Raw genomic sequence first — 57671 nt, 5'->3', positions numbered from 1 at the left:
GCTTGGCGAGATCGTGGCGGGCAAGAAGGCCGGCCGCCAGAACGACGACGAGACGATCCTGTTCTGGCATCGCGGCCTCAGTCTCAGCGACATCGGGCTGGCTCACGCGATGCTCGAGAAAGCGAAGCGCCTCGGCATCGGGCAATCGTTGCAGTTCGCCTGACGTCCGCAGTCGAGTCAACTCCCTATAGTCACGAAGCGGTATCGCACGGGGCTGCGGCGGCCATCAACAAGCGCGGCAGCCTTCACTGTTATCCATAATAAGAAGAGATTTTCCGTGGAAACAGGGTGGAAAAATATTTTGGAAAGATCCTTCCCGAAAAGAATATTGAAAAATTGCGAACATATGTATAGACAAAGTATTCTCGTTTGGACGGCTTGAAATTCCGTCTTGACTCGCGCATCCACCTCGGGCGCGGAGACCAAAGGAAACTTTCCACGAAGGAAACTCATGCTCAACCCTGTCACACAGATATTCAGCGCGATTCTGTTGCTTCAAGCCTTGACGTGCCATGCCGCCGTTACCTTAGAGGGCAAGTCGGCCACTCCGGAAACGATCGGCAACATCGCAATGGGCGAACAGGTTGTCGTTGCACCTGCGGCCATGAGGCAAGTCGCGAAAGGGCATGACCTGTTGCTCGAAGCCGCCGTCGAGGGGCAGCGCATTTACGGTCTTACCGTTGGCGTTGGTATGAACAAGGACCGTCAGATGGTCGATGCTCAAGGTAAGCTTACGACCGACGTCATTGAGGCTTCGACACGTTTCAATGCCGCGCTGCTTCATGCGCATTCGGGGGGCGTGGGCCCAGACATGGACGTCCGAACCGCCCGCGCTGCTATGGCGACGCGTCTGAATCAAATGCTCGTCGGTGCATCGGGGGTGCAACCCGCAGTCGCAGAAAAGTACGTCCAGTTCCTGAATTCTGGCATTACCCCTCGATCCCGATCGAAGGGTCGATCGGTGAAGCGGACATTACTATTCTGAGCCACGTCGGTTTAACAATGATGGGCGAAGGCGACGTGTATTACCGCGGCGTAAAAGTCGCTGCCGCGACTGCGCTAAAAGCCGCTGGAATCGAACCGATCCACCCGTGGGGAAAAGACGCACTGGGTATTCTCAGTTCAAACGCTTACTCTACGGGTATGGCGGCGCTCGCGCTTATTGATCTCAAGCAACTGAGCCACGTCGAAAAAGTCGTCTACGCGATGAGTCTGCAGGGCTTGAATGGCAACGTTTCGCCGTTTCTCGAAGATACGCTTGCGCTGCACCCTTATCCTCACGTGATTCGGACGGGCGCTGCGTTGCGCGATATTCTCACGGGTAGCAGTCTATGGCAACGGGACGACGAGAGGGCACTACAGGATCCCCTCAGCTTCCGCGATGCGCCTTATCTGCTGGCTGAAATCGACAAGAGTTACGACGAGGACCGCCGGCTCATTGAAATCCAGTTGAATTCATCGGACGATAATCCTGGCGTGGCTATTGGCGTTAAACCGAAAAGCGACCTCTGGCAAGCGAAGCGCAGCTATCTGCAAGAGAAGGACGGATATGGCGCCGTGTTGCCTAACGCCAATTTCGAGCCGCTGCCATACGCGTTATCGTTCGAAGAGACTGGCATCGCGTTGGCGCACAACTCGCTCGCCTCCGCGCAGCGAATCATCAAGATGAACGATCCGCGCTTTACGCACCTAAGCCGTTTCCTCGGCACGGATAACACGCTGCATGCCTTCGGCGCCATGGAGAAGCCGCCGCTGGCATTGGCTGAAGAGAACAAGGAACTTGCGATGCCGGTTTCGATGGACTATCTGTCGGCCGCAGGCGACATAGAAGATATCGCGACCAACGCACCTCGCGTGATTCGCAGGGTGCAAACGGAGATCGATAATTCGTTTGACCTGGTTGCAATCGAACTGATCTCTGCAGCGCAGGCTGTCGAGTTGCGTCAGAAAGCTGGCAAAGGTTTCACGCTGTCACCAGACACACAAAAACTTTTCGACGCATTGCGCAATGTTGTCCCGTTCCGGGATGAAGACCGGTCGTTCACTCCCGAGTTTCGGGCTGCTGCGACGTTGCTCAAGAAATACCAAAACTGACACGGTGTGATCCCGCTCGATTCCGCAAGTTCGACGTTGCGAATCGACTACATGTCAATTCAGGATTCTTTTCTGCAAGTCCACTAATACTGGGAAATTGGGGCGTGTCTTCTGCGTGTGAAGGCGCTCCGTTGTCCGTCGTTTCGTAATCAGTCCGAGAGAAATTTAATTAATTTTCTTTTATATTAAAAAGGACAACTAAGATGAAAAATATATGGCTGGCTGCTGCCTTTTCGGGAATCTGGTCGTTAGCCGCTCACGCGCAAAGTAGCGTGACGTTGTACGGCGTCCTCGATGAAGGGTTTCAATTCAATACCAACGCCAAAAATGTTGTAAAAGGCGTAAATGTCGGTGGCCGTCAATTGACGGTGGATTCGATCAATGGACTGAACGGTAGCCGGTGGGGTTTCCGCGGCACAGAGGATCTGGGTGACGGGCTGAAGGCGATCTTCGATATTCAAGGCGGTATCAATCTGAACACTGGCGCATTCGCGCAAGGTGGCACGCCGTTTGGCCGGACGACCTACGTCGGTTTAAGCAGCCGCAGCTACGGTACGGTGACATTCGGCCGCCAGTACGATCTTGTGGTTGCCTATGTACAGCCCGTCACGAGCACGGGTTACATTGGCGGATCGACGACCTTTGGCCATCCAGTTGACCTCGATAACCTCGTAAACACATTGCGTGTCAACAACAGTATCAAGTATGTAAGCCCAGACTTCAACGGTCTGAACTTTGGTGCCGAGGCAAGCCTTGGCGGTCAGCCGGGCAACGTTACCGGCGGCGGAGGCTATTCGTTCGGGGCGTCGTACAACCACGGGCCAATCACATTGGGCGCAGGCTACAACTTCTTCAAGAACCCAACCGGCCCGACTGCGGGAACGGGATTGTTCACTGACAACGTGAGTGGCGCGAATTCACTGAGCGGCGTCTTGAATAGCAACTACATCACCGCGAGCTCGTACCAGGTCGCGGCAGTAGGTGGTACATACGCGATTGGCCCCGCCCTCATTGGACTGACCTATTCGAATACGCAGTACGGAAATGTCGCCTCCCTCGGCGGTGTATCGCCGAAGTTTAACGACGTCGAAGCTGGTTTGCGCTGGCAGTTCACACCGGCGTTCTTTGCAGGCTTCGCGTATAACTATACGACGAGTACCGGAGTGGAAGTACGTGGCGAGACACTCGGCGACCAGCACTACCATCAGATTGCCGTGCTAGCGGATTATTTCCTGTCGAAGCGCACAGACGTGTATTTTACAGCGGCGGTGCAGAAAGCATCTGGTGTCAGTTCTACAGGGAGTGCTGCCGTCGCAAACATCGGTGGGCTGGGCGATTCCTCTAATGACCGTCAGGCTGTGATGCGCATCGCACTGCGCCACAAATTCTAAGCAACGCGAAAAGATCAGTTCTTCGTCCTTTACGTGAAGCCCGATATCGGTTCGTGGTATCTCGGGAGAACGCGCGGCGGGAGTATCTTGCTGCGCGTTCTCTGAAAACTTCTTTTAAACGGCATCGCAGTATGCCGATATTTGCAAACCAGCGCGGAGGAGCACAAACATGAGAAAAGGTATCGCGTCGTTCCGTATGTACAACGCGTCAGTCAAAACAGCTGAAGCATGGAACTCGCTGTCCAGCAGGCTGTTCGCTGAGCTTGAACTGCAGATCGATATCGTTGCGCATGCGTGGCCGCTGCCATTGACCGAGCTTTGGGCGAGGGAAGATCTTGCTTGTGGATTCATGTGTGGGTGGCCGTTTGTCAACGAGACAGACCACCAGATCGTGCCGCTTGCCGTGCCTGTCCCGGAGCCAGCCTGGTACGCTGGCCTGCCTCGCTATCGTAGTGAGTTTCTCGTGAATCGGAGTTCCGCTGCATGCTCGATGGCGACTGCATTCGGAGGTCGGATTGGCTGGATGTCAGTGGATTCGCAATCAGGATATCAGGCGCCGCGTGCTGCGCTCGGCGCGTTGTCGAATGACGGAAAGCCATTGTTCGCCGCGTCGATCGGGCCACTGCACACGCCAGCCCGTGCGCTGGATGCGCTTAATACTGGTGAAGTTGACGTTGTGGCCGTTGACTGCTTCTATCTGGATCTCGCTCGCCATCACGCGCCGGAGAGCGTCGCAAATTTTCGGACGATCGGCTACACAGCGTGGACGCCGATTCCACTGTTGGTCGCGTCCTCGGCGCGGCCCGAAAGCGAGATCGCGGCAATCCGTGAAGCCTTGGTGTCATTGCATACGGTAGCCGGCTACGATGCCCTTATGCGTGACGTGCTGGTTCGGGAGTTCAGAATGCCGGAAATCGCTGCGTATCGGAGCCTGATCGAGATGGCTGAAGCCTTTCCGTCGTATGACACGATCCGCTAACTGTGGCCACCCCCGTACTGTCCCTCGAGTACAGCGGGTTGGAGAGTACTGTCTTTGTAAATCTACAGATAAAGGTACGCATGATGAAGAAAGCGATCTTGTTTTCACTCGTCCTGATGCTGCACTCGGTGGCGCAGGCGGACGAACTGCTGATGGAGAAAAGCTCCCGATCGGTCTCGGAGACAATCGATCGGGTTGAGGCGGCGGCAAAAGATCAAGGTTTTGTGATCGTTGCACGGGTCGATCACGCGGCCGCAGCGGCGAAGGTCGGGCTCACGCTTCGGCCGACGGCGCTGCTGATCTTCAGCAACCCGAAAGTCGGTACACTACTAATGCGATGCGATCAGCGCGTCGGAATTGATCTACCTCTGAAAGCGCTCGCATGGCAGGACAAGGACGGACAGGTCTGGCTCGGCGCAACGAATCCGGCGGCGCTCAAGTCGCGTTATGAACTGGATGCTGCTTGTGACGCGCCGGTTGCCTCCGCACAAAAGGTCATCAAGGAACTGATGGACTATGGCGCCAAGGCGCCAAGGGTTCGTGACGACGTTGCCACATTAAAACGTTGGCGACGCATTAGGGGTGCGGACGCGCACTTCCACAGAAGGCGGACGGATCTTGGGTGATCCCGGTGAGACATGCCAGGCGGTGAAGCGGGCGCGAAGCCCACGCATGCGCTGCTCGCGTTTGCGCGTCGGTTCATGACTTTTTTCGGCCCGACTCTTCAGCCGCACGCAATCGCATCGACTGTTGATTTGCACCGAAATCAGACCCCTTTGGAGCGGTCGCGCGCAACGAAGACAACAGGTTGCCCGATGCAGGCCTCTGGGCAAGCAACGGCTCGACGAGATACGACAGCCCGTCAATTGCCTTGCGCATGTCTACCGGGTCGAGACAGACGTACGCGCGAACGTCCGAGGCAATCAGCACTGGCCGCCTCCGAGCTGCCCGAGCAGAAATCGCACGATGCGCTCGGCGTGAACGCCGCTCAGTCCGATGCGGACGCCCGTGAGCGAGAGCGTCATCTGGTCACGCGACGGCGATGCGTCAGCCGCGGGCCTTGCCACGGAAGGCTTCGGGACGCCAGTTCAGCATCCAGACTGGCAGACGATGAATGCCGCATCCGCAGTAACCGAGAGCGGCTGCCTGGTCTCCTTGATGGAGCTTGAAAGTTTCTTGCGCCACAGACTGAAGGTGCTTAGCGCAAGACCCTGTTCCCGGCAAAATCGACGAGCGCCGATCCCACTCGCTTTCCAGGTGGTAACCATTTCGCCCCAGAACGCTTCACTTTGCCGTGGGTGACGTGCGCCCATCGCCGTTGCAGCCTTAATGTTCTCGTCTTCCATCACATTGCCCCATTCTCACGAAAGCAACACGTTCACACTCGAGCATGCCAGATTCAAGACGGGATCCGCTGACGCTTACCCTTGTTCAGCCGCCGTGAGGCAAGCCAGATACCCAGCCCATCGTAGACCACCACCTTCATTCGCGTCGAGTGACGATTGGCGAACAGGTATGCGTGACGGGAACTCGGATCCTCCCGAACAAAGCCCTGCCGAATGCCTATACAATCCACACTTTGGTCGCGGGAAGATGTCAGCGTATGGATACGGAAAAAATTGAGACAACGGCGGCTCCAGCCTATCAACAACTGAAGGACTATGTTCGAAAGATGATTGATACGGGGCAGTGGCGCTTAAATGACATGATTCCGACCGAGCTGTCATTGGCGAGCGAATTTTCCTTGTCGCGAATGACGGTGCATCGTGCGTTACGCGAACTCGTGAGTGAGAATCTTCTGACGCGTGTACGCGGACGTGGAACATTTGTCGCCGACCGTCGCCATCAAGCGACATTGATCGAGATCCACAGTATCGCGGACGAAATCCGCGCTCGTGGCGACGTGCATCGCGCAAAGGTCCTACTTGTTGAGTCGACTCAAGACGCCGCAGTGTTGCAAACGCTCGAGCTACCGCAGTTCGGCACCGCGTTCCATTCACGCATCGTGCATTTCGAGAATGACGTGCCGATTGAACTTGAGGATCGGTACGTCAATAGCCTCGTCTTTCCAGACTATTTAGATCAAAATTTTGAGATGGAAACGCCCAATGAATACATGATGCGCGTTGCTCCCGCTCAAGGCGCGCATTACTGGGTGACAGCGCGAAAGGCTAGCGCTATGGTCAGGCAGGCCTTGATGATGCCGATCGGCGAACCGTGTCTAGTGCTACGTCGCCAGACGAATGCTCTAGGACAAATCGCGAGTGATGTCACCCTTTGGCATCCCGCTAGCCGTTATAAACTGAGCGGTAGCCATTGACCTTTTTGCCGCTCGACCCAGGCACCCGTATTTGTTGCGGCAGGTGTCCTATCTAGGTGAGAGGGAGCATGTTCAGTGGCGTTGTCAGTTTGTCGCGTGATCGTGTCATACGAGACGATCCGATGCAGGAGTGACAAATTTGGTAAAGGCTTTGCTCATCGAGTAATAGCGGTGCGACGCAAGCCGGGTAGTATGTGGCACCTTGACGAGATGTTCGTCACCTTGCGAGGTGAACCGTATCTGTTGTGGCGTGCGGTAGACGAACATGGCGCCGAACTCGACATCCTGGTGCAGAAGCGGCGTGATAAAGCCGCCGCCAAACGCTTCTTCAAGCGCGTGCTGCGCTCAAGCCCCGTGCCACGCAAGATCGTCACGGATCAGTTACGCAGCTACCGGCCGACAGAGCCGAGATCCCGGAGCTTGCGAGCGTGAAGCATGTATTCGTCAAAGCGGCTGCCCGGCTTAATAACCGAGCCGAAAACAGCAATCAACCTACACGCGAACGCGAACGCGAGCGTCGCATGCGCGGCTTTAGCAACCTGAAACGCACGCAGCAGTATCTCTCGTGCTTTGGTCCGATTCGTCAACACTTCGCGCTCGCGCGGCATCTGCTAAGCGCTTCACTGTATCGCAAACAGCTCGCCGCTCCGTTCGTCGCTTCGCGTGAATTCGCCGAAATCACCCAAAATCCGTCGAGCGCTTTCTGACCAATCGTCACACTAGTCCACTGCGTCATTGACTTGGCACCGGGCAAATTCGACGGGAAGGATCGTCATATTTCCATTTGATTGGTTTCGGATTTTGATTGTGCTCGCGGATATATCGCATCAGTTTGCGATCCAGATCCTTCACCGAAGTGAAGACGCCGCCGATCACATCAGGCTGAATGCGTGAGAACCAGTTTTCCACCTGGTTTAGCCACGAAGAATAAGTCGGCGTGAAGTGCAAGCGCACGTTGCGATGCGCGGTGAGAAATTCGACCACCCGCTGCGTCTTCTGGCTGCTCACGTTATCGCAAATGACGTGGATTTCCCGACGTTTGGGCTGGCTGGCGACGACGTCAGTCAGAAAGGCCACAAACTGCTCGCTGGTGTGGCGCGACGCCGTCTTGCCCAGCACCTCGCCGGTCGCCGTATTGAACGCCGCGAACAGGCTGAGTGTCCCGTTGCGTTTGTATTCGAAGCCATGGCTCTCGGCGCGTCCCGGCGACAGCGGCAGCATCCGGTCCTTACGCTCAAGTGCCTGGATCGCGGTCTTCTCATCCACGCAGAACACCGCCGCGTGCGCCGGCGGGTTCAAATACAGCCCGATCACGTCGGCCGCCTTGGTCTCGAAGTCCGGGTCGTTGGAGACCATGTGTCGTTCCAAACGCTGCGGCTTGATGCCGTGTTTGCGCCAGATGCGCTGCACGGCCGAGACCGACACGTCGCCCAGTTCTGCTGCGAGCTTGTAGCTGCTCCAGTGTGTCGAACCGTCGGATGGTTTGTGCTTGAGGGTGCGGCTGAGTACCCGCGCTTCCAACTTGGCAGGCGGCTGCACAGGAGCGCGCCCGGGGTGGCGAGCGTACATGCCGGCCAGTCGCTCGTTGAGGAAGCGCCCCGACCAACGTGCGATGAAACGTGAGTCGCAGCCCAGTGCGCTCATGATCCCGTCGCGCGATTCACCGTCCTCGAGCATCAAGATCAATTTTGCACGTCGCACGTCCGCCGCGCGCACCGTTCGGCTGCGTGCCGCTGAAAGTAATTGCGCACGTTCGGTATCAGTCAGATTCATTTTTCCCATGCCCTACATCTGAACATAGACGGGGTGCCAACTCAACGACGCAGTGGACTAGCTTTAGGGATCCATACGCGCAGCAAGGGCTGAGGCCGATAAGTCTTGGCCTTTAACTCTTGCTGCAATCTCTCCAGCCAGTCGTTTCGTCCATGTTCTTCGATAGGTTCTGTCGCAGTAAGGAAATTCGGAAGAATCAGGACGGAACGGAGAGGATTGCTTATTTCGCAAGATCATAGAACTGCTCGGCGACTGAACGATGGCGTCCACCGTCACTCTTCACCTGTCCTTTCGCTATCATGTCCGGTACGCCGTTTCCAGCGATCGCCTTTTCAAAATAGCGCCGAGCGGCAGCCTTGTCCCGCTTGGCGCGGAACAGGAGGTCAACTGTGTCGCCGGCTTTGTCGACGGCCCGGTACAAGTACTTCTATTCGCCCTTGACCTTGATGTAGGTCTCGTCCATTCGCCAACTCCTGCCAACCTTTTGCTTGCGCGGCCCGAACGCTTTCCCGAGCGCAGGCAGCAGCTTGATAGCCCACCGGTGCACCGTCGAATGGTCGACCGATACTGCCCGCTCGGACATCATTTCTTCCAGATGACGCAGACTCAACGGGTAGGCGACGTACCAACGCACGCAAGTCAACATTATGTCCAGCGGATAGTGCAGCCGTTTGAGCGCCTTGCTCACGGCGGTATTCGGGGTCTTAATCATTCGTTACATCGTTCGTCTCGGGGCCGACCACCATAGCAGATCGGCTTAATGCGACAGAGCCCTACGAATAAGTCGAATCAAACGCCTGGACGATTACCCTTTTAGTTTCGATAGCCCTTACAAAAAAATAGCGTATCTCTGGGAAAACAGGGTGTTTTTCTTTGCAGCTCTGGCGTCGTGGTCAACTCGAGAATTGCCGAATTGCGCATCCGTCTCCCGCAGCGCGCTGCCAGATGAGTTTTCCTTCATCCTGTATCGTGAAATACGCATCGGCCTGCGCGGTGCCAAGCTCGTACGGGATGCCAAGCGTGGACTCCTGTAGACGGCAGATCACAGGAAAATGTCTGCGTGAACATGGAAGCGCTTCGCGAGTCGCTTGGCTACGTCCTTACTGATTACGCGCTTGCCACTCAGGATCTCCGAGATACGGTTTTGCGGTGCGCAGTCGTCGAGGTCGGCTTGCGTCAGGTTCTGCTGTTCCATGAGGAATCGCAGCACTTCGCGCGGCGCCGCGTCGGGAATCTCAACGTGTTCGTCTTCATACGCTTTCACCTGAGTGGCGATCAGGTCGAGTACTTCGGCGAGCGGATGCGCCTCGTCGTCGCCGACTTCGTTAAGCAGCTCGTCGATGCACGCGATGGCCTTATCGTAATCGGCCGCAGTGCGCACGGCCGTGGCACTGCCGATCAGTTCCTTGAATGGCAGCCACGCCTTCAGGATGGCGCTTGGTTCTGCAATGGCGTTCATCACTTTTTCTCCTTCCATTTGTCTGTGTCGTATTCGGCATGCGTCAACACGTTTCGAACAAATACCTTGTGCGTGTTGTAGTGAATCGCGGCGATCAGTCGATACTTGTTCCCGCCGATGTCAAAGACCGTATGCGGCTTCACGTAGTCCGCCGCGCCGAAGGTCGTCTTCAGGTCGTTAAGATCCTTAAAATTCTTGTCCTGCATGACCCTGAGCCAAGCCCGTAGCGGCGGCTCAGCGGCCGGGTGCTTCGTCCAGAAAGCTATGAGCGGTGGTTTGGAAATTATGTGCATGACAGTACTATATCCCACTTTGGGATGTCTTCAAGCAGATTGAAGCACTTCTTCCAGCATGAGACCGTCGCTCGTGGCATCCCTCCCGCCCGCTGAAAATCTGACGTGGCGCTAGATCAGGGCTGTGGCGGGACTGGGCGACCCCTGGAGGGGCCGCCTATGGTCATCTGGACGGCGGCGCTTAGGTGGTTCGCGTCGGGCGACTGTGCTGCCGCGCGCTTTATCATGGTTTTTCGATGCCTTCGTCGGGAAAACCGCCAAATGTGCTATGCGGATCCAATCATCGAGACTACCGCAAATACGTCAGGATCTTCGGTGCTGACATGAGCATCCGGGATCTCGCGCAACTCTGCGCGGAGCGCGTCGAAGGCAGCGGCGCCAAGATTCCCAAGGGCATGGACGCAGGGCGGGCTCAAAACTGAAGCGCAACACCAAAGCGTATAAGGTGTTGTAATGCACAAAGCGAATCAGTACGAGCAGTTGCAAGCCGAGGAACGTCTAGAGATCGCGAGCCTGCGTCAACGGGGCTCGAGTATCCGGGCCATGGCCCGCATACTCGGACGCTCAGCCTCTACCCTCAGCCGTGAACTGAGGCGCAATAGCTCTGTGCTCGGTTATGTCCCAGCGGCGGCGCACGCGCTCAGTTCGGCCCGACGAGCGGACACGGTCACCACGCCCAAGCTTGGGCCTCACAGCGCCTGCTGGAGGGTCGTCCTCACGCTGCTCGAGTGGCGTTGGTCACCTCAGCAAATCTCTGGAGTTCTCAAGCGTATGTTTCCGACCGATCCAACTTTGCAGGTCTCGCACGAAACGATTTACACGACCATCTACGCTCACCCAGGCGGAGAATTACGGCGCCAACTCATTGCTTGTTTGCGTCGTGCTCACCGCGCCCGTATGTCGCGCACGCGGCGTAATGATCGCCGCTGGCAAATTCCCAATATGGTCAGCATTCACGTGCGCCCACCTGAAGTCGAGGATCGCGTGATGCCCGGGCACTGGGAGGGCGACTTCATCAAAGGCGAAGGCAATCGCTCCTCAGTTGGCGTGTTGGTGGAGAGAACAAGCCGTCTGGTACTGCTGGCCAAGATGCACGATGCCACAGCCGAATCTGCACTGGCCGGCTTCTCGGCCAAGCTCAACTCGATTCCCGAACACTTGCGTCAAAGCTTCACTTACGACCAGGGGCGTGAACTCTCACGACATCAAGAACTTGCCGCTCAAACTGGCGTGAACGTCTATTTTTGCGATCCACATAGCCCGTGGCAGCGCGGAACTTGTGAAAATACCAATGGCCTGTTGCGCGAGTATTTGCCCAAAGGCACCGATCTTTCCGTGCATAGTCAGGCAGACCTCGACATCATTGCCGACAGCTTGAACAACCGACCTCGTGCCACACATGCGTTTCATTCTCCCTTCGAGGTATTCGCCGCGACGCTACAAGCAGCGGATCTAGCAACGTCATCTAAACATTAACCTAGCTGTTGCACTTCGACTTGAGACCGCCCAGCCTTTACCAATCCGAATACCGAGGAAGGCTGATAAAGGCGTTGATCGACCATTACAACGCCGCCCCTGTGACGAAGCTCGAACAGGAAGTGTTCGAACAGCGCGCACGGCTGGCGTGGCGTGGAGCGCACACTTCAAACCATAGTGACCAAAGCGGCCACCGACAGTAAGCGGAACGCGACCGACAAGATCGACGCCAGGCTGTGCCGACTCGATAACATTGGGCGTGGGGATCTGAAAGAACGTGATTGGCACATTTTCCCCGGTCAAATTGCCTACCCACGTCTCTCGATTCGAACGCCGTTACTTGGGCTCGCATCGCTGCGGGCTGGCGAATCCACGTGAACGAGGAGAGGAACGGGTTACTCAGCTTACATAAATAACATTATAACTTCGGCATCCTAACGATAACTGCGGCGCTGCGGTCTCAATGTTCTGAGAAGTTTACCCTGAAGCTTCGATTGTTCGCTTGCAGAACGGCGACGGCAAGCTCCATGTTCGCCCAAAGCCGTCACAGCGCTGTGAAATTCTTACGTTTTTTTCGCGCGAGCGACGAAAACGTCGAGGAGCAACGACCCGCATCAGAATTTATGACGGATGCCAATACGAAGCGATACTTGCTTGTCAGTGGCTGAGGGAGTAAGCCCGGTGATCTGTGCGACTGCAGGCTGCCCAAGTGAATCGGTACCGGTCGCTTTCTCGAACACCGCTACGGTGTAAAGGTCGGTTCGCTTGGAAAGGAAATAATCGACGCCGGCACTGAACAATTGATACGTTGAACTGTCCCGGCCTCCGGCTCCGCCTCCACGGGTGTAGTCGTAGGCGGTCCCAACGACGAGCGCAGGCGTAAACTGATACTTGGCGTTAATCTCGGCGTTGTTAAAGCTGGCGGTGCCTTTATAGCGGAGCGTGTTCGGACCCGACGGCGAACCAAGATTCTCGAAGCGGGTATTGGAATATGCAAGATTGACGTTCAGGTCTCCGAGCGTAACTCCGGTGGCGGCACCTACGATCTCGAGGTGGTTGGCCGATGCGTAGCCTGCAAAAACGGGATTGCTTTCAGGGCCCGTTACCGATCCGAAGCTTCCAAGATTGTTGGTCGTAGCGGGGCCGGCATTCGGATTCGCACCGAAGAACGAGGTGTTCGGGTTACGTATATTGAGGTACCCCGCACCAACCGAGAATGGACCGTTGACATAGCCAGCGCCTCCGCCCCAAATCCAGTTATTCGAGAACGACCCGGCCGTTCCGCCAAGATTCATCATCGCCTCGAACGTTAGCCCGCTATACGTAGCGCTCTTGTATTTGATTGCGTTGTTGATTCGGCGGCTATTCAGGCCGTTATCAATATCGCTCGGGTGCGACGCCATGTAGCCGCCCCACTGTGGCGCGGCAAGATACGGCCCAAAGAAATCGACCACAGGATCGTACTGCCGACCGAGGGTGACGGTGCCATAGGGAGTCGATAAACCGACAAATGCCTGACGGCCGAACTCCGCTCCCCCTTGGTTCAACGTTCCGTTGTTGCTGTAAAACCCATTCTCGAGCAGAAATATCGCCTTCATACCTCCGCCCAAATCCTCGACGCCTTTCAAACCCCATCGGCTACCCTGCAATCCTGCTGAGCCGCCTTCAATCATTGCAAATTGCTTGGATCCTTTCAGCCCAGATGCGGTTCTCGATGTTTGCACATTGTTCGTATAGTTGACTCCGCTATCGATGACCCCATAAAGCGTCACGTTGTTTTGCGCTGAGGCGCAGTTTGCAGTAAATATAAGTACTACTGATGAAATAAAGGTTTTTTTCATTGATGGATCTCCATCCAAACTGAGATGTTATAAAGTGTTTGTTGATCTTTGGAATGCGTTTTAACGCATGACTGTCAATGGTTTCAGGGTTCAAGCATTCTTGCTTGATGGGACAGCCTCTACCTCGGAAACCTCCGACACATGTTCCTTAATCCGAATGAGGATGGTCATAAGGAAAGACACGACCAGAAGCCCGGAAAGAAACAGCAGGCCTGTAGTCGAGCTTCCGCCCTGTCCTTTAATGTAGCCAATAGCGAATGGTCCGACGAACCCACCTAAATTTCCGATTGAGTTGATCACTGCGATAGACACTGCGGCGCTCGAGCGCGAGAGAAACAAGGTGGGCAATGCCCAGAACGGGGATTTGAATGCATACAAGCCAGCGAGGCTCAAGCTGATCATCGAAATGGAAACATACGGGTTCGTGGTTATCCCGGCGCCAAACAATGCTGCTGCTGCGACGGCCAACGGAATCGCCGAATGCAGCCGGCGTTCGCTGCGCCGGTCGGAGCTACGCGACCACAGCACCATGACGCCTGTTGCAAATATGTAGGGGATCATCGCGATCAGCCCGATTTCGGTATGGCTGATCTTTGTTGAAAAACCCTTGATGATCTGCGGCATCCAGTAACCGACGCCCAGGCTCCCGCACTGGTAGACAAAGTAAATGAAGGACAGGTAGAGGACTTTCGGACTGGCGAGCACCTTAAATGTGCCGATGTGTTTTACGTTCGGGCGCGATTTTTTGTCCTTTTCGAGTTCTGCAAGCAGCCAGTCACGTTCCTCAGGCTCCAACCATTTGGCATCCTTGGGGCGATCGGCCAGATAGAGGAAGCACATGATGCCACCAAGCAGCGCAGGCACACCTTCGAGAACGAGCATCCATCGCCATCCACTCCACTGCAGCCAATGGACGTTATCCATGATCCACGTGCTAAGCGGCGCGCCAATGATGTACGAAACCGGGATGGCGGCCGTGAACAGGGCAACGGTCGTCGCTAATTCTTTGGCACGAAACCAGTACGTCAGGTAGACGATGATGCCTGGGAAAAAGCCGGCTTCCGAAACCCCGAGCAGAAACCGCAAGATATAAAGCTGAGTAGCGTTTTGGACAAACGCAGAGACGATCGCGACAGCTCCCCATGTCAGCAGAATACGTGCGATCCAGACGCGCGCACCGTACTTGTTGAGCATCACATTGCTGGGCACTTCAAAGAGGAAATATCCGATGAAGAAGATGCCCGAGACGAAGCCAAACGCTTCACTGCTAAGGGCAAGTTCCTTGTTCATCTGAAGCGCCGCATACCCAATGTTCGCCCGATCCAGATACGAGACGATGTAAAGGATGAAAACGAACGGAATGATGCGCCACGAAATTTTCCTGACGAGCGCTGTTTCGTTTATTGCTGATGGTGCTTGCATATCAGTCTCATCGGCGTCAAGCCGCTCGATGCCCGTAAAGATTCAGAGGTGCTTACGCTTGATGTTGCGAGAAGATCATGCAAACCGGGCTGCCGGTTTGAACGGAAAATCCTGTTGGCTTGATCCGTCCGGACGTGTGGTCCACAGCAAACGCGACGATGTTGTCGCTTTCTTCATTCAAGACGAACATGAACCGGCCGTTTGGCGTCGATGTCATGAACCTAGGCGTACGACCTCGGCTTTGTTCGACTTCAACCAGACTCAAGAAACCGGTGTCCTGATCAACCTTGAACACGGCGACGCTGTCATATCCCCGATTGGACGCATATACGTATTGGCCCGTGCTATCGACTTCGATCTCGGACGCGCGGCTATTGCCCGTGAAGGTGTCTGGCAGCGTCGAAACCGTTTGCAAAGGCTGCAGAGAACCGTTGCTGGGCAAGTACCGGTAGGTAGTGACCGTTGAGTCAAGTTCATTGACGCAGTATGCGAAGCCCGATTTCGAGTGGAACGCAATATGACGAGGCCCTGACGTCTCTCGTGTTGAAACGAACGCTGGTGTGCCTGGCGTGAGTTGTCCGTCCTTGAATCGGTAAGTCAGGATCTGATCCAGCCCCTTGGCCGGCACGATGACAAACTCGCCTGACGGGTCGAACGGGTTGAAATGGGGCTTCGGCACCTTTTGCTCGACCCGGTGCGGACCGAGCGGACCTTCGAGCTTCACGAGTTGCGTTAGCTCTTTAAGCGAGCCATCGTCAGCAATAGGCAACACAGCGAGGCTTGATCCAATATGGTTCGACACGACCACATAACGACCCTTCGGATCGATCGCCAGATGAACCGGGTTCTGGCCTTGTGTGCTTTGCTTGTTGATGAACGCAATTTTCCCAGTCGCTTTGTCCACCGCGTAAGAACTGATGTCACTGAGATCGCCGTGGACAGTGTAGAGGCGCTCGCCGTTGGCGCTCAGTGCCAGAAACGACGGATTGACTTGGTCCTTTAGAAGTTGAACCCGTTCAAGCTTCCCAGACTCCTCATCGACTGAATAGACGCTGATACCGTCACCTCGGGCATTGCGTTCGCGAGTGGTACGGCAGCCAACATAAGCAAACATACGATTTCCTTTCGAATTCGAGGGGCGGTTTGCCCGGTTAGCTGCTGCAAAGGCCGTGGGAAACGTGGACCAAATTGTCGCCAGGGCACTTATCGACGCGGCGCTCTGAAGAAGACGACGGCGTCTCATGTTCGCTACGGTCGAACCAACAGCAGTCAATTGATCTTTTAGATCCACGGTCTCGTCTCCACAATTTTTCTTCTGGGGTTTTCACTAGATTGCATTTTTACTCGTGAAAGTGCAAAAATACAGTTATGGAAAACACTTACTCCCCCCCACAAGCGAGCCTGCGGTCCGGCGATGAAGCTTTTCGGTTCATCGATCTTCCGGGAATGTTCGGCACTAAGTTCACGCGGTTGCCGGTTGTATTGCGCCTGTTACTGGAAAACGCGATCCGCAATACGGACGGCGAAGAGCGCCGGCTCGCGGTCGACGGGATCTTCGGTTGGCTCGAGCGCGGCACGAGCGAGGTCGAAATCGCATTCCAGCCCAATCGCGTGTTGATGCACGACACGACGAGCACGCCTGCGCTGGTCGATGTCGCGGCCATGCGCGACGCGCTCGCCGAAGCGGGTGCTGATCCGAACGCCCTCAATCCGGTACTACCCGTGGATTCGTCGGTTGATCACTCATTGGCGGTTGAATATTTCGCCCGACCCGATGCTGCGCCGATGAACCTGTCACTCGAGCTTCGGCGTAATAACGAGCGGTATCGATTTCTTTGCTGGGCATCGAAAGCGTTGACCGGAGTGCGGATTCATCCGCCGGGAACGGGGATCATGCACACCATCAATCTTGAGCAGCTGGCAACGGTTGTCTCGGTCGTAGAACGTGACAATGAGCGCTGGGCGGTACCAGACACCTTGATCGGCACCGACAGCCACACGCCAATGATCAACGGCATCGGCGTACTTGGATGGGGCGTTGGAGGTCTGGAAGCGCAGACGGTGATGTTTGGCATGCCCGTGATGCAGCGAATTCCTGATGTCATTGGCGTTCGCTTGACGGGCGCTTTCCGACCCGGGACGCTCGCAACCGACCTGGCGTTGACGGTGACGCAGCGCCTTCGCCAAATCGGTGTATCTGGCGAGTTCGTGGAGTTCTTTGGTCCTGGCGTTGCGACGTTGACTGCTGGCGACCGGTCTGTTGTCGCGAATATGGCCCCGGAATATGGTGCGTCCACGGGCTTTTTTCCGGTTGATGAATCCACGCTCGAGTACCTTCGAACAACTAATCGAACTTCGAGCGCGATCGCACTGGTCGGAGAATTTTCGAAGCGACTGGGTGTGTGGTTTGACCCGTCCGCGGAGCCAACCTACACGCGAAGTATCAACATCGATCTGAGCGAGATCGGCATGCATATCGCCGGCCCACGCCGTCCGCAGGATTTGCTGGACTATTCAGAAACCTCGGCGGCGCTTGCAACTTTTGCTTTTAAACCAAGCACCGCCGCGACGTCGATGCCCAAGCACCCGGTGGCGATTGCTGCCATCACCAGTTGCACCAATACGTCTGACCCGGCCTTGCTCATCGCGGCGGGTCTAGTCGCCCGCAAGGCGCGAGAACGAGGGCTAAAGGTCTCGCCATGGATCAAGACCTCACTCGGACCCGGTTCGCCCGCTGCCGCGGCGTATCTCGAGCGTGCTGGTTTGATTGATGACCTGTCGTCGGTAGGGTTCGACATCGTTGGATACGGATGCACGACCTGCATTGGAAATTCCGGTCAGCTCACCCAGCCGATCAAGGAAGCGCTCGCAAGCAAGTCCGTCTATCCCGTCGCCATGTTGTCGGGCAACCGGAATTTTCCGGGCCGGATTCATCCGGATCTGGATCTGGGCTTCATCATGTCACCGCCCCTGGTCATCGCTTTTGCACTAGCTGGTGACGCGGAAGTCGATTTAAGCCAGGACCCGGTGCAAATCACCGCAGACGGTAAGCCCGTTTTCTTGAATGATTTATGGCCAAGCCGCGAGGAAGTTGCAGCGTTGGTGAAGCAGGCTGCGGAGCCGAGTGATTACCCCCGCGCGTTCGCTATCGCCAGTCAGAACCCGCTTTGGCACGAAATGAAAACCCCGGAAAGTGCTCAATTTCCGTGGGATCACGCGTCGACTGCGTTGCGTCGGCCGCCCTTTGCTTCCCTCTCGGAAGGCTCCCAGCTTGGCACCTACATCGCCTACCCGTTGCTCGTGCTGGGCGACGATGTAACAACCGATCACATTTCCCCTGCAAGTGCGATTCCGAAAGATAGCTACGTCGCTGACTTCCTGGTGGAGCGCGGAGACGATCGTAACGACCTCAATGTTTTTGCGTCTCGCCGCGGGAACTGGGAAGTCATGGTGCGTGCCGCCTTTTACAACAAGACGCTTGTCAATCTATTGAAGGCTGACGCCCCGACGGCAAACACGTTGCACGTCCCGACTGGTGAAGTGCTGCCGATCTTCGAAGCTGCCAATCGATACCGCGCCGATGGAGACTCGGTCGTTCTCATCGCCGGCGAGCGATATGGGACGGGATCCTCGCGCGACTGGGCCGCGAAAGGCCAGCGACTGCTCGGCATTCGCGCGGTCTTGGCTGTCAGCTTCGAGCGTATTCACCGGTCGAATCTGATCGGGATGGGCATCCTGCCTCTGCGCCTGCCTGAAGGCATCACGCCCGTTTCGTTGAACGTTCGCCCCGGCGACAAGCTCGAAATCAGCGCATCAGCCGAGACGTTGGCACCTCGTTGCCTAATCGGTGTCAAAATCGTTCGTGTGGATGGGAAAATCGACCAATTTGAAGCAACGGCAGCCGTAGAAACGCAACTTGAAACGGCACTGCTGCGCGCCGGAGGCGTAATCCCATTGATCCTGCAAAAAACACTGGCAGCGCAATCGCTCCCGACCTGACGACCTAGGCGGAGCGTGCGAGCCGAATGAAGGAACAGGCTAGAATCGTCATGATCGACAAATCGATCGCCTCGCAAATCGTCGCGTTTATTCACGCAGAAGGAATGGCTGTCGGCAGTCACTTGCCGGCACAACTAATCGCGGATCGCCTTCGTGTGTCGCGCTCCCCGGTCAACGATGCTCTCGCCTTCTTGCATGAAAAGGGCGTGTTAATTCGCGAGCGGAATCGCGGATTTTTCTTGGCAAAGCCAGTGGAGCAGCCGCTCGACCAGGTCGTCGACCAGCTTGGTTTGGGCGAAGCGGATGTCGTCACGAGCGTTTATTTTCGAATCGCCGACGACAGGCTGAAGGGATTACTGCCAGAGGAAGTCTCAGAGCAGGCGCTCAAAACGCGCTACGGATTAACGAATACCCAACTCAACTCCGTGCTTGGGCGCATCTCGCAAGAAGGCTGGGCCGAGCGCAAACCGGGCTACGGCTGGCAGTTCTCTTCGATGCTGACCACCCCGGATAGCCTCTTGAAATCGTATCGACTGCGGTTGGCGCTCGAGCCGGCTGCGTTGCTAGAACCCGGATATCGGCTTGATCCAAAGGTACTCGAACGGTGCCGAGCGGCCGAGGTACATTTGCTGCAGGGAGGAATTGAAACGGATACCGCTGACCAGCTTCACGACCGAGGGGTACGTTTTCACGAATCGTTGGTGGAAGCGTCGGGCAACTCATTTTTTATTGACACCATCAAGCGCGTAAATCGCGTCAGACGCTTACTCTCCTATCGCTCGATGCAGGACAGACAGCGCTATACCGAGCATTGCAAGCAGCACCTGAACGTTCTTGATCTACTGGAGAAAGAACGCAACGAAGAAGCGTCCGAGGAGCTTCGCGCTCATCTTCGCCACACGCTCGACGCGCTATCCAACATCAGCAACATTCTCAAACCTAGATCGGACGCTAATCCGGTCGCTTCAACACATCGCTCATGACAGTTGACGCTTCGATACTTTCCGCCTTTACGCCGACCGGGCGACTTCGCGCTTCAATCAATCTAGGCAATCCGATATTGGCCAACAAGGATCCCGCCACGGGCAGGCCATTCGGGGTGTCGGTGGATCTTGCGATGGAGTTTGGGAAGCGCCTTGGTGTTTCCGTCGAGTTAGTGGTCTTCGACGCAGCAGGTAAATCGGTCGAAGCTGTTACCAACGAAGAGGCGGATTTTGGCTTCTTTGCGATTGATCCGGTTCGAGGAGCAAGCATTGCTTTCACAGCGCCATATGTGCTGATTGAGGGCTTTTATCTGGTGCGCGACGAGTCGATGATCCGCGAGAATGCCGACGTCGATCGTGCTGAAACTCGTGTGGCTGTCGGCAAAGGAAGCGCATACGATCTGTATCTAACGCGCGAGCTGAAGCAAGCAGAAATCGTTCGGGCGCCAACGTCCCCTACGGTCGTGCAAACCTTCGTTGAACAGAACCTGGAAGTCGCCGCAGGCGTAAAGCAGCAACTCGAAGCCGATGCCGCCAAGACACCCGGCCTACGCTTGCTCAACGAACGCTTTATGGTCATACAGCAGGCGATGGGAACACCGAAGAGCCGGGGAGCGGCCGCCGCAGCGTATTTGGCCGATTTTTTAGAGGAAGTGAAGGTTTCGGGCTTTGTGGAAAGCGCTCTGAAAAAACACCGCATTGCTGGCGCCTCGGTCGCCCCGGTTCGGAGTTGAACAAATAAAAGAGCAGCCGGTTCGGGGCCGGCTCAGCCGTTGGCAACAAATCATTTAACGTTGCTCTTTGAACGAATTTGGGGGTGCCGCGGAATCTTGGACTGGTTTATGCTTTGAGTCCTAGAGGCTCTCGTAAACCAATATGATTTTGTCAACACTACGCGTATAAACCTGTCAATTCGCGTTTTCGGGTTTAATCCCGACGTTTTGCAGCGGGTTTCCCCTAAGATACTATCAGACGAAAGCAAGCGACAGAGCCTCATCTTCGAGGCTTTGCCTGATGATCCAGAGAGTGATCGCCATGCGCCCTACCCTCTGGAAAGGCGTTGGATTTCATATAGAAACGGGGCCTCAGGCCACAAACAATTACCCATCTTGACAAAGCATCTTCGATAGCCCTCGACGGATTTATTAATTACTTCGTCGTGCGAATTACTTTGTAAATTTTGTGCTGGATACGAACATCGCGGGATGCTCGCGGTTGTTTTACGTAGAAATGTGGGATACAGGTTGTCCGAAAATGAAAAACCATCTGTCGTATACCGACTTAATTCTGTCAACAGCGCGCGTATAAAAATGTCTACATGGACGCCCCCCTTTGCGCCAGGTCTTTCAGTGCGTGACGGACAGGATGGGCTGCAGTTCTACATACGGCCTTATTGCAGCCTGCTTCGCTGCGGGCCCCTATGAAATCCGCGGATTCACGCCTCATTCAACTCACGAGCTCAGTGGCTCAGACAAATTTTCAGGCTTGGTGAATCCCAGGTCCGACCTGCTCTGTCATTACACTCAAATACCGCCGCAACTTTGGACACTCCATCCTTTCCTACAGCATCGTGCCTTTAAACTTGGTGTCAGATGGGTCGAACGCTCTTGTGACCTTTCTGATAAGGCTTTTGATGGGCGTTGTTGCAAAAATCGACAGTTCAGGCGGGCGTACACCCGCGATTCGAAATTCATGAAATACGCACGGACTGCGGGCGTGCAAGTGTGACCATATGGTTGATGATGCCAACACGGATGGCGACCTCCGTCGCTTGTGAACCAATGCAGCGCGCCGAAAGACAATTCCCCGTGAGCGTTTTAAACCGGTACATCGTATTTTCGATCAGCGAACGTCGATGGTAGCCACTGTGCTTCTTCCATTCGTCCCGGCCGTCTCGCGCAATTCCGTTGATCGCTTCATTTCGCCAGCTTGCTCCGGGCGTACCCTCAGGCCAAGGCTTCGCCCCCTCGCGTGGCGGAATCGACGGCGTAGCGCTGCGCCCGTCAATCACCTTATGGCACTGCTTTGTATCGTAGGCACCGTCACCGCCTACCGTATCGATAGGTTCATCGGTAGGAATCTGCGCCAACAAACCCGGCAATGCACTTGCGTCGTCGACGTCCTGATGCGTCATCAGCGCCGCGCGTATCTGGCCCGTCTTCACGTCCAGCCCAAGATGGACCTTACGCCAGGTCCGCCGCTTGGAGTAGCCGTGCTTGCGCACCTTCCATTCGCCTTCACCAAAGACCTTCACGCCCGTACTATCGATAACCAGATGAATCGGGTCGCCGCTCGACATCTCGGGCAACGTGACCTGAAGCTCCTGTGAACGGCGGCTTAGCGTCGTATAGTTGGGCACCGGCAGGTCCCCAAATGCGAGTTTGCGAAGACTTTGCACAAAGCCCTGAGCAGCCCGAAGCGTCAAATGATAAACGTGCTTGAGCGTGAGCACGGCCTGAATCACTGGGTCGGAGTAGACCTGCGGCCTGCCGCGCTTGACAGGTCTCGTCTCGCTCCCGCTCGTGAATGCGCTCTCGTCGATCCACATGGTCAAGCTGCCTCGTGCGATCAGCCCTGCGTTGTACTCCGGCCAGTTCCTGACTCGATATACGCCTTTAGGCTCGCGGCTCTTGCGTTTGTCCTTGCGCATCTTCCCGCCAAATATCGAGAATCTACGCAATTCCTCCGCGAGTTAACAGAGGCAGCTCCACGACCGTTGCGCGTAAACGTCACCCCCTGCAGCGATCGCTTTTTGCAACAACGCCCTTTTGATGGGCGAGCACTGCCCATATAATTCGAGCCAATTTGTTTGCCATGGCTACTATGACGACATTTAGTGGACGCCGTAGTTTCATCTGTTCCACCCACGCCCCGGGCTCTTTGACATGATAGATAACGCTTCGAGCGCCATGCACGAGTAATGTTCTGAGATAGGTATCGCCTCGCTTACTTATGCCGAGTAACGCTACCTTGCCTCCGGAGCCGCTCTGCGCGGGAACAAGACCAAGCCACGCCGCGAACTTCCTGCCGGACTTGAACGTTCCTGCGTCGCCCATCGTTGCAACCGCCGCCGTCGCGCTAAGCAATCCGACGCCCGGGATGGCTGCAATCGCCTTGACGGCCTCATTGTTCTTCATCCATTCATTTAAACGCCGTTCAATCTGCGCGACTTGCCGATCGATCTCATCAACCCCGTTCCACTGCTCACGAAGCGTATCGATCAACATCATAGGCAACCGATCTGATAGTCGGGCGAAAACTCCGATTATGCCTTTCTCTGAAGCAGCGCGGCCAGTGCCGATGACTTCGCCGTATTCGGTGAGCAAGCCTCGCAGACTATTGATCTGCATCGTTCGAAATTTGATGAGCTGCTGACGCATCCTATGCAATGCTAGGACAGCTTGTTGAGACTCTGTCTTTATTGCCACAGGCTTGCTTTGCATCTGAGTCGCCATCCATATGGCACGTGCGTCGGCAGCATCGCTTTTGTTTGCAATATTGAACGCTTTCACGAACTTTGCCGGCATTAACTTTACCTGGTGACCCATCTGGACCAGTTGCCGCGCCCAATGTTGTGACCCGCTGCACGACTCCATTCCTATCAGACAAGGCGAGCGGTTAGCAAAATATTCGAGAAAAGCGGCTCGCTTTATCGGTCGATTCACGACCTCGCCCGTCTGAGGATCAACCCAGTGAACTTGCATCACGTTCTTTGCGATATCCACACCAACGACGGTATGTGTCATGACGGATCCCCTTTGATTAACCGGCGAAGCTAATATGATCTACCCTATTTTGCATTTCTGTTGCGGCAGTGCCATTAACGTCAAACACCACGTTAGGTGGGGAGCGTCCATATCATTCAACTCGCGTTGTTCGGGTGTGACGCCGGTTTTGCGCATCGGGTTAACGCGTAACTGCTATCCTGGTTGGGTTTCATAGTTAAGCCCGTTATTCGAGACCCCGAGCAATTCCTCGGCGGTTGATCGCTATTCGCCCTTCCCTGCGAATCGGCCTCGGATTCGAGATTGAAAACGGGCTGCCAAAGCGGGTTCTGCAAAAGCAGCAACGGAACGGCGCTTCGAGAACGAACGCGTTGATCGAGTACGATGTCGCTCGACCACAACTGCGGCAAGATGTTTCCAAAGGAACCTTGTGAACCGGACAAATGCTCTCGCTCGGCCGTTGAAACAACACGCTGTGATAGCCGAGGCCTGAACATAACCGGCAATATCTGAAGCTTGCGCAACACTGCCGATGCTCGGAGCCCGCCAGAAGCGATCGCCGCAAGAGTCGCGTGGAGACGCCCAACGTATCCGAGAGATTTCGAACATCAACGAATGCGCGGCTGGGAAGCACCCCCTCATAGGGATCGACTTTTGCATTCACTTGATTGGCAACAAGATGGCCCGGCAATCGATTGGCAAGGACGAACTTCCATAGTATCGACAGGATAGATTCGTGCGGCCAGATCCACTTTGGATCGAACACGTAGCCAAGCGCCGGAGCGAGCATTTCCTCGTCCAGCGACAGAATCGGGAACCGAGACAATCCCCGCTCATCAGGCCGTCGCGAGTACGTTACCGGTGGCATGGCGAGTTTGAACGTAACCGCAGTGGCGCACGGCGTGAGCCCACATCGTCGAACCCGGGCGGTATTGCGCATCGTCGCGAAGCTCACTCTCTTTAACACCGATTTCCACTGCCCTAACGAAGGATTTCATCGGAATCTCTAAACGACCGGGAAGACAGGCTTTGTTATGCGCTTCCTCGAAGGCATTCCATAAAACATGAGCGTCGTCCATCAGGCGATATCCAGCGTCGAACGCTTGTGGAACGTAGAAACGGGTGAACGTCCAATCGTTGCCTTGAGGATACGTTGTCTCGTCATAGCCCAGCAGGCACGTCGCGACGTCGTCGGCGTTCCTGACACCATAGAACGCCATCTCCTCGACCATCAGGCGCGCCACAATCTGCGTCTTGTTGGCGATCTGAAGGCCCGTCTTTTGCGCGAGCAACTCCTGCTGACCGACTAGGAACGTAAAGAGCTTGATTTGTTGCCGGTCAAGTGCGTCGTGGACGTCGCGAAGCCACTCGTATTCGTTCTCGTTCAGCCGCTGCGCCTCGTCGCAAAAGAGAACAACAACGCCGCTACCGGCTCGTGCAGCCGCTTCGCGGATCTTGGCGCTCAGTCTCATGCGTTTCGACGGGTTCCCGCCCGTGTCCGGCTGCGGGTAACCGACCGCTGAAAGGAGGTTGGAAAAGAACGGTCCTTCGGCGTGGCGCGGCTTGTGCTCGCATTGCGCATGGTACGTCGTCACCTTCGGATAGTTTCGGGCGAACAAGAGCCGCACATACTCGATCGCTCGCGTCTTGCCGATCCGAGACGGGCCGTAGATGAGAGCGCCCGTGATTCGATAGCGAAGGCAACGAGCGACGAGGTCGTAGAGTTCCTGTATGGCGGGCGTTGCGATACGATAGTTACCGGTGGCCAGTGGGTGAATCGAGGGGTCGATTGGCCGTGGAATTTCGATGGACATTGCACACCCCCTTCACTATCTCGTCCTAAAAGACCTGCCCTGTCCCGATGCTGAGCCTGCGTGCGTGAGCAATTGGCGTCGGCAGCGTTTCCCGGTCCACGACCTCTGCAGCCATCGGCGATAACGCCTCATTGGCACCGCTTGCGGAGGATTTCAAGCTAGATACTGTGATTCCCGTCAAGCATTTTGCAGTTTGGGATCAAAGCACTTGCCTGACCTAATAACGCCGAAAGCAACGTGAACGAGCTTGCGCATCATCGCACCGATGATGAGTTTGGCAGGCTTGCCAGAAGCGGCCAGACGTTCGCGAAAGCGCTTTCCCCAGTGAGTCTTGTAAAGCGTTGTCATGGCAGGCATATAAAGCGCTTTACGCAAAAAGGCGTGACCGACTTTTGACATACGAGGCCTGCCTTTGACGCTGCTGCCGGATTCATGCTGTCGCGGATCGAGACCGGCAAAGGCCGCCGCCTGCCGCGCGTTGGCAAAGCGTCCGGGGTGCATACAAAAGGCCAGCAGCACCGCGATAGTGCGCTCGCCCAAACCTGGAATGCTATCAAGTAGCATCTGCTTGCTTTTCATGTCCGCGTCGCCGTCAATTTGATTTTGGATCTTTTTGAGCAACTTCTTGTTTTCGGTATCGAGCCATTCAATATGGCAGACAATGCCTTCTGCAACGACATCGCGCGCCACCTCAAGGCGATTGCTCTCTTGCGTACGCATGGTTTGCAGTGCCTCGAGGCGCAACACCGAGGCCCGCAATGCCTGTTCTGCAGGTGACGGCGCCTGCCACGTTGTTGGACGGCGTTCGAAGCAGAATTCTGCTATCAGTTGAGCATCGCCGCGATCTGTCTTACTGCGCGCCAGGCGGGAGGCGCCGAACGCCTTGATTTGCGCAGGATTGATCACACTCACCGTCATGTCTTTCGCGGTGAGATATTCCGCAACCGCTTCCCAATAAACGCCAGTGGCCTCCATGCAAATATGTGCATCGGAGGCCCCATGCTTGTCGAGCCACCCGAATAACTCATTAAAGCCTTCTAGGTTATTGTCGAATACGGCGGTCTCAAGTCGAAGTGCAACAGCTAGGTTAATGTTTAGATGACGTTGCTAGATCCGCTGCTTGTAGCGTCGCGGCGAATACCTCGAAGGGAGAATGAAACGCATGTGTGGAACGAGGTCGGTTGTTCAAGCTGTCGGCAATGATGTCGAGGTCTGCCTGACTATGCACGGAAAGATAGGTGCCTTTGGGCAAATACTCGCGCAACAGGCCATTGGTATTTTCACAAGTTCCGCGCTGCCACGGGCTATGTGGATGGTAAGTAGGCCCGAGGGGTTTCACCTCAAGCCTCTCGCAGAACCGTACGTGAGACTCTCGCCTCATACGGCTCCCGTCAGCCAACCGGTGCCCCAAACGATACGCCAGTGAACGAACAACCGAGGATAGACAGCCGCCATTTTGCGGAGCCATTCAGCGCTACGCCGTTTGTGTCGCGACAGTGTCTTGAACTTCCGTCGGGCCCAGCACTCGAGCTTCCGATCCACAAATTGGAAGATCGCATGCATTGCCGTTCGATAGAACGCCCCATAGTAATTCCACCACCCTTGTATCGTTGGATTGCATTGCTGCGCGAGGTCATCGAGCGTGGCTGGAGTCCGACGATGTATCCACCAACTCCGCACCGTTTGCCGCATCCGCTTCAGCGCATCGTTGCTCGCTGCCGGCAAGAAACTGGTAAATAGCCGGTTGTACCTGCTCCTTGCCTCTCGGGCCTAAACGTAAAACCGAGAAAGGTAAATTGCACGTTCGAATAAGCTAAAGTGCGGTTACCGTCCTTGCAATACACGATCTTTGACTTCTCCGGATGCATCGTCAAACCACACTCATCCAGCCGCGATGCAATGGCCCGCATCACTTCTTCCGCCTGCTCGCGACTTCGGCAGTGAACTACCGCGTCATCGGCATAGCGAGCGAAAGGGAGTTGTTGGTAAGTCCGCGACATCCAGCAGTCAAACGCCTAATGCATGAACAGATTCATCAAGATGGGACTAACAACCCCGCCCTGCGGAGTCCCCCTCTGCCGAGGCAAACGGGTACCGTCTGCAGTTTCGAACGGCGCAGTTAACCACCGCTCGATATATAGCAAGATCCAGTCATCCTTGATGTGGCGTCGCACCGCCTTCATCAACAACGCATGATCGATCTGATCAAATGCCGCCTTGATGTCAAATTCCACGACCCAGTCATATTGCCAACACCGCTTTCGCGTGACAGCAACTGCCTGCTTAGCCGATTTGCCCGGCCGGTATCCATATGAGTCTGGATGAAACACGGGATCGAGTATCGGTTCGATCAGAAGCTTGACGATCGTTTGCGCAATTCGGTCCGACACAGTGGGGACGGTCAGCGCGAACTGCACAAGTGCTCAGCGAGCATTTGGGATGGGCTGAGATTCGTCACCCGTTCCATCCCCTCAGGGGCCAACGCTTTCCCGTTCTGAAGGAGCGCCGCGTCGCAGGCACCGAGACATTGCTTCTGCGCGATACAGAACGTGGCAGCTTTAGCATTGCGCGCGAATGGACCGACTGGGGCACACCGACTGTCCACGACGACGCCATCGCGTCAGTGTGCTGCTTCGATCTGGGCATGTTGTTGGAGCTGGTCACGTTGATCGACCAGCTCGCCCCATCCAGGAAGTCGTCGAACAAAGGAGCTTGATCAATGCATCTCCTTGTCCTATTATCAGACCAGTTTTCAACGTGGTCCGCCAATGGAAGATATTCCGTCGTCCACTTTGCGCAGACGCCGCGCGCAATTGCTGAAGCAAATGCCGGCGTTAGAGACGCTCTTGCGCGGCTCTCTCATCGAGCGCTACAAGCGCTGCGGCAAACCGGGCTGCAAGTGTGCAGACGGCCCCGGCCATGGCCCCAAGTACTACCTGTCCGTGAGCTTTCCCGGTCGCCGGCCCCAAATGGACTACGTACCGCAAGCCGATTACCCCGACGTTACCGAACGTCTGGCGAACTATCACCGAGTCCGCGAGATCATCGAGGAAATCTGCGAGATCAACCGCGAACTATTGCGCCGCCGCGAGGCGCTCTGAGGGGCGCCGGTGAACCAGTCTCCGCTGTCACTCACCCACATCATCGATCCGCAATCGGCCGGCGTACTCATCGCCAACATGCTCGAGGCCTGGCTCACCGCCGGGTCCGGTAGATTTCAAGGTAGATGTCGCCTCAACGATTAAATTTAGGCGGCTTTTTGCTCCTGTCGGTGGTTGCGTTTGATGGGTTCAAAGTTGTCTGTGCGATCGGGATTCAAATGGACCGTTTTTACGCGCTTCCAGTTTCGAGTGGGGCCTTTCCATCGTAGCGGGTTGCGCTGCTTTGCCGCCTCGTAGAGCATCGCGCGGCGATCGAGGATCTGCTGGTCGAGGTTGGCGTGCCGTTGGGCAGGCGTGACGAAACGGATCGCGCTGTGACGATGTTCGTGGTTATACCAGCGCACCAACACGGTGACCCAAGCGCGCGCGGCAAATAGAGTGTCGAACGCCTGCAGAGGATAGGCCGGCCGATACTTCAGTGTTTTGAACAACGATTCCGAGAACGGGTTGTCGTTGCTCACGCCCGGTCGACTCAATGACGGCATGACACCCAGAGCCTGCAGGGTGGCGAGCATCGTGGCACCCTTCATTGGGCCGCCGTTATCCGAATGCAAAATCACCTGACCCGGTTTGATCGCTTCACGTGCACATAGGTCCTTCAGAAGCTCGCTGGCCTGGGCGCTGCTCTCTTCAGCGTAGACCTGCCAGCCGACGACCATCCGACTGAATACGTCCATGAACAGATAGAGATAGAAATACTGCCCGCGAACTGTCGTCGGCAGGTAAGTGATATCCCAGCTGAACAATTGATTGGGCTCGTCGGCACAAACTGCGCGAGGCTTGCTGCGGGCGCGCGCTGGTTGTTCACTGCGCCGATGAGCAAGCTGTTTCTCTTCACGCAGCACCCGGTAGAACGTCGATTCTGAGGCGATGTAGCGGCCCTGGTCGGCCAATCGAGGGACGATTTGGCTCGGTGGCAGATGAGCGAATTCGACAGAGTTGGCCACCGCCAGCAGTTCAGCGCGCTCATCGGTCGACAGCTTGTGAACAGCATCATGATGGCGTAAGGCGCGCCCATCCACTGCTTCAGGACCGCCGCCTTGCCAGCGCTGCACGGTGCGCGCGCTTAGCCCGAGCACAGCACATGCGCGTGCCTGACGAGCCCCGGCTGTAGTCGCCTTGCCGATCAGCTCCTGCAATGTCGCACGCTCTTCGGGGGAGCTCATTCGTCCTCGTCCCCGAACAGCGCCTGGTACTTTTTTGAAAGTATCAGCAACGCGGCCGCCTCCGCTAAAGCCTTTTCCTTGCGTTTCAATTCGCGCTGCAGCTGCGCATTGGCCTGTTTCAGCTCGCGCAGTTCTGGAGCGTTTGCACGTGCGCTGCTCGCGGTGCCGGCCGAGCAAAACTGGGCACGCCACTGGTCCAGATGATGAACAAACAAGCCACGTTCACGGCACCACGCGCTGAGTGCCTCGGCGCTCAGTCCATGGCTCTGCTGCAATGCCAGCAGGCGATCTTCCAAAGACCAATCTTCCGGGCGCCGTGCATCGACTGGCCCCGGGTTGCGGTTTGCGGCGTTAGACACGCGGATCCACTTCCTCAAAGTTAATACGTTCATGTTCAGTTCCGCGGCAACCGTTCCTACGGACCGGTTGCCGCGTTGCAGGACCTTTGCCAGCGCCTGCTCCCTGAATTCAACAGAATACGTCTGTTTGGCATTCAACCTACACCTCTGAGTTCTTCGGATTAAGAAAATTCAGAGGCGACATCTATTGTGACGCAGAGGGGGCCCGCGCTGGAGCTGACCGAGGAGGCCGCCGATGAACACCAAGATCACCCCCCAACATCAAAGCAAGCCGGCGTACATCTATATCCGGCAGTCGACACTGGCCCAGGTGCGACACCATCAGGAGAGCACCGAGCGCCAGTATGCGTTGAAGGACAAGGCGCTGGCATTGGGTTGGACGGAAACGGCGATCCGTACGCTGGACCGGGACCTCGGTCAGTCGGGGGCGCAGATGACGGGCCGCGAGGACTTCAAGACGCTGGTGGCGGATGTCTCGATGGGGCAAGTGGGTGCAGTGTTTGCACTGGAAGTGTCGCGCCTGGCGCGCTCAAACCTGGACTGGCATCGCCTGCTCGAACTGTGTGCGCTTACTCATACTCTCGTGATCAACGCCGATGGTTGCTACGACCCGGGCGACTTCAACGACGGCCTGCTTCTCGGTCTCAAAGGAACGATGGCGCAGGCCGAACTCCATTTTTTGCGCGGGCGCCTCCAGGGCGGTAAGCTCAACAAGGCGCAGAATGGTGAATTGCGGTTTCCGCTCCCGGTTGGCCTGTGCTACGACGATCAAGGACGCATCGTCCTGGATCCCGATGACGAGGTACGCGGTGCCGTGCAACTGGCATTTCGTCTGTTTCAGGAGACCGGCAGCGCATACGCGGTTGTCAAGCGCTTTGCCGAAGAGGGCCTGCGCTTTCCCAAGCGCGCCTATGGAGGTGCATGGGCGGGTCGACTCATCTGGGGGCGCCTGAGTCACGAACGTGTTCTCGGTTTGATACGGAATCCTTCCTATGCCGGAATCTATGTTTTTGGACGATACCAGTATCGGCAGCGCATCACGCCACGGGGAGAGGTCCATAAGCGCGTGCAGCCGGTTCCGAAGGCAGAGTGGCGCGTTCATCTGCCAGACCATCACGATGGATATATCACCCCGGAGGAATTTGAGCGCAACCAAGACCGCCTGGCGCTCAACAGGACCAACGGCGAAGGTACCGTTCTCAGTGGTGCGGCGCGTGAAGGATTGGCTCTGCTTCAGGGACTGCTGATATGCGGCTGCTGTGGTCGGGCGTTGACCGTTCGCTACCAAGTGTTAGCGGCGGTGCAAATCCGACACTAAACGGCGGCGTCAGGTTGAGTAAAGCGACAACGCCCAGAGGCGCTTATCGCTGACTCGTGGTTGTTGCCTGCTCGTGCTCAGAATGGATGACCTTGCCTCGAAACAACGTACAGCAGAGTAGATGGATAATCTGTTGAACGGAGGCAAAGATGAGCGAAAAGAATGTACCGAATCGTCGCTACACGGAGGAATTCCGAGAGGAGGCGGCGCGGCTGGCGAATTCTGTCGGGCATAACGAGGCGGCACGGCGTCTGGGCGTGCCGGTGGCGACGATCGGAAATTGGGCGCGGCTACAGTTGAAACAAGGTGTAGTGAGCGTTGCTGAAGTTGCGGTGCCAGCGCCCCGCACGAAGCCAGCGGTCTCAGAGCTGGAGGCGGAAAATAGCCGGCTTCGCAAGGAGCTGGCGAGTGCAAAGTTGGATATAGAAATACTCTCAAAAGCGACGGCATACTTCGCGAAGGGGTCGCGGTGAAGTATGCATGGATCGACGCTAGCCGCGACCGATACGCTGTCAGCAGGCTTTGCCGGTTGCTGTGCGTTTCACGCAGCGGCTACTGTCAGTGGCGTGTGCGAGGGCCAAGCGCGCGGGCGCTGCGGCGTACTGAATTCGATGCTCACGTAGCCGCCGAGCACGCGCGAAGCCGGGCCACGTACGGTCGTCCACGACTGGTTAAAGAACTGAACGCACGAGGTGTGAAAACCGGTGCGGAACGTGTACGACGCAGCCTTGTGCGTCAAGGACTGCGTCCAGTCTACCGCCGGAGGTGGCTTGCGACGACTGACTCGGCTCATCGTTTGCCGGTAGCGCCAAACGTACTGGACAGACGATTCGACGGCTGGGATGTGAATCAGGCGTGGGTGAGTGATATCACGTATTTGCCCACCGCAGAGGGGTGGCTGTACTTGGCCGCGATTCTGGACCTGGGCAGTCGCAGAATTGTGGGATGGTCAATGTCCGAGCGCATTGCTGCCGAACTGGTCTCTAATGCTTTACGATCGGCGTATTGGCAGCGTCGTCCAGGATCAGGGTTGATTTTACATTCGGACCGCGGCAGTCAATATGCAAGCTGGCGCTACAGGGAATTGGTCAGTCAGTACCACATGACGATGTCGATGAGTCGGCGCGCAAACGCCTGGGATAACGCACCAATGGAAAGCTTCTTCAAGACGTTAAAAGTCGAGCAAACGTCGCGATGTCGGTACGAAACACGCGCGCAGGCGCGCCTAGATGTAGTCGATTGGATCGAAGGATTTTACAATCGACAGCGCATCCATTCGTCGATCGGTTACCGGACACCGTGCGATTACGAGACCGCACAAAAAGCAGCGTGAGTTGCTGTACGTGGAAACGAGGCAAGGTCAGGATCGTCGACGTCGGTCAGGTGAGCGTTCACGGGAGGCGCGCGTTGTTCGCGCTGTAGCTCGTGCAATGCGAGCTGGTAGTGCATGCAGATCCGCTCGCGTAGGTCGTCGATGAGTTCGACGACGGCGAGCGCTTGGTCGGCAGATCAGTTGTCCGGGATCAGGAAGTCGAGCCCGCAGGGGACCCCGGAAGGCAACTGACGGCGCTTCACAATGCGTTCTTCTCGGCCTTAGCCGCACACGTTTCTTCGTGCGTTGCTCAGCACGTTCACGTGCCTCTTTCACACGATAGGACTCGCCCTCGATCACCACGACTTCTGCACGATGCACCAGTCGGTCAACAAGGGAGACGACGCAAGCGGCATCCGGAAACACCTCATGCCATTCTGCGAACGGTGGATTTGTTGTGACCACCGTTGATGCAACGCCGTATCTCCTGCTGACGAGTTCAATAGCAGATCGGCGTGGCGGTTCGAGTACGAGAGGTAGCCGACCTCATCGATCACGAGCACGTCGGGTGAGGCATAGCGGTTCAGTCGGCGGCGCAAGGCCGAATCGCTATCGAGCGCTGCCAATTCACCGAGCATCTGGCCGGCGGTGGTAAACAAAGCGGTGTGGCCACGTGCGATTGCCTGATAGGCGAGGTTGAGCGCTAGTGTGGATTTGCCGACGCTGTTCGGGCCGATCAGCACGATGTTCGCGGTGTCTTTGACGAACTCAAGCGACATCAACTCTTCGACGGCGGCACGATCGCACCGCTTGGGCCAGGCCCAGTCGAAGTCGCACAGCGGTTTGAAGCTGCCCAGATGAGCGTCACGGATACGTCGCTCAAGTGAGCGGCGACCGCGCTCGTCCTCTTCCCACTGAAGCAAAGGTGCAACCCACGTTTCGGCCGCAACGTCGGGCCAATGCGCCAGCAGTCCATACAGGCGCAAAGCGTGTGCGCGGGTTTGTAGTACATCAGGCGTGTTCATCAGTGTCTCCCGTGATCTGGTCGTAAATGTCAAGCCGATGGGGTGTCACCAGCGTGTCCTTCTTGCGCACGTGTTCGGGCAACGGGACTGCGACGGGTGGAGGCGCGTGCCGCGCCCCGCGCCGGCGCTCCAGCGCCAGGCGTACCGGATTCGGATGAAGCGCCGCACCACTGGCGAGGGTCTCCTCAATAGCAGCCTGCAGTTCGGCGGCACCATAGCGATCGAGCAGACGCAGCAGATGAGATGTAATGTTGCCCAGATTGCCGCCGCGTTCAGCGGCACGCAGCATCAGGGCCTGACTGGCCGGCGCGGCCCGGCTCAGATGGTCCAGTCCACGATGGTGACGCGCTTCGCGTTTGCGCTCGACGAGTCCGTCGATGTGCGCTGCAATCTCGATCTGTGCACCGCGATCGTAACTGCGCTCATGGGTGGCGAGCAGATCGGCGCCGTCGAGAATGCGGACCTGCCGCGGATTGGCCCGTACGATGAGCGTGCGCCGCACGTGCGTATGCGGGATTGTGTAGTCGTTCAGATCGAAGCGAACATACGGCGTCTTGTTGACCTGCACAGCCACTTGCAGTTCCCACGGGTACGGATTTCCCGGCAGCGCCAATAGACTGGGCTGTTCGCGGGCGAAGGCCTCACGCACGGTGATGGCGGGCTCTTCCCGGCACGGTCGATCGGCCGCAGGTCCGGCGCACCAGAGCGTGGCCTGGGCATTGAGGTCGTCGAGGTCAACGAATTTGCGCGCGGCAAAGAAGTTCTCGCGTACAAACCGGATTGCCCTCTCGACGCGCCCCTTCTCATTGTTATGGGCTCGAGCCCATAAGCACGAGTATGGTGTGGTAAAAAAAATGTCTCGGTGCCTCTTAATGACCCTGTATTGCCTGTCAGGTTGACGCGTTCATGGCGACATAATTTCAGGCTGATACTGATATTCCGCTGATCAACATTGGGGAATATCATGTTTGAGACTCTCTTTACGCGTCCGCATGTTCTTGCTGCCCACACGCTCGCGCCCTGCGTGGAATCCAGGAAACGCTTCCTAGTACATTGTCAGGAACTGGGTTATCCGCCTAAGTCGATCCGCAAGATTGCGTGGGTCCTGCTGGTTTTTTCGCAGAGCATGGATCTGTCCCGCCCGCAGTTAATAACGCACGAGGAAATCGCGTTTGCGGTTGACCACCGGATTCGTCTTGTTCGAAGTGAGCGCACGAACGAGTCCCGCAGCTCGCGGCTTCTGTTCATCCATACCGCCACGGCCTGGCTGTGTTTTCTGGGGCGTCTGGAGGAACGGCATCCCACGAGAGAACCATTTGTTCGCTATGTCGAGCACTACGTCGATTTCATGCGCGACCAGCGAGGACTCTCTCCTGCTACGATTTCAAACTGTCGTGATGAGATCGGTCATTTTCTGGCGATGGTCTGCCGCCCTGACAGGGCAATTGATGCTCTCACTATCCACGACGTCGACACCTACCTCGCTTACCAGGGCAACCATGGCTGGTCCAGAGTGTCATTGCACGCGCTTGCGAGCACGCTGCGCAATTTCTTCCGGTATGCAGAAGGACAAGGCTGGGCTACCAACGTTGCGTGCGGCATTGAAGCACCCGTGGTGTATAGGGAGGAGGGTTTGCCGCTCGGGCCAGATTGGGAGGACGTGCAAAGATTCGTCGACAGTTTTGTCGGCGACAGTGCGATCGATCTACGCAACCGTGCAATGATCATGCTGCTGGTTGTCTACGGACTGAGGCGCGGCGAGGTGGTACTGCTCCGTCTGGAGGATATAGACTGGTGCGGCGAGATCCTTCATGTCCATCGTCCCAAGCAGCGTTGCACACAGCAATATCCGCTGGTGGCAACAGTTGGGAATGCCATTCTGCGTTACCTGAAGGAGGCGCGTCCACGAAGCGCTCATCGTGAGCTGTTCCTGTCGGTTGAGGCGCCGATCCGACCGCTGTCACCTGCGCGCGTAAGCGACATTGTCCGATCGCGTCTCGCAGTGCTTGGCATCGACATCCCGCGGCGTGGCGCACATTGCCTGAGGCATGCCAATGCCCGGCACTTACTCGATGCTGGTTTTGCCCTGAAGGAGATCGGCGATCATCTCGGCCATCGCAGCGCTTCGTCGACGAGAGCCTATGCGAAGGTTGACCTGAGCGGACTGAGGCATGTGGCCGAAATCGATCTGGGGAGTTTGCTATGACGCTCTCCGAACTTGTCGCCCAATACGTGAGCCACAAACGGGCGTTGGGCATGCGCTTTGATTCCGAAGCGGCCACGCTTGCCTCATTCTGCCGCCGGGTTGATGGCAACATTGATGTGACGTCGGTCACGCTCAGGCAGGTACATGACTTCCTGACTGGCAACAGGCCGCTGACTAACCATTGGCGCAAGAGAAGGTCGGTACTTGACTGCCTGTTTCGTTTTGCCCTCTCGCGTGGGCATGTCTCGGCTTCTCCACTTTCTCCCTACAGTCCGGAATTGCCGCCACCGCTGATACCCTATATCTATTCGCAGCAGGAATTAAAGCGCCTGCTCGACGTGGCTCCGGCGGCATGCAGTCCATACGGTCTGCTGGATGCATATGTTTTGCGTGCACTCATTCTGATTCTGTATGGGGCTTGCCTGCGCCATGGCGAAGCCTTGCGGCTAACCATGCAGGACGTTAATCTCGACGAAGCCGTCCTGCACGTGCACGAGAGCAAATTCTATAAATCGAGGCTGGTTCCGCTAGGGAAACGCTGATTGTGCGACACGTGCTGCTGCCCATAGCGTGTCGAACGTTAAGTAGTGAGGGCAGCAAAGCTCGTTCTTGTCTTGTCGTATCCCGAGCGCCGAAGGAAGGCGCTTGGAACTGCGACCTGTTGTACGACCGACAGTTGCCTATCCAGACATGCTCAACTGGTAACGGCTGGGTATGAAGCTTTGGAAACAACGTGCCTCTCGATTGACGGCTCACCCCGGTGACGGGGCGGGTCGACACTGCCAGCCGCCGTGCGGTGTGAGGTGCCAGGCAAGTTCCGCATGCGTAACGTAAGTGAATTGTTGATAAACCTCGTCATTTCCGAAGGGCCAAAGCGGCTGACAGGCCCTGACCAAAAGGTGTGCAGCCGGTTGCTCCTCTAATCAGAAGGAGCACGTCGTCACAAGTGCTGCCGGGGGAAAGACAGACGCTAAACGGATAGGCCCGGGAACAGTCGGGTCGGCAAGAACGGGAACGTGGTAAGCCCGATTCTCTGCCAAGGTTCAGAACATCGAATCGTTGGCAGGCGACCCGCGAGGGAAGCTGTTCGGGAAGCGGGTAAGAGAACGCGGAAAAAGCGAATGCCGCTCTGTAATGGAGCGGATAGGGGTTCGAACTTTGCCCTAGCCCGAAAGGGCGCAGACTTCCACGTGGTGCGGCTGTCGCCGGCCCATGTTTAAGGTTCGACGTAGGGAAGCTTGGAAGAGACTGTTGTATTGCAGTTCAGCGCCCTCGTCTCAGCAATGGGATGGACCAACGAAATGGCGTTTGCGAAGGTCTTGTGCAGTAGGACGAGACCGGCATCAGCTGATGATGCTTTAGCTGTGCTTGAGCCGTTTGCGGTGAAAGTCGCTTGGGCGGTTCTTTGGGGAGGGGGCGGCAGTGATGCCGTCTCCTTACCCGCTTATTCGGCGCAGTCGTCATCGCACGCTTAGCGCTGGACGTTGTAAGAGGATTGGAACTTCACGGAATGGATTCACGACGATGGAGCGGCAAATCGGTTTTGCGGAAGCGGAAAGTGCGGGCAAGAACGCGTGACCAAGCGTCAGCGCTTTCTCGCCGAGATGGAAAAGGTCGTGCCGTGGTCGCGACTGCTGTCGGTCATTAAGCCGCACTACCCGAAGGGCGAGCGAGGCCGCCCGCCAATTGGCCTCGAGCGGATGCTGCGAATCTATTTCCTTCAGCAGTGGTATGGGTTGTCCGACGAAGCACTGGAAGACGCGCTGTACGACAGCATTGCAATGCGCACGTTCGCGGGCATTGATCTGGCTGTTGAGAACGCGCCCGATGCGACCACACTGTTAAAGTTCCGGCGACTGCTGATCGCACATGAGCTGACGCGCAAGTTGTTCGACGAAATCGGTATCTCGCTGTGTGAGCGCGGACTGATGATGAAGGAAGGCACGCTGGTCGACGCGACGATCATCGAAGCGCCGCCGTCGACCAAGAACGTTCAGAAGAGCCGCGACCCGGAGATGCACCAGACGAAAAAGGGAAACGAATGGCACTTTGGCATGAAGGCGCATTTGGGAGTCGACGCCGATTCTGGACTGGTGCATAGCGTAGTGGGCACAGCGGCGAACGTGTCGGATGTATCGCAGGCCCACGCGCTGCTTCACGGGCATGAAGAAGATGCGTTCGGCGACGCGGGCTACCTTGGCGTAGACAAACGCGACGAGATGATGGGCGCGACGGTGAAGTGGCACGTGGCGGCCAAACGCGGAAAGATCAAAGCGATGCAAGAAGGTCCGCTGAAGGACCTGGTGGTCGCACTCGAACGAACTAAGGCACAGATCCGCGCGCGGGTTGAGCATCCGTTTCATGTCGTGAAGAACCTGTTTCGTCATCGCAAGGTCCGCTACAAAGGTCTGGCCAAGAACACCGCGCAACTGTTCAGTCTGTTCGCGCTAGCAAATTTGGTGATCGCAAAAAAGCAACTGCTGTCGACTCACGGGAGCAATCCGTCATGTGTGTGAAAAATGCAGAAAGTTAAGCTGGAATACGGCGGCATTCACCTCGACAATCTTTGGATTCCTTAGCCAACTAGAAAAATTCAGCCTGCTTTATCCATTGTGCGAACAACAGGCGCTTTGATCAGCGTCTCCCTAGGCGCAGATCTGAATAGTGCGATGCGAACCTATGCTCGGCAACGCAACCAGAGATTTGGGCAGGCACCGGTTGCGCCGTTCTTCTGTTTCCGCGATGGTCGCCCTGTGACCCAGAAAGCTGTGTGCAAGGCCTTTCAGCGACAGCGCGTCCTGGCAAACATCCAACGCGAAGGCGGTGCGTCCTGCCAGCCGAGGCTGCATGATTTGCGGCACTCAGGCGCAGTGCACCGGCTAATCGCCTGGTATCGCGGTGGCGTGGAGTTGCAACTGTTGTTACCGCAACTGGCCACCTATCTCGGCCACATCGATCTCGCGAGCACCCAGCGCTACCTCACTCTGACGCCCGAGTTGCTGAATGAAGCGGGCACGCGCTTTGAAACTTACTTCCTTGAGGTGCACCATGAATAACTCATCTTTGCTGGGTCCGTGGATCCGGCGGTTCCTGATCGAGTATTTGGTGGGCGAACGTAACCTTGCCATCAATACGCAAAAAAGTTACCGCGACATGCTCATGCTGTTGCTTCCGTATCTGGCCGCCAAGGTCGACAAACGGATCGATCGCCTGAGCGTGGATGATCTCTCCGCGCAAATGGTCCGCCTGTTCCTGACGCACATGGAAGAACAGCGCCACTGTATGGTCAGCACACGAAATCAGCGGCTCGGCGGCATCCATGCGCTGGCTCGTTTCATCGGCGAACATGCACCGGAATACGTCGACTGGTGGGCACAGATTCATCTGATTCCCGTCAAGAGAACCAGTCGGCCGGAGATCAGCTACCTTAGCAGGCAGGAAATGGACGCCCTGCTTGCAGCCTCTGACATGCAATACAGTACAGGGGCAGCGCGAACATGCGTTACTGCTCTTCATGTTTAATTCAGGAGCGCGCGCAAGCGAAGCCGCGCAACTTAGGATTGGCGACATTGACTGGCACACGCGTTCGGCCAGCATCGTCGGCAAAGGGAACAAACATCGCCGCTGCCCGCTCTGGAAATCCACAATCGAGGCGTTGCGCTCACAGACTGAAGGCAGGGCCGCCGCCGAACCTGTGTTCCTCAACCGGTTCCATCAGACGATGACGCGCTCCGGCATTCATGCTCTGGTGAAGCGCTGCGCTATTCGTGCTGCAGCCAGCGCGCCGTCACTCGCCGGCAAGAATGTGCACCCACATGTGATTCGGCATACAACCGCTTCGCTACTACTGCAGGCCGGTGTCGACATCAATACGATACGCGGCTGGCTTGGGCACGTGTCGTTGGAGACGACCAACATCTATGCCGAGATCAATCTGGAAACAAAGGCGCGGGCGCTGGCGACATGCGAAGTGCAAGGCAATGCCGAAGTACAAAAACAATGGCGTGATCAGCCCGACCTGATGGCCTTCCTCCGTACCCTGTAGCCGAATAATATGTGCTGTTCGATTCCCGCAAAGAGGCTGCCTTGGCCTCGTCGGTTATCGACCAGCACATATTTTTTACCACACCATACTCGTCGCCTCTGGCTACGGCCACTGGTCGGGGCTCGTAGCGATGATGTGCGGCGAACGCGAGCAGCGTTGGGTTGAAGCGGATCGCGTCGCCCTGGCGTTCGAGCACTGCACTTTTAAGGTTGTCGTACAGGATGACCCTTGAGACGCCGGACCATGCCGCGAAGGCACCGGCGTGACCGGCCAGGAAGCTGTCCATCCGCGCATCGAGGAAGAATTGCAGATAGATCTGTCGCGACCACGACAGCACCATCACGAAGGCCATCAGGGGTCGACGCGCACGTCCGATCTGCAGATGGCCGAAGCTCCCCCAGTCGCATTGAGCTTGCTCTCCAGGCAAGGTGCGAAGCCGAAGGTACGCCTCGGCCACCGGGCGCGGACGATGAAGCGAAACCAGGTGTCTGAAGTGGTGCTGACCGCCGCGGTAGCCGCGCTCATAGACCATGGCATACAGGCGGCTGGCTGTGAGCGACGGAAACTTCTTCAGCGTCTCAAGGATGAACGGCAGGTAAGCATCGATTTGCGAGGGCCGCTGAACGGTGCCGATCCGGGGCAGTCCGGCCTGAGCTAGCACGCGCTGGACGGTGCCGCGGTGCACGTGCAGCTGGCGCGCGATGGTGCCACAGCGCCACTTCTCGACGTGGTAGTAGCGCAGGATCTGTGCTTCAAGTTCGGTTCCAATGGTCATGGGTCATGTCCTGTGAAATGCGTAGGAATGCAAACATCACGGAAGACCCGACGGCGAAGCGGCCCAAGGCGTACGAAGCCCGAACAGACACATTGGCAGAAATGGCAATGCTCAGGCACAGGTGCGGCGGTGATGGATACCGGTGTTGTGGCCGCCGACGTCGTCGAAGTCGGTGCCAGTAGAGCATCGGCGGCAGGCATGACGGAACCGTGATGCGTCACTTTATTCCGGCGGCTGCGATAGCGGCGCATCCGTTCGGCGTGTGCAAAGCGGCCATGGCGGCTGCGCTGGTAGCGCCGGCCGGCCTCGCGCATGCTGGAATGGCGCGAAAGCTCGGAGCAGTCGCTATTGCAATAGATTTGGCCGCGGTCGCAATGGCGGCAAACAATGACCTGTGCCCGACAGCGCACGCATACGAACAGTCGGACCGACGCCGGCATCGAGAATCCCCGTCAATGCCGATGCGATATCGACAGGGCTGACGAGGCATGCAATACTTGGCGCACACTCGTGCCCCGTCGTACGCGTGTAGGGTTCGACACCGGAATGAACCTGGCAGTTTGGGCCGGTGTCGGACCTGTTTGTTCGGCGGTTGGTAAACCTTCTTCTACCGCATCCCGCCCTTTGCGTCACCCCCGTCTGAAGCGAACAGCACCGGGTGCGTCGGCACTCGCCCTTCGGGCTCCTTCCGACGCACCCAAATACCTGCCCATCGGCACCTCCGCCAGTCGTCGAAAAACCCGTTCTGAAGAACAAGTCATTTAGCGTTTCTGATTGACGCCGCCATCTGGTGTCGCTTTCCGACCGCCATTCACACCAAGGAAACGGCGGCCTTTATCCATTGTACTTATGCAGTGCTCGCCGCCGCGAGGGGCTGGCGACCACCGATTGCATGAGCATGCGCAGCGAACTACTTGACAACGCAATTGGCGAGGCTGTATTCACCGCCCTGCAGCCAGCCGAACTCGAGCTCGCCGTGACCGCCCTGAGCGAACTCGAGCAACGCGATCATGCCATCATGCGCCAGTGGCACATGCGCATCGAACGCGCCGAGTATGAGGTCGCACTCGCTGAACGTCGCTATCAGGAATGCGACCCGGCCAACCGTCTGGTCGCGGGTACCCTCGAGCGGCGCTGGAATGACGCGATGCTCCGCCTCGAGGCGATCAGGACGGAAGCCGCCCAGTTCCAGAGCCAGAAGGCACTCGTCGCCACGTCCGAACAGAAAGCTCAGGGCCTCGCGCTAGCGCGCAATCTGCCGCGCCTCTGGCGGGCGCCGACCACATCAGCGAAGGATCGCAAGCGCATGTTGCGACTGCTCATCCGGGACATCACGGTCGAGAGACGGTCCGCCACGAGACAAGCGGTGCTGCATATCCGCTGGCAGGGCAGCGCGTGTACTGATATCACCGTGGACTTGCCCAAGCCGGCTGCCGATGCGATGCGTTACCCCGCCGCGTTCGTCGAGCGGGTGCGCGAACTATCGCAGCATCTGCCTGACCGGCAAATCGTGGCGCACCTCAATCAGGAAGGCATACGCAGTTCTACTGGCAAATCGTTCACGCTTGAAATGGTCAAATGGATCCGCTACCGGTATCGAATTGAAGTAACCTGCTTCAAGCGGCCAGACGAGCTCACGGTACAGCAGCTCGCTCATCGGCTGCATGTCAGTCCACACGTCGTGTATTACTGGATCGAGCGCCAGGTAGTCCAGGCGCGCAAGCTCGATGGGCGGGGCCCGTGGTGGGTTACGCTGGATGCCGCCAAGGAACGGCAACTAAAGGATTGGGTGCGCACTTCAGGGCATCTACAGCGGCAACATTCTAACACTCAACTGAGAGAGGTGCATTATGAGATCACCGTCGGAATTCCCAACTTTCTCGTGCCACCCTTGGCCTTCGGAATTTCTACCTGCTTGACCGGCGGCGGGAAGTACGACCCCGACGACATCCGGTTCCACAGTTTGTACAAATTCTTGGACCGCTTCTGCTCGAACATCGCGATAGTCTCATCGTCGATCCCAGCAGAACCTCGGTTGGCCTTCACCAGTTGGTAGGCTTCCCACACCGTACGCTTTGCAATGCAATATGGTTTTGCTGATGCCATGTCACTCATCCTCGCATCGCGAGTTGGCGACACTTGTCAACAGGCTAACGCCGCCCCTTCGCTCCACCCTCATTACAAGGGCTTCATCACTACTGCGTATTTCGGATGAAGGTGACCGGCCGTTTCGGGATCGTGACCGACGATTTCGGCAACGTGACCGGCCGTTTCGGGAACGTGACCGAGCGGACCGGACAGCAGGATTGGCGTTGCGCATGACATCAACCACGCGGGTTATGCTCGCCGGCTTTGGCCGGAGAGACGATGCCCGCGCACCGGATGAACATGCGCATGATCAAGGACGTTTTACGACTTAAATTCGACGCCGGCTTCTCGCACGATCGAATCGCCGCGTCGCTGGGCATTTCCAAGGGTGTGGTCACTAAGTACGTCGGGCTAGCCGGTGCCGCCGGGCTCGACTGGGCGAGCGCTTGCGACATGGACGAAGGCGAGCTCGAGCGGCGGCTGCTCGGTAAGCCCACCGGACCTGCTGCCTACGCCCAACCCGACTACGGGCGCATCCATCAAGAGCTACGCCGTAAGGGTGTGACGCTGACGCTGTTGTGGGAGGAATACCAGGCTGAGTTTGCGAACCGGCAGACCTACCGTTACACGCAGTTCTGTGAACACTATAAGGCGTTCGCCAAACGCCTGAAGCGCTCGATGCGACAGATTCACCGAGCTGGCGAGAAGCTGTTCGTCGACTTCGCCGGCCCCACGGTGGCGCTGACCACGGGGCGTCGCGCGCACATTTTTGTGGCCGCCATGGGCGCATCGAGTTTCACGTTCGCGTGCGCAACGCCAGCCGAGACGATGGAGGACTGGCTGAACGGTATCGGCCGTGCGCTGACTTTCTACGGCGGCGTTCCGCAGCTGATCGTGCCGGACAACCCGCGTGCGATGATCGCTGACCCTGACCGTTACGAGCCGCGCGCAGGCGACACCGTGTTGGACTTTGCGCGTCACTACGGAACCTCCTTCCTGCCGGCACGCGTCTATCGTCCTCAGGACAAGCCGAAGGTTGAAGTAGCGGTTCAGATCGTTGAGCGCTGGATCATGGCGCGCCTGCGTCATCATCGATTCGAAACTATTGAGTCGGTCAACGACGCGATCCGCCCACTACTGAAGAACCTGAACGGGCGTCCGTTTCAGAAGCTGCCGGGATGCCGCGCCACCGCATTTGCCGAACTGGACGCGCCGGCTTTGCAACCGCTGCCGGTGCAGCCGTATGAGCTGGCGCGGTTCAAGTCGGTCACGGTCCACATTGACTATCACGTCGATATCGACAAACACCGCTACAGCGTTCCGCAAGCGCTAGTCGGACTCAAGCTCGATGCGCGAATCACGGCAGCCGCCGTCGAGTTGCTTCATCGCGGCCGCCGCGTGGCCAGCCACGCCCGCAACGATCGCGTGGGAGGCTACACGACAGTCGTAGAGCACATGCCGGCGGCACACCGCGCCCATCTCGAATGGACGCCGCAGCGTCTTATTCACTGGGGCCAGCAGATTGGCGGAGCGACTGGCGCGCTAGTTACTCGGCTTCTCCAAGAGCAACGTCATCCCGAGCACGGTTATCGGGCCTGCCTTGGACTGCTCTCACTCTCCCGTCGCTATGGCCCCGAGCGTCTGGAAGCGGCGTGTGCATTGGCACTCGAACTGGGCGTACACCGATACCGCCACGTGCGCGACATCCTGATCAACAACCGTGACCGAGCCGCAGCAACAACGCCGGTTGAATGGATCAGCCCAAGCCACGCCCATGTGCGCGGCCCCAGCTATTACCAATAAAGAGAACCCACCATGATGATGCAACAGACCTTGACGCAACTGCGCACTTTGAAGCTCGATGGCTTTGCCGACGGCTTGGAACAGCAATTGACGCAGCCCGGCACGGCGACTCTCAGTTTCGAGGAACGCTTGTCATTGTTGGTCGACCGGGAAGCAAGCTGGCGCGATGATCGCCGTCGCACCCGACTGCTTAAGCAAGCGCGCCTGAAGTATCCGCAAGCCGCCATTGAAGATCTGGACACTCGCGCAGGTCGAGGGATCGACCCGCGTTCGCTCACAAGCCTGGCTCTGGGCGACTGGGTTGAGGCCGGATACAGCCTGCTCATTAGCGGCGCGACCGGCGCAGGTAAGTCATGGCTCGCCTGCGCCTTGGCGCAGTATGCCTGCCGACGCGGACACTCCGCGCTGTATCTGCGCGTGCCGCGGTTGGGCGAGGAACTACGCGTTCTGCACGGCAACGGCGGCTTCACCAAATGGCTGCTGCAGGTTGCTCGCACTGATGTTCTCTTGCTGGACGATTGGGGAATGGCTCCGCTCGATGCAATGGTTCGAAATGATTTACTCGAGATGATCGACGACCGTTCTGCCGGCAAGGCCACAATCGTAACCAGCCAGCTTCCGATCGAACACTGGCATGGCTGGATAGGCGACGAGACCATCGCCGACGCAATGCTTGATCGCCTCATGCACCGTCACCACCGCATCAAACTCACAGGCGAATCTCTAAGAAAGCCGCCTCCGAAGTCCAGCGTATTTGAACCAGAACTCGACCAAAACTAGGGAGGAACTCTACAATCGAAACCGCGCAACGCCCAACCTCGCCGAATCGGTCACGTTCCCGAAATCAGCGGTCACGTTCACCGAAATACGCAACTACTACGGGCGACTCCGTCCCTCTCGCTGGCATCGGTATTCTTCCTCATGGTGTTTGCCATTTGTCATTTCCCTTTACATCCAGCGCGAGGTTCTCACGTTCCGTATCAAAGCCTGTGTTGAGCTCATGCCGCCTATACACCGAATGCCGACGGGTCCGTAAACAGGTATCGTCCCGACTGATCCTGGAGCTTCTGTGCGACCCCAGTTTTGGCAATACTTTATGTCTATAACGATGCGTCATCGGACGGTTCGCTTTCGCTCATCTTCTCAACACTTACCTGACGTCCTGACCGGACGCCTTTTCCACGGTCGCTCACCACCACGCCTCTTAAACGCAGCAGCACCGGGCGGTTTGAAGCCTGCTCCTGCAAGCCGACTTCGGGAGGCCTTCTCCCATCTTCGATACCCCTCTGCGTCACAATAGATGTCGCCTCTGAATTTTCTTAATCCGAAGAACTCAGAGGTGTAGGTTGAATGCCAAACAGACGTATTCTGTTGAATTCAGGGAGCAGGCGCTGGCAAAGGTCCTGCAACGCGGCAACCGGTCCGTAGGAACGGTTGCCGCGGAACTGAACATGAACGTATTAACTTTGAGGAAGTGGATCCGCGTGTCTAACGCCGCAAACCGCAACCCGGGGCCAGTCGATGCACGGCGCCCGGAAGATTGGTCTTTGGAAGATCGCCTGCTGGCATTGCAGCAGAGCCATGGACTGAGCGCCGAGGCACTCAGCGCGTGGTGCCGTGAACGTGGCTTGTTTGTTCATCATCTGGACCAGTGGCGTGCCCAGTTTTGCTCGGCCGGCACCGCGAGCAGCGCACGTGCAAACGCTCCAGAACTGCGCGAGCTGAAACAGGCCAATGCGCAGCTGCAGCGCGAATTGAAACGCAAGGAAAAGGCTTTAGCGGAGGCGGCCGCGTTGCTGATACTTTCAAAAAAGTACCAGGCGCTGTTCGGGGACGAGGACGAATGAGCTCCCCCGAAGAGCGTGCGACATTGCAGGAGCTGATCGGCAAGGCGACTACAGCCGGGGCTCGTCAGGCACGCGCATGTGCTGTGCTCGGGCTAAGCGCGCGCACCGTGCAGCGCTGGCAAGGCGGCGGTCCTGAAGCAGTGGATGGGCGCGCCTTACGCCATCATGATGCTGTTCACAAGCTGTCGACCGATGAGCGCGCTGAACTGCTGGCGGTGGCCAACTCTGTCGAATTCGCTCATCTGCCACCGAGCCAAATCGTCCCTCGATTGGCCGACCAGGGCCGCTACATCGCCTCAGAATCGACGTTCTACCGGGTGCTGCGTGAAGAGAAACAGCTTGCTCATCGGCGCAGTGAACAACCAGCGCGCGCCCGCAGCAAGCCTCGCGCAGTTTGTGCCGACGAGCCCAATCAATTGTTCAGCTGGGATATCACTTACCTGCCGACGACAGTTCGCGGGCAGTATTTCTATCTCTATCTGTTCATGGACGTATTCAGTCGGATGGTCGTCGGCTGGCAGGTCTACGCTGAAGAGAGCAGCGCCCAGGCCAGCGAGCTTCTGAAGGACCTATGTGCACGTGAAGCGATCAAACCGGGTCAGGTGATTTTGCATTCGGATAACGGCGGCCCAATGAAGGGTGCCACGATGCTCGCCACCCTGCAGGCTCTGGGTGTCATGCCGTCATTGAGTCGACCGGGCGTGAGCAACGACAACCCGTTCTCGGAATCGTTGTTCAAAACACTGAAGTATCGGCCGGCCTATCCTCTGCAGGCGTTCGACACTCTATTTGCCGCGCGCGCTTGGGTCACCGTGTTGGTGCGCTGGTATAACCACGAACATCGTCACAGCGCGATCCGTTTCGTCACGCCTGCCCAACGGCACGCCAACCTCGACCAGCAGATCCTCGATCGCCGCGCGATGCTCTACGAGGCGGCAAAGCAGCGCAACCCGCTACGATGGAAAGGCCCCACTCGAAACTGGAAGCGCGTACACACCGTCCATTTGAATCCCGATCGCACAGACAACTTTGAACCCATCAAACGCAACCACCGACAGGAGCAAAAAGCCGCCTAAATTTAATCGTTGAGGCGACATCTACCTTGAAATCTACCGATACAGCATCACAAGCTCTCGCTCATGTTCGTGACACACCGCAAAAAAAATAGACGTTCACGCCAGTTTGAGCGGCAAGTTCTTGATGTCGTGAGAGTTCACGCCCCTGGTCGTAAGTGAAGCTTTGACGCAAGTGTTCGGGAATCGAGTTGAGCTTGGCCGAGAAGCCGGCCAGTGCAGATTCGGCTGTGGCATCGTGCATCTTGGCCAGCAGTACCAGACGGCTTGTTCTCTCCACCAACACGCCAACTGAGGAGCGATTGCCTTCGCCTTTGATGAAGTCGCCCTCCCAGTGCCCGGGCATCACGCGATCCTCGACTTCAGGTGGGCGCACGTGAATGCTGACCATATTGGGAATTTGCCAGCGGCGATCATTACGCCGCGTGCGCGACATACGGGCGCGGTGAGCACGACGCAAACAAGCAATGAGTTGGCGCCGTAATTCTCCGCCTGGGTGAGCGTAGATGGTCGTGTAAATCGTTTCGTGCGAGACCTGCAAAGTTGGATCGGTCGGAAACATACGCTTGAGAACTCCAGAGATTTGCTGAGGTGACCAACGCCACTCGAGCAGCGTGAGGACGACCCTCCAGCAGGCGCTGTGAGGCCCAAGCTTGGGCGTGGTGACCGTGTCCGCTCGTCGGGCCGAACTGAGCGCGTGCGCCGCCGCTGGGACATAACCGAGCACAGAGCTATTGCGCCTCAGTTCACGGCTGAGGGTAGAGGCTGAGCGTCCGAGTATGCGGGCCATGGCCCGGATACTCGAGCCCCGTTGACGCAGGCTCGCGATCTCTAGACGTTCCTCGGCTTGCAACTGCTCGTACTGATTCGCTTTGTGCATTACAACACCTTATACGCTTTGGTGTTGCGCTTCAGTTTTGAGCCCGCCCAGCAAGGTGCGCAAGCACGTCTACTCCAATCGGCGGACTTGGCGTAGGGTCCATCTCGGCTAGCCGTGAAGACGGGCCAGATACGTGCGGCGCTAATAACGCATTAGGACGTAGACAACGCAACTGCATTTCCCGGTTTATTTGCGCAGATCTCAGCCGATGAATCCATCGAAACGATAGGCGGTGATGGTGCATACGATTCAAACTAACGCCACAACGTGATGGTCGGGGGCGGCGCTAATCGACGACTCCGGCTGCGGGAACTCTCCGTTAAAGACAGCGGGAACCTTATCGGGCGAAATTAAGTTGATCGCCATTAGGATCTTTCAGCTCCGCATTCTTTTTCACGCGATTGGCCTTGCGGACAGCCATTTTTTGCGCCTTCCGTGTTTGCTTTGGCGTCGACGCACTGGCACTGTCAGCGGGTTGCGCCCACGCGATAGTGCTGACCAGCGCGAAGCTCAGGCTCGACGCAACTAACACAACTCCGATCATTCGAACTCGGTACATCAAGATCCTCTCATTTGGTAAGCGGTTGATTGAACGGCAAGCGAACGGCTGCAATCGCTCAGCGCGTTCGCATGTCAAGCCTCGATTAGTCTCTCGACGCCTTACGTCCGGTTCGGCATCAGTGTGTTGGACGGAAGAGATTCATCCATCAGCTTGCGTGTCGCTTCGATTCCTGCTACCGGCAAGCCCACTGGATCCAGCAATCCGATTTGCACGAGGACACTCGCCTGATCCCAATAGATATGTTCGTTATAAAGCTTGGGGCCGCGAAAAGCGACCACAACCAGCATCGGGATTTCAACTCGCTTATGCGTAGGTGCAACACCCGGCAGTATCCAGTCGACTTCCCGGTCGTGGGTGAACGAAAGCACAAATTCATCGACCATCCGGTCGACGCCCACGACTCTTGAGATCGGCGTCATTTTTGTATCCGCCGGGTTGCTGTGTATGAAGTGATTAGTGTAGAACCTCAGTAGTTCGCTGTGCCCTGTGCCGCCTGTCATGGTCGGAACGTGGTTGACGTAGGGCTCGGGAACCATTGTTCGCATTGTTGCTTCGGGGTTGCGTTCGCCGAACTCAAGAAAAAAATGATGGTCGGCCAATGCGCTGAGATCGTAAGCTGGACCCAGCGTGCGCCGTAACGTTTCCAGACTCCGGCTATGTGCCGGCAGCGCAGCGGATTTAACGAAGGTCGGGCCGCTCCGGCTGAAAGCGTGACTCGCTTCCGGATAAACGTATAACTTGAAGTCCGGTCTTTTCTCGACCGCCTCGCTGATTCGGTCTATCGCTTCGGGCGGGTTCAACGGGTCGGTCGCCCCAAAGTGCAGCGTCACGGGGCAGCGAATCTTCTCGGCAAGATTCAGCTGGTCTTCTATTCCGACTCCGTAATACCCAACAGCGCAATCAACCTCGCATTGCGCCGCAGCGAGCCATGCCAGCTTGCCGCCTAGGCAGAATCCAACGATCCCGACTCGACCCGAAGCCCCCGGCAACGTACGCGCGTGCGCCACTGCGGCGCGGATGTCCGTCATGGCCCTTGGAACATCGAACTGCTCGTAGTAAGCGAAAGCCTGGGCATGATCGTACTCGCTATATCCCAGTTCTATGCCGTCTGAAAATTGATGATAAAGATCCGGCACGACGACAATGTAGCCTTCTTCAGCGTAGAGATCCGCTGTATCGCGGATCTCCTGGTTGATGCCGAATATTTCGTGGAGCAGCACGATAACGGGGCCACTGCCCACTTCGGGCATAGATACGTTCGCATTGAAGACGCTATCGCCCGAAGCGATTTTTATCCGGGTAGTCATGATTGCCTCAAATTTTAAATCAGTAGATCCTAAGCGTCGTCTTCCGCTAGCCGACCGAACCAATCGCGCGGAGATATTCCCTGGTCAGGACCGAGCACGGAAAATCCACCATCCACCGGGATATCGACACCCGTAATCCAGGATGCGTCGGATGAGCATAAAAATGCTATCACCTGCGCTATCTCATGGGACCGGCCTACGCGTCCTAACGGGTGAAACATCTTTCCCACCCGATCAGCGGTTTCAAGCGACCCGTTGGCGAGATGTTCCAGCGAGGGCGACCATGTCCAGGCGGGCGAAACGGTCACTACGCGAATATTGCTGGGAGCAAGCTCGACGGCTAGACTGCGTGTCAGTTGCTGGAGCGCTGCTTTAGAAGCCGGATAGAGCGCCCGGCCAACCGCGCCAAACTTTCCGCCGGTGCTACCTAGATTGATAATGACCCCCCGCCGGAGATGTGCTTCGATGACTTGCCCGCAAAAATTGCGGCGGAAACGAGGTTCACATCCAGCAAGCGCCGCCATTGTTCACGCGTGGACGCAAGGCCCCTATCCTCATAGATGCATGCGTTATTGACCAGGATGTCGAGGCGACCAAAGACTTCCAAAGTGGCGGCAACGGCGCGGTCGATCTGGTCGTCGTCCGTTACGTCAGTCTCGATGAAGCGGCCGGCCGGCCCCAGGCTCTCCGCCAGGGAGACGCCGCCCCGGGCATCGATGCCGACTACCATTACGCTCGCTCCCGCATCAATGAAACCCCGTGCAATGGCTTCACCGAGGCCCTGGGTGCCTCCCGTCACGATCGCGACCTTACCTGCCAGCCTGCCGGCAACACTCGCCCCAGCGATCATTCGCCACTCTCTGCCGCGGCCATGGCTGCGTCAACGGTACTCACCTCTGCGATAAGACTCATAGTTCGGAGGGACGCCAAGTGAACTTCCCGCTCAGCGGCTGCGCAAGCGTCCGCAGCAATGGTCACGTGATAGCCAAGATCCGCTGCGTGGCGCGCCGTCATCTCGACGACCGAATGCGTCGCGACGCCTGCAATGATCAAGTGTCCGACACCCAGCTTGGCCAGCAGCAATTCTAGCGGCGTCCCTATGAACCCGCTGGTCCGAAGATGGTGGAGCACATATTCGTTTTTGCGCGCGTTGTCGGGAGCCAGACCCTCGTGAAACTGCGCGCCCCATGATCCTTCGACAACCGCTCCCAGCTTTGCAGTCTCTCGAAAGATGCGGCAGTTCTGGACTAGGTCTGCAAAATCCTCCCGAAAAGCAATACGTATATGGAATATCGGCAAGCCCATCTTTCGCGCTACATGTAACATTCGCCGCGCCGAACTAATAACGTCATTGCGAGCCGAATCATCCGCATTCATTCCAACTCTGATCACGCCATCAGGATGGAGCGTGTCGTTCTGATAGTGGAGCGCCAGCACAGCCGTCCGCACGTCACGATGGCGATCCATTACAAGAATATCTCCAGGTTTGCGAAGGTGTCCCGCGAATTCACAAGGTCGATACGCTTAAGGTAAATCTTCCATCGCGCACCGTCTGCACCGCTTTGCACTTCGAGTTTGTGCGTTGTAAGTCCTGCAAGATGTCTCTGATCGAGACGCCACTCGGTGACGCCTAACGTTGAATGCACAATAAGCCGCCCCGATTCGTCCAACCCCTCTATCAATACGTTACTGACAGTGCGCGCCGTCCGCGTGAACGGCTGCTGAGACCAGTTGCGCGCGTTGGTAATGCGACGCACGCGAACGTCGCGCAACGTGGCATCCTCCCAAAACAACGAGATATGGTCGCGCGCGTTTTCCTGATCTGGCTCATGCGGCACCCAATACATACCGTCGGGTGTCCAAAGTGCTAGCCAGTCTTCAAAATGACGCGTGTCCAGCGTCCGAGCTTCTCGAAAGAGAAATCGCTGAACTTCTTGTTGAAGTGCGTCGGTCACTTCCACCTGGCTCACGGCCGCGACTGAAAGATCGAAGGTAGGAGAAAACAGCATCAGGCAATGTCCCTTTCCGCATCGTCGTCCAGCATGAAACGTTTCCATGCGGCAAACTGGTTTCGCATAGGCAGCTCGCTCGTTCCATTGAACGAGACCATGCCGTCTTCGACCGCCAGATCCGTACCCATGTATCGATGCATGCTGATCCAGTCGCCACCGTCAGTCAGGTTACCCTCCTGGCACCGCGCGTAAACTTCGACATCGTCAGGCATGACGTTGGACGACGGCGAATTGATAACGTTGGCATAAGTCATGGCCCGTTCAAATACCGAAGCTGGCGCTTCCTTGAGCTTAAACAATTGAATCTCGACCAGTGTTCTGTTAACTGAAATCGGCCGGATCACGCGAAACTGCTGAAACACCGTATGCGGAGAGCCGCTGCCGTAGATAACGGTGTTGTGACGGTTCATGCCAAGGATTTCGCGCGCGCGGTCTGCGCCATACGCTTGCGACAAGGCGACGAAGTGCTCGTTCGATACGGGATCTCGTTCTGCTGCAGCGGGATCGAAGATGCCCTCCATGTATCCGTGCCCGTTTTCATAGGCGCGCAATTCAAGTTTTTCCCAAAATTCGTATGGCTCGCCGTTTCCCTCCATGATGAGAAGTTCAAATGGCAATGACCCAAGCTGCTCCGCTGTGGACCTCGCAGATACAACCGACGACTCATGCGTAACCGGCGCATGCATGGTGTCGTGCAAATTTTCATAGAACACTTTCCAGTTGGAACGCTGAACTACGCGGAACACGCCACCTGACACTTCGACTTCACCGATAGGAGAACGGTCGCAGAGGTTGTCAATTGATGACGCCGCGCCACTAAGAAAGCTGACCAGATCGGGGCCTTCAGTAGATTGGCTTGCAAATACGAAACCCCGGTATGCGCTAACGCGCGGCAACTTCCGCATCGAAAAGTCCGGAAGCTTGGGATCGAAGCATGTATTCTGGAGCCCGTTTTTCAGCGGAGCCGATAAATGCGTGCCGTCGTGCTTGAATGTCCATCCGTGATACGGACAGCGAAAAAATTTACCGATCGACCCATCGCCATCAGCCACGACCTTTGCCCCTTTGTGGGGGCAACGGTTATAGACCACTTGAATCTGTCCGTCGGAGGCGCGTACCATTACCACGTCCTGATTGCCAAGCCGGCTGGTATGATAGTCCCCAGCCTTTTTGACCTGGCTTTCGTGGCCAACATAGATCCACGCTTTGCCATAGATACGCTTCATTTCGAGCTCAAAGATCTCGGGGTCCGTATAAACCATTTTGTGAACACCATCAGGGCGCACCAAGCTTTTGATTATTTCGTTTGGAATGCTCATTATAGTTCCTTGAACATGGATACGACTATAGATCCAACACTAGCAGGGGTGACACAGCACGGGACACGCAAGGACAAAAGGCGCCACGTTCTCGATCCGTAGTTGATAAGCATATATCTCGGTGGTCGGCCTCACCTTCCACAATCTGGGTCGTGCAGACGCCGCAGTCGCCTCGCCGGCAATCGAAAAGCGGATCTAGACCTGCCTCCATCATTACATCGAGAATCGATTTATTTGCCGGCACCGAGAGAGTCACATTGCTAGCGCGGAGCTTAACTGTGAAATCCGAATTGTCGTCTACGGCCTGAGCGGCTGTGAAAAGCTCGCTGTGCAACTGCATCTTCGGCCAACCAAGCGCTCGCGCTTCCAGGAGCACCGCATCGATGAGTCCTCGCGGGCCGCAAACATACAAATGTCTGCCGGGGATGCGGGCGCCCAATGTGCCGGCGAGCGGAATCCCCCGACTAGGTTCACCTCCGTCAACCCAGCAGGTCGAGTTAGCCAGACCACAGACCTCCGCCCTGTAAGCCATTGAATTTTCCTCGCGCCCGGCGTAGTGCAGTTCATAAGACTTTCCCGCAGCTGCAAGTTGACGCGCCATTGACAGAATCGCGGTGATGCCAATACCGCCTGCTATCAGCAGATAACTCGACGCGTAATGATCCAATGGGAAGTCGTTACGCGGCACGTCAACAAATAGCCCGTCGCCAACTTCAAGTTGGTGAACCCATTTTGAGCCTCCGGTGCCGGTCCGCTCCAGTTGAACGGCAATTTCGTAATGATCCGCGTGCTCGTCGGAATTGACAAGCGAGTACGCGCGGCGCTGCGTATGTCCGTCTATCTTTGCGTGTACGCGGATGTGTGCACCTGCCTCAAACGGCGGAGGCGACGTACCATCCTCAGGGACAAGCAAAAGCCGACGAATGGTCGGAGTCAGAGCGTCGATGCGCTGAATTAGCATCCGCAGTGATGTCATCCGAAGCACTCCTTGTATTGCCGAGATTAGTTTGACAGTGTTACTTTAGGCCAACCAACTGGTTCCCTATATCCGTTTCTCGCAGGTACCGTCCAAAATACGTGGATTGGTTCTAAGACGCATGCTCAATCAGCATGGGCGCGTAGACTTTTACATCAGATTTTTAATCTGAATATCAGGCACCGCGGCTCTCGGTGTTGCTTTGGAAGATAACGGGACGCATATATCACGCGCTTCTCGAGCTATTCGTTCTTCGAAACCTCTTCGCACTGACGCGGAACGCATGAAGCTCCGGATTGAGGACGCAAGCTCCGTCTTCGATAGCATTTTGGTTGCCTATTGTCGGAAGGTTACTTCCGCAAATTGGAGGAACCCGCAGACTTCGCCACAAACCGCAAGCCCTACTCGATCGAACGTTCAGTGGTCTTAGCAACGCGGCGGCCAGGACCTGGCCACGTCTTACACCGCCCCGAGCACGTCAGTACGCACTCTCGAGGTGCTTTTCGGTCGGATGGGTGATAGATGCCAGCCGCTGCAAGCCGGCGAAACGATATGGCCGCGCTATCACATTGCCAGTACAGCATCTGTTCCGCCGTGAAGCTACTGCCAATTTGGACGGGGGCGTCCAGTCACCGCACCTTGGGGGCGACCGATTAGCGCCAAAGCAAGCGCGGCACGCCCGCAAATGGAGAAGCGCTCTTCGGCATAGGCGCACTCCATCACAGTAAGCTGTTGCCGGGTGTGCCGGGCTTGCGGAAAATGGCCGCGCCAGGCGAGCCGCGCACGAATTGCGGCGCCGAGGTTTTGCTCGCGGATATAACGCATCAGTTTGCGATCCAGATCCTTCACCGAAGTGAAGACGCCGCGAGCGATCACATCACGCTGAATGCGTGAGAACCAGTTTTCCACCTGGTTAAGCCACGAAGAGTAAGTCGGCGTGAAGTGCAAGCGCACGTTGCGATGCGCGGTGAGAAAGTCGACCACCCGCTGCGTCTTGTGGCTGCTCACGTTATCGCAAATGACGTGGATTTCCCGACGTTTGGGCTGGCTGGTGACGACGTCAGTCAGAAAGGCCACAAACTGCTCGCTGGTGTGGCGCGACGCCGTCTTGCCCAGCACCTCGCCGGTCGCCGTATTGAACGCCGCGAACAGGCTGAGTGTCCCGTTGCGTTTGTATTCGAAGCCATGGCTCTCGGCGCGTCCCGGTGACAGCGGCAGCATCCGGTCCTTACGCTCAAGTGCCTGGATCGCGGTCTTCTCATCCACGCAGAACACCGCCGCGTGCGCCGGCGGGTTCAGATAAAGCCCGATCACGTCGGCCGCCTTGGTCTCGAAGTCCGGGTCGTTGGAGACCATGTGCCGCTCCAGGCGCTGCGGCTTGATGCCGTGCTTACGCCAGATGCGCTGCACGGCTGAGACCGACACATCGCCCAGCACTGCTGCAAGTATGTAGCTGCTCCAGTGTGTGGAACCGTCAGATGGTTTGTGCTTGAGGGTGCGGTTAAGTACACGCGCTTCCAACTTGGCAGGCGGCTGCTCAGGAGCGCGCCCGGGATGGCGAGCGTACATGCCGGCCAGTCGCTCGTTGAGGAAGCGTCCCGACCAACGTGCGATGAAACGCGAGTCGCAGCCTAGCGCGCTCATGATTGCGTCGCGCGTTCACCGTCCTCGAGCATCAAGATCAGCTTTGCACGTCGCACGTCCGCCGCGCGCACCGTTCGGCTGCGTGCCGCTGAAAGTAATTGCGCACGTTCGGTATCAGTCAGATTCATTTTTCCCATGCCCTAAATTCAAACATAGACGGGGTGCACAGTCAATGACGCAGTGGACTAGGGGAGGCTCCCTACGACGAAGGGCGAAGTATAAAATGCGAAAACACATCAAACCTTGCCTGCACGCCTGGCAAACGGCCCAAACACCAGCAAAGCCACCACGGGCGGAAGGATTGCGTTAGTTCTGGATTGACCGCGTTGTCGTCGGAACAAATGGTTTGACGCAGCAAGTGCCCCGGTCGACGTCACTTTACACGCGAGGTTTTCAAGCCCGATCCGCCACGCGCTCACCTAACAGTCCGGACGGTCGAAACACGAGCACGATGATCAGCACCATGAACGCAAACACATCCTGAAAATTGCTCCCAAACACGCCTCCTGTTAATTCACCGATATAACCAGCTCCTAGCTGTTCTATTAGCCCAAGCAATATTCCGCCGACCATCGCACCACCGAGGTTGCCGATACCGCCCAACACTGCCGCCGTGAAAGCTTTCAAGCCGGGGATGAAGCCCATGTAGAAGTGCGCGTTGCCGTACTCGGATACGATCATTATGCCGGCTATCGCAGCAAGTGCCGAACCGATCATGAAGGTCGCAGAGATCACAAAATTCGGGTTCACTCCCATTAGGCTTGCCACACCCGGGTTTTCGGCAATCGCCCGCATCGCGCGCCCGAGCTTGGTTTTGTGAACCAGGAGCAGCAGGCCGCCCATCACAGCAAATGCCACCAAAATAATCACGATCTCAGTCATCGATATAACGGCGCCAGCTCGGTCGGCAGTTGCAGAAATCACCTCGATAGGATCCGTCGGCAACAACTGAGGAAAAGCGAGCGGGTTGCGGCCCCAGATCATCATAGCTAGCGTCTGCAGAAGAATCGACATTCCGATCGCTGTTATAAGAGGGGCCATGCGAGGAGCCCGCCTGAGCGGCCGGTAAGCAACGCGCTCAATCGTGTAGCCCACCATCGCGCATACTACAGCAGCGATGATCAGCGCGAGAAACAGCATGGCTACATGATTTAAGGTGGGAAAATGTTTCTGCATAATACCAATCGCAGAAAGGGCAACCATTACTCCTACCATGAGCACCTC

At 56.9% G+C, this 57671-nt stretch carries 46 protein-coding genes and 12 pseudogenes (2 of these 58 only partly in view); 25 read left to right on the top strand and 33 right to left on the bottom strand.

Annotation, left to right across the window (positions count from 1 at the left end):
- From AXG89_RS33075 to AXG89_RS33050, 5 genes and pseudogenes are all read left to right on the top strand, one after another.
- A protein-coding gene (locus tag AXG89_RS33075) for an ornithine cyclodeaminase family protein (RefSeq protein WP_062174822.1) crosses the window boundary here: on the top strand, positions 1 to 163 show its end. Its footprint begins 842 nt before the window's first position; only the last 163 of its 1005 coding nucleotides appear in the window; its start codon lies beyond the left edge, outside the window; its stop codon occupies positions 161 to 163.
- A 288-nt stretch (positions 164 to 451) separates the two neighbouring features.
- Positions 452 to 2094 (top strand): annotated as a pseudogene (locus AXG89_RS33065) (HAL/PAL/TAL family ammonia-lyase).
- 203 nt (positions 2095 to 2297) lie between these two features.
- Entirely contained in the window at positions 2298 to 3485 is a 1188-nt protein-coding gene (locus AXG89_RS33060; protein WP_062174820.1) for a porin, read from the top strand.
- Between the two features lie 169 nt (positions 3486 to 3654).
- Complete coding sequence (locus AXG89_RS33055; protein ID WP_062174819.1) at positions 3655 to 4464, top strand: phosphate/phosphite/phosphonate ABC transporter substrate-binding protein; 810 nt, start codon at positions 3655 to 3657, stop codon at positions 4462 to 4464.
- An 80-nt stretch (positions 4465 to 4544) separates the two neighbouring features.
- A complete protein-coding gene (locus AXG89_RS33050; protein ID WP_082771713.1) occupies positions 4545 to 5090 on the top strand; it encodes a DUF302 domain-containing protein in 546 nt (181 codons plus the stop codon).
- Positions 5091 to 5387: 297 nt separating this feature from the next.
- Here AXG89_RS33050 and AXG89_RS43850 read toward each other — a convergent pair whose 3' ends face one another.
- Genes AXG89_RS43850 through AXG89_RS45130 form a run of 3 tightly spaced genes read right to left on the bottom strand, consistent with a single transcriptional unit; the run spans position 5388 to position 5950 of the window.
- Positions 5388 to 5531 (bottom strand): hypothetical protein, encoded by a 144-nt coding sequence (locus tag AXG89_RS43850; RefSeq protein WP_236873580.1) that lies wholly within the window; start codon positions 5529 to 5531, stop codon positions 5388 to 5390.
- Between the two features lie 21 nt (positions 5532 to 5552).
- Positions 5553 to 5810: an IS66 family insertion sequence element accessory protein TnpA gene (gene tnpA / locus AXG89_RS43845; RefSeq protein ID WP_236873579.1), complete on the bottom strand. Its 258-nt coding sequence runs from the start codon at positions 5808 to 5810 to the stop codon at positions 5553 to 5555.
- A 53-nt stretch (positions 5811 to 5863) separates the two neighbouring features.
- A complete protein-coding gene (locus tag AXG89_RS45130; RefSeq protein ID WP_442861787.1) occupies positions 5864 to 5950 on the bottom strand; it encodes a hypothetical protein in 87 nt (28 codons plus the stop codon).
- A gap of 117 nt (positions 5951 to 6067) precedes the next feature.
- Between AXG89_RS45130 and AXG89_RS33030 the strand changes: the two genes are divergently transcribed.
- Complete coding sequence (locus AXG89_RS33030) at positions 6068 to 6784, top strand: UTRA domain-containing protein (protein WP_062003896.1); 717 nt, start codon at positions 6068 to 6070, stop codon at positions 6782 to 6784.
- A gap of 96 nt (positions 6785 to 6880) precedes the next feature.
- A pseudogene (locus AXG89_RS33025) lies at positions 6881 to 7491 on the top strand (IS6 family transposase); the annotation flags it as partial.
- Positions 7492 to 7516: 25 nt separating this feature from the next.
- Here AXG89_RS33025 and AXG89_RS33020 read toward each other — a convergent pair.
- From AXG89_RS33020 to AXG89_RS33005, 4 genes and pseudogenes are all read right to left on the bottom strand, one after another.
- Complete coding sequence (locus AXG89_RS33020) at positions 7517 to 8566, bottom strand: IS630 family transposase (protein ID WP_062174816.1); 1050 nt, start codon at positions 8564 to 8566, stop codon at positions 7517 to 7519.
- 286 nt (positions 8567 to 8852) lie between these two features.
- Positions 8853 to 9269: pseudogene (locus AXG89_RS33015) on the bottom strand (IS6 family transposase); the annotation flags it as partial.
- Positions 9270 to 9599: 330 nt separating this feature from the next.
- Positions 9600 to 10016: a helix-turn-helix domain-containing protein gene (locus AXG89_RS33010; protein WP_062174815.1), complete on the bottom strand. Its 417-nt coding sequence runs from the start codon at positions 10014 to 10016 to the stop codon at positions 9600 to 9602.
- A complete protein-coding gene (locus AXG89_RS33005; protein ID WP_335671997.1) occupies positions 10016 to 10222 on the bottom strand; it encodes a type II toxin-antitoxin system HigB family toxin in 207 nt (68 codons plus the stop codon). The genes AXG89_RS33010 and AXG89_RS33005 overlap by 1 nt, the downstream gene beginning before the upstream one ends.
- Positions 10223 to 10762: 540 nt before the next feature.
- Between AXG89_RS33005 and AXG89_RS32995 the strand changes: the two genes are divergently transcribed.
- Positions 10763 to 11785 carry an IS30 family transposase gene (locus AXG89_RS32995; protein WP_062174813.1) on the top strand — a complete coding sequence of 341 codons (1023 nt, stop codon included), beginning with the start codon at positions 10763 to 10765 and terminating at the stop codon, positions 11783 to 11785.
- Between the two features lie 614 nt (positions 11786 to 12399).
- Here AXG89_RS32995 and AXG89_RS32985 read toward each other — a convergent pair.
- The 3 genes from AXG89_RS32985 to AXG89_RS32975 all read right to left on the bottom strand — a co-directional run bounded on the left by AXG89_RS32985 (position 12400) and on the right by AXG89_RS32975 (position 16162).
- Positions 12400 to 13626 (bottom strand): porin, encoded by a 1227-nt coding sequence (locus AXG89_RS32985; protein ID WP_062174812.1) that lies wholly within the window; start codon positions 13624 to 13626, stop codon positions 12400 to 12402.
- A 90-nt stretch (positions 13627 to 13716) separates the two neighbouring features.
- Positions 13717 to 15048 carry an MFS transporter gene (locus tag AXG89_RS32980; protein WP_062174811.1) on the bottom strand — a complete coding sequence of 444 codons (1332 nt, stop codon included), beginning with the start codon at positions 15046 to 15048 and terminating at the stop codon, positions 13717 to 13719.
- A 52-nt stretch (positions 15049 to 15100) separates the two neighbouring features.
- On the bottom strand, positions 15101 to 16162 hold the full coding sequence (locus AXG89_RS32975) for a lactonase family protein (RefSeq protein WP_062172720.1): 1062 nt from the start codon (positions 16160 to 16162) through the stop codon (positions 15101 to 15103).
- Between the two features lie 254 nt (positions 16163 to 16416).
- On the opposite strand from AXG89_RS32975, the gene acnA reads away from it, so the two are divergent.
- The 3 genes from acnA to AXG89_RS32960 are packed head-to-tail and all read left to right on the top strand — an operon-like array spanning position 16417 to position 20764.
- A complete protein-coding gene (acnA, locus tag AXG89_RS32970) occupies positions 16417 to 19047 on the top strand; it encodes an aconitate hydratase AcnA (RefSeq protein ID WP_062172718.1) in 2631 nt (876 codons plus the stop codon).
- Between the two features lie 50 nt (positions 19048 to 19097).
- Positions 19098 to 20030, top strand: coding sequence for a GntR family transcriptional regulator (locus AXG89_RS32965; protein ID WP_062174810.1), 933 nt, complete (start codon positions 19098 to 19100; stop codon positions 20028 to 20030).
- Complete coding sequence (locus tag AXG89_RS32960) at positions 20027 to 20764, top strand: ABC transporter substrate-binding protein (protein WP_062174809.1); 738 nt, start codon at positions 20027 to 20029, stop codon at positions 20762 to 20764. Before AXG89_RS32965 ends, AXG89_RS32960 begins: the two co-directional genes overlap by 4 nt.
- Before the next feature lie 956 nt (positions 20765 to 21720).
- Here AXG89_RS32960 and AXG89_RS32955 read toward each other — a convergent pair.
- The 6 genes and pseudogenes from AXG89_RS32955 to ltrA all read right to left on the bottom strand — a co-directional run.
- Complete coding sequence (locus AXG89_RS32955) at positions 21721 to 22680, bottom strand: IS5 family transposase (protein ID WP_062174808.1); 960 nt, start codon at positions 22678 to 22680, stop codon at positions 21721 to 21723.
- 79 nt (positions 22681 to 22759) lie between these two features.
- Complete coding sequence (locus tag AXG89_RS32950; RefSeq protein ID WP_062174807.1) at positions 22760 to 23776, bottom strand: IS110 family transposase; 1017 nt, start codon at positions 23774 to 23776, stop codon at positions 22760 to 22762.
- 815 nt (positions 23777 to 24591) lie between these two features.
- Complete coding sequence (locus AXG89_RS32940; protein WP_062174805.1) at positions 24592 to 25569, bottom strand: ATP-binding protein; 978 nt, start codon at positions 25567 to 25569, stop codon at positions 24592 to 24594.
- A gap of 177 nt (positions 25570 to 25746) precedes the next feature.
- Complete coding sequence (locus tag AXG89_RS32935; protein ID WP_062174804.1) at positions 25747 to 26661, bottom strand: IS110 family transposase; 915 nt, start codon at positions 26659 to 26661, stop codon at positions 25747 to 25749.
- Positions 26657 to 26881: pseudogene (locus tag AXG89_RS32930) on the bottom strand (transposase); the annotation flags it as partial. The gene AXG89_RS32935 and the pseudogene AXG89_RS32930, both read right to left, overlap by 5 nt.
- 65 nt (positions 26882 to 26946) lie before the next feature.
- Positions 26947 to 27974 (bottom strand): annotated as a pseudogene (ltrA, locus tag AXG89_RS32925) (group II intron reverse transcriptase/maturase); the annotation flags it as partial.
- 14 nt (positions 27975 to 27988) lie between these two features.
- Between ltrA and AXG89_RS32920 the strand changes: the two are divergent.
- Together AXG89_RS32920 and AXG89_RS32915 are read left to right on the top strand one after the other, a co-directional pair.
- Positions 27989 to 28285 (top strand): Y4bD/Y4pK family protein, encoded by a 297-nt coding sequence (locus AXG89_RS32920; RefSeq protein ID WP_062174803.1) that lies wholly within the window; start codon positions 27989 to 27991, stop codon positions 28283 to 28285.
- 52 nt (positions 28286 to 28337) lie between these two features.
- On the top strand, positions 28338 to 28670 hold the full coding sequence (locus AXG89_RS32915) for a DUF6788 family protein (protein WP_062174913.1): 333 nt from the start codon (positions 28338 to 28340) through the stop codon (positions 28668 to 28670).
- Between the two features lie 146 nt (positions 28671 to 28816).
- Here AXG89_RS32915 and AXG89_RS32910 read toward each other — a convergent pair.
- A protein-coding gene (locus tag AXG89_RS32910) for an IS3 family transposase (protein WP_236873577.1) occupies positions 28817 to 30393 on the bottom strand; the annotation gives its coding sequence in 2 pieces (ribosomal slippage) (positions 28817 to 29934 and positions 29934 to 30393; 1578 coding nt in all).
- Between the two features lie 97 nt (positions 30394 to 30490).
- On the opposite strand from AXG89_RS32910, the gene AXG89_RS32905 reads away from it, so the two are divergent.
- On the top strand, positions 30491 to 31573 hold the full coding sequence (locus tag AXG89_RS32905) for a recombinase family protein (protein ID WP_236873576.1): 1083 nt from the start codon (positions 30491 to 30493) through the stop codon (positions 31571 to 31573).
- 149 nt (positions 31574 to 31722) lie between these two features.
- Positions 31723 to 32906 (top strand): IS3 family transposase gene (locus AXG89_RS32900; RefSeq protein WP_119024739.1). Its coding sequence is split into 2 segments (ribosomal slippage): positions 31723 to 32008 and positions 32008 to 32906, totalling 1185 coding nucleotides; the frame shifts between segments, so codons are not numbered across the junction.
- A 255-nt stretch (positions 32907 to 33161) separates the two neighbouring features.
- Here AXG89_RS32900 and istB (AXG89_RS32890) read toward each other — a convergent pair.
- Together istB (AXG89_RS32890) and AXG89_RS32885 are read right to left on the bottom strand one after the other, a co-directional pair.
- Positions 33162 to 33910: pseudogene (gene istB, locus AXG89_RS32890) on the bottom strand (IS21-like element helper ATPase IstB); the annotation flags it as partial.
- Positions 33897 to 34559, bottom strand: a complete 663-nt coding sequence (locus AXG89_RS32885) for a Mu transposase domain-containing protein (protein ID WP_236873575.1) — start codon at positions 34557 to 34559, stop codon at positions 33897 to 33899. The gene AXG89_RS32885 and the pseudogene istB (AXG89_RS32890), both read right to left, overlap by 14 nt.
- A 315-nt stretch (positions 34560 to 34874) precedes the next feature.
- Here AXG89_RS32885 and AXG89_RS32880 point away from each other — a divergent pair, with 315 nt between their 5' ends.
- The 6 genes from AXG89_RS32880 to AXG89_RS44485 all read left to right on the top strand — a co-directional run bounded on the left by AXG89_RS32880 (position 34875) and on the right by AXG89_RS44485 (position 40161).
- Positions 34875 to 36116, top strand: coding sequence for a tyrosine-type recombinase/integrase (locus tag AXG89_RS32880; RefSeq protein WP_069638487.1), 1242 nt, complete (start codon positions 34875 to 34877; stop codon positions 36114 to 36116).
- Complete coding sequence (locus AXG89_RS32875; protein ID WP_062174801.1) at positions 36113 to 36658, top strand: tyrosine-type recombinase/integrase; 546 nt, start codon at positions 36113 to 36115, stop codon at positions 36656 to 36658. The genes AXG89_RS32880 and AXG89_RS32875 overlap by 4 nt, the downstream gene beginning before the upstream one ends.
- Before the next feature lie 982 nt (positions 36659 to 37640).
- Positions 37641 to 38632, top strand: a protein-coding gene (locus AXG89_RS32865; RefSeq protein ID WP_236873574.1) for an IS5 family transposase whose coding sequence is annotated in 2 segments (ribosomal slippage) — positions 37641 to 37686 and positions 37686 to 38632 — 993 coding nt in all. Because the reading frame shifts where the segments join, the coding sequence is not laid out codon by codon here.
- 153 nt (positions 38633 to 38785) lie between these two features.
- Positions 38786 to 39172: a tyrosine-type recombinase/integrase gene (locus tag AXG89_RS42875; protein WP_062174800.1), complete on the top strand. Its 387-nt coding sequence runs from the start codon at positions 38786 to 38788 to the stop codon at positions 39170 to 39172.
- Complete coding sequence (locus AXG89_RS44490) at positions 39165 to 39638, top strand: site-specific integrase (protein ID WP_335671996.1); 474 nt, start codon at positions 39165 to 39167, stop codon at positions 39636 to 39638. The genes AXG89_RS42875 and AXG89_RS44490 overlap by 8 nt, the downstream gene beginning before the upstream one ends.
- A complete protein-coding gene (locus AXG89_RS44485; protein WP_335671995.1) occupies positions 39571 to 40161 on the top strand; it encodes a tyrosine-type recombinase/integrase in 591 nt (196 codons plus the stop codon). Before AXG89_RS44490 ends, AXG89_RS44485 begins: the two co-directional genes overlap by 68 nt.
- Before the next feature lie 73 nt (positions 40162 to 40234).
- Here AXG89_RS44485 and istA (AXG89_RS32850) read toward each other — a convergent pair.
- The 4 genes and pseudogenes from istA (AXG89_RS32850) to AXG89_RS43835 form a co-directional block, all read right to left on the bottom strand.
- A pseudogene (gene istA / locus AXG89_RS32850) lies at positions 40235 to 40936 on the bottom strand (IS21 family transposase); the annotation flags it as partial.
- A gap of 910 nt (positions 40937 to 41846) precedes the next feature.
- Entirely contained in the window at positions 41847 to 41969 is a 123-nt protein-coding gene (locus tag AXG89_RS44220; protein ID WP_257792715.1) for a hypothetical protein, read from the bottom strand.
- A 447-nt stretch (positions 41970 to 42416) separates the two neighbouring features.
- Entirely contained in the window at positions 42417 to 42713 is a 297-nt protein-coding gene (locus tag AXG89_RS43840) for a hypothetical protein (RefSeq protein WP_236873573.1), read from the bottom strand.
- A gap of 80 nt (positions 42714 to 42793) precedes the next feature.
- Positions 42794 to 43051 (bottom strand): annotated as a pseudogene (locus AXG89_RS43835) (group II intron reverse transcriptase/maturase); the annotation flags it as partial.
- Between the two features lie 252 nt (positions 43052 to 43303).
- On the opposite strand from AXG89_RS43835, the gene istA (AXG89_RS32830) reads away from it, so the two are divergent.
- From istA (AXG89_RS32830) to AXG89_RS32815, 3 genes are all read left to right on the top strand, one after another.
- Positions 43304 to 44827, top strand: a complete 1524-nt coding sequence (istA, locus tag AXG89_RS32830; RefSeq protein ID WP_062174798.1) for an IS21 family transposase — start codon at positions 43304 to 43306, stop codon at positions 44825 to 44827.
- 12 nt (positions 44828 to 44839) lie between these two features.
- Positions 44840 to 45607, top strand: coding sequence for an IS21-like element helper ATPase IstB (istB, locus tag AXG89_RS32825; protein ID WP_062174797.1), 768 nt, complete (start codon positions 44840 to 44842; stop codon positions 45605 to 45607).
- Positions 45608 to 46173: 566 nt separating this feature from the next.
- Positions 46174 to 47750, top strand: a protein-coding gene (locus AXG89_RS32815; protein WP_236873570.1) for an IS3 family transposase whose coding sequence is annotated in 2 segments (ribosomal slippage) — positions 46174 to 46633 and positions 46633 to 47750 — 1578 coding nt in all. Because the reading frame shifts where the segments join, the coding sequence is not laid out codon by codon here.
- 85 nt (positions 47751 to 47835) lie between these two features.
- Here AXG89_RS32815 and AXG89_RS32810 read toward each other — a convergent pair.
- A pseudogene (locus AXG89_RS32810) lies at positions 47836 to 48627 on the bottom strand (IS30 family transposase); the annotation flags it as partial.
- Positions 48628 to 48679: 52 nt separating this feature from the next.
- Here AXG89_RS32810 and AXG89_RS43830 point away from each other — a divergent pair.
- A pseudogene (locus tag AXG89_RS43830) lies at positions 48680 to 48879 on the top strand (IS5/IS1182 family transposase); the annotation flags it as partial.
- Between the two features lie 85 nt (positions 48880 to 48964).
- Here AXG89_RS43830 and AXG89_RS32805 read toward each other — a convergent pair.
- From AXG89_RS32805 to AXG89_RS32765, 9 genes and pseudogenes are all read right to left on the bottom strand, one after another.
- Positions 48965 to 49171, bottom strand: a complete 207-nt coding sequence (locus tag AXG89_RS32805; RefSeq protein ID WP_062174796.1) for a hypothetical protein — start codon at positions 49169 to 49171, stop codon at positions 48965 to 48967.
- Between the two features lie 116 nt (positions 49172 to 49287).
- On the bottom strand, positions 49288 to 50496 hold the full coding sequence (locus AXG89_RS32800; RefSeq protein WP_062174795.1) for a dienelactone hydrolase family protein: 1209 nt from the start codon (positions 50494 to 50496) through the stop codon (positions 49288 to 49290).
- Positions 50497 to 50525: 29 nt separating this feature from the next.
- Positions 50526 to 51346 (bottom strand): annotated as a pseudogene (locus AXG89_RS32795) (SDR family oxidoreductase).
- Positions 51343 to 51963 (bottom strand): cysteine hydrolase, encoded by a 621-nt coding sequence (locus AXG89_RS32790; protein ID WP_062174794.1) that lies wholly within the window; start codon positions 51961 to 51963, stop codon positions 51343 to 51345. Before AXG89_RS32790 ends, AXG89_RS32795 begins: the two are co-directional and overlap by 4 nt.
- A complete protein-coding gene (locus AXG89_RS32785) occupies positions 51963 to 52505 on the bottom strand; it encodes an aromatic-ring-hydroxylating dioxygenase subunit beta (RefSeq protein WP_062174793.1) in 543 nt (180 codons plus the stop codon). The genes AXG89_RS32790 and AXG89_RS32785 overlap by 1 nt, the downstream gene beginning before the upstream one ends.
- A complete protein-coding gene (locus AXG89_RS32780) occupies positions 52505 to 53827 on the bottom strand; it encodes an aromatic ring-hydroxylating dioxygenase subunit alpha (RefSeq protein WP_062174792.1) in 1323 nt (440 codons plus the stop codon). The genes AXG89_RS32785 and AXG89_RS32780 overlap by 1 nt, the downstream gene beginning before the upstream one ends.
- A gap of 25 nt (positions 53828 to 53852) precedes the next feature.
- Positions 53853 to 54803: a PDR/VanB family oxidoreductase gene (locus AXG89_RS32775; RefSeq protein WP_062174791.1), complete on the bottom strand. Its 951-nt coding sequence runs from the start codon at positions 54801 to 54803 to the stop codon at positions 53853 to 53855.
- An 801-nt stretch (positions 54804 to 55604) separates the two neighbouring features.
- A pseudogene (locus tag AXG89_RS32770) lies at positions 55605 to 56584 on the bottom strand (IS630 family transposase); the annotation flags it as partial.
- Between the two features lie 256 nt (positions 56585 to 56840).
- Positions 56841 to 57671, bottom strand: the 3' portion of a protein-coding gene (locus AXG89_RS32765; RefSeq protein WP_062174790.1) for a branched-chain amino acid ABC transporter permease. It continues 120 nt past the right edge of the window; 831 of the gene's 951 nt are visible here — the last part of the coding sequence; its start codon lies off the right edge, out of view; its stop codon occupies positions 56841 to 56843.

Origin of the sequence: Burkholderia sp. PAMC 26561, from assembly GCF_001557535.2 — a bacterium.
Classification (GTDB): domain Bacteria; phylum Pseudomonadota; class Gammaproteobacteria; order Burkholderiales; family Burkholderiaceae; genus Caballeronia.
This window is presented reverse-complemented; position numbering and strand designations above follow the sequence as displayed.

Coding starts and splice junctions, on each gene's coding strand:
- AXG89_RS33005 (WP_335671997.1), bottom strand. CDS start 10,222: ATGCAGGACAAGAATTTTAAGGATCTTAACGACCTGAAGACGACCTTC.
- AXG89_RS32800 (WP_062174795.1), bottom strand. CDS start 50,496: ATGACTACCCGGATAAAAATCGCTTCGGGCGATAGCGTCTTCAATGCG.
- AXG89_RS33020 (WP_062174816.1), bottom strand. CDS start 8,566: ATGGGAAAAATGAATCTGACTGATACCGAACGTGCGCAATTACTTTCA.
- AXG89_RS32880 (WP_069638487.1), top strand. CDS start 34,875: ATGTTTGAGACTCTCTTTACGCGTCCGCATGTTCTTGCTGCCCACACG.
- AXG89_RS32785 (WP_062174793.1), bottom strand. CDS start 52,505: ATGCTGTTTTCTCCTACCTTCGATCTTTCAGTCGCGGCCGTGAGCCAG.
- AXG89_RS32780 (WP_062174792.1), bottom strand. CDS start 53,827: ATGAGCATTCCAAACGAAATAATCAAAAGCTTGGTGCGCCCTGATGGT.
- AXG89_RS32975 (WP_062172720.1), bottom strand. CDS start 16,162: ATGTTTGCTTATGTTGGCTGCCGTACCACTCGCGAACGCAATGCCCGA.
- AXG89_RS32955 (WP_062174808.1), bottom strand. CDS start 22,680: ATGCGCAAGGACAAACGCAAGAGCCGCGAGCCTAAAGGCGTATATCGA.
- AXG89_RS42875 (WP_062174800.1), top strand. CDS start 38,786: ATGCGAACCTATGCTCGGCAACGCAACCAGAGATTTGGGCAGGCACCG.
- istA (WP_062174798.1), top strand. CDS start 43,304: ATGCCCGCGCACCGGATGAACATGCGCATGATCAAGGACGTTTTACGA.
- tnpA (WP_236873579.1), bottom strand. CDS start 5,810: ATGGAAGACGAGAACATTAAGGCTGCAACGGCGATGGGCGCACGTCAC.
- AXG89_RS33030 (WP_062003896.1), top strand. CDS start 6,068: ATGGATACGGAAAAAATTGAGACAACGGCGGCTCCAGCCTATCAACAA.
- AXG89_RS32965 (WP_062174810.1), top strand. CDS start 19,098: ATGATCGACAAATCGATCGCCTCGCAAATCGTCGCGTTTATTCACGCA.
- AXG89_RS33060 (WP_062174820.1), top strand. CDS start 2,298: ATGAAAAATATATGGCTGGCTGCTGCCTTTTCGGGAATCTGGTCGTTA.
- AXG89_RS32985 (WP_062174812.1), bottom strand. CDS start 13,626: ATGAAAAAAACCTTTATTTCATCAGTAGTACTTATATTTACTGCAAAC.
- AXG89_RS32980 (WP_062174811.1), bottom strand. CDS start 15,048: ATGCAAGCACCATCAGCAATAAACGAAACAGCGCTCGTCAGGAAAATT.
- AXG89_RS32905 (WP_236873576.1), top strand. CDS start 30,491: ATGAACACCAAGATCACCCCCCAACATCAAAGCAAGCCGGCGTACATC.
- AXG89_RS32940 (WP_062174805.1), bottom strand. CDS start 25,569: ATGTCCATCGAAATTCCACGGCCAATCGACCCCTCGATTCACCCACTG.
- acnA (WP_062172718.1), top strand. CDS start 16,417: ATGGAAAACACTTACTCCCCCCCACAAGCGAGCCTGCGGTCCGGCGAT.
- AXG89_RS32950 (WP_062174807.1), bottom strand. CDS start 23,776: ATGACACATACCGTCGTTGGTGTGGATATCGCAAAGAACGTGATGCAA.
- AXG89_RS44490 (WP_335671996.1), top strand. CDS start 39,165: ATGAATAACTCATCTTTGCTGGGTCCGTGGATCCGGCGGTTCCTGATC.
- istB (WP_062174797.1), top strand. CDS start 44,840: ATGATGATGCAACAGACCTTGACGCAACTGCGCACTTTGAAGCTCGAT.
- AXG89_RS32790 (WP_062174794.1), bottom strand. CDS start 51,963: ATGGATCGCCATCGTGACGTGCGGACGGCTGTGCTGGCGCTCCACTAT.
- AXG89_RS33050 (WP_082771713.1), top strand. CDS start 4,545: ATGATGAAGAAAGCGATCTTGTTTTCACTCGTCCTGATGCTGCACTCG.
- AXG89_RS33010 (WP_062174815.1), bottom strand. CDS start 10,016: ATGAACGCCATTGCAGAACCAAGCGCCATCCTGAAGGCGTGGCTGCCA.
- AXG89_RS32915 (WP_062174913.1), top strand. CDS start 28,338: ATGGAAGATATTCCGTCGTCCACTTTGCGCAGACGCCGCGCGCAATTG.
- AXG89_RS32775 (WP_062174791.1), bottom strand. CDS start 54,803: ATGACATCACTGCGGATGCTAATTCAGCGCATCGACGCTCTGACTCCG.
- AXG89_RS32995 (WP_062174813.1), top strand. CDS start 10,763: ATGCACAAAGCGAATCAGTACGAGCAGTTGCAAGCCGAGGAACGTCTA.
- AXG89_RS45130 (WP_442861787.1), bottom strand. CDS start 5,950: ATGAAGGTGGTGGTCTACGATGGGCTGGGTATCTGGCTTGCCTCACGG.
- AXG89_RS32875 (WP_062174801.1), top strand. CDS start 36,113: ATGACGCTCTCCGAACTTGTCGCCCAATACGTGAGCCACAAACGGGCG.
- AXG89_RS32960 (WP_062174809.1), top strand. CDS start 20,027: ATGACAGTTGACGCTTCGATACTTTCCGCCTTTACGCCGACCGGGCGA.
- AXG89_RS33055 (WP_062174819.1), top strand. CDS start 3,655: ATGAGAAAAGGTATCGCGTCGTTCCGTATGTACAACGCGTCAGTCAAA.
- AXG89_RS32805 (WP_062174796.1), bottom strand. CDS start 49,171: ATGATCGGAGTTGTGTTAGTTGCGTCGAGCCTGAGCTTCGCGCTGGTC.